Origin of the sequence: Parafrankia sp. EUN1f (assembly GCF_000177675.1) — a bacterium.
Classification (GTDB): Bacteria; Actinomycetota; Actinomycetes; order Frankiales; family Frankiaceae; genus Parafrankia.
In genome coordinates, this window is record NZ_ADGX01000011.1 from 57,672 (window position 1) to 98,517 (window position 40,846).

Below are 40,846 nucleotides of genomic sequence, written 5' to 3' on the forward strand. Positions count from 1 at the left end.
TTCGGCCCGAGCACCGCGATCCGCTCACCGCGGGCGACCGTGAGGTCGACCCCGAAGAGCACCTGCCGCCCGTCGGGGTAGGCGAAGGCGAGGCCCTCGATCTCCACCGCGGGGCGTCCCGCGTCCGCGGCGGCGGTCACGGACGCAGCCTCGGCGGCCGAAGCCGACGTGGACCTGGACGTCACGACACCACACCGAGATCGAGGCTCCGGCCGGCGACGGCGACCGCGACACCGAGGACGACCAGAGCACTGGCCGTCGCCCACTGGCCCGGTCGCGGCGACACGGTCGGCATCGCGGCGGGCATCGTGCCCGAGTAGCCGCGGGCGAGCATCGCCAGGTGAACCCGCTCGCCCCGCTCGTACGAACGGATGAACAGGGTGCCGAGCGACGCCGCGAGCACGCCGGTCGCTCGCAGTGAGCGCGGCTCGTGCCCGCGCGAACGGCGAGCCACGCCCATCCGACGCATCTGATCCACGACGAGGCCCGAATAGCGGATCATGAAAGACGCGACCGCGATGATCACGGGCGGCAGCCGGAGTCGCTCAAGCCCGACCAGAAGATCATTTGCCGGCGTGGTCGCGGCGAGCACGATAACGGTCATCAATCCGAGCGTAGCCCGCGCGAGCAGGCCGAACGCCTGTTCCAACCCAGGCCGTGAGAGCCCGAGCCCGAGCAGCTCGACCCGTGGGCCGGGAACGACGAACGGAAGTGCCGCCGCGAAGGCGAGAAACGGGATCTCAACCGCGAGCCGGCGGATCACGAACAGCGGCCGCAGCCGCGCCAGCGCACAGAGCGAGGCCAGCACCAGCAGGTGCACCCCGAAAGCCCAGCCGGCGGTGATCGGGGTGACCACCACGCAGATCACGTAGCCGAAGGCTGCGACGATCTTGCACTGCGCCGGCATGCTCCGCAGAAAGCCCCGTCCGGGCTGATACGGATCGAGCAGATGCGCGCCACCCATCGCGGTCGCCGCTACCACTCACTCAGGCGAGCGGAGCGCCACCGGCTCCGGCCCCCGGGCCGGCTCCGGTACGCTCCGCCGCCTGATCACGCTCCGAGGCCGCGGAAGCAGAACGCGGCCGTAGCCGAGTGACTCCCCAGAAGACGGCGCCAAACACGACGAAGGCGATCGACACCCCGATGACGCCGGCCAGGCCGCCGGCGAGACGCTCGTTGTCGATCCCGGACACCGCGTAGCCGGCGAGTGGCCAGTCCGCGAACGAATGGTCCTTCTCCTGGTAGATGAAGCCCTTGTCGGCCGCGACCTTCTCCAGGCCGTCCGGGCTCGAGCTGGCGAAGCCGGACACGAATCCAGCCAGGACGAACGCAACAAACAGGCCGAGGCCGACAAAGACCTTGTTGTGTCGCTCAGGGCGCGCGGCGACGCGCCGCACCGTCGGCTCGGTCAGGGTGGAGGACGTCGCATCCGCGGCGGCCGACCTGGTCATGAAGGATTGCTCCCATCCCCGATTCGATCCGACGAGCCGTCAGCACCGGCGGGCGCGAGGGCGGGCGGGCGACCCGACAGGCCGGTGGCGCCGACGACGGCGGGTTCGCGGCGGCGGACCGTCAGCTCCTGCTTTCCGAGCAGGTCGCGAGCGCCGTACACGAGGTCCGGCCGGGTATTCAGGACCAGGCTGAGCGTTGCCGCGGTGATCGCCGCCTCGCCGATCCCGATCAGGCAGTGCACGCCGAGCATCGCACCGGCGACGCCATCCAGGGGAAGGTCGACCGTGCCACCCACGGCGAACTCCACGACGAAGGCGCCGGCGGCCAGTGGCACCGTCACGAAGGCGGCGATGACCGATGCGGCGATCACCGACGAGGCACGACGCGGCAGCAGGCGTCGGGCCAGGGTGAACAGCCCGTATCCTCCCATCGCACCGACGAGCGCCATGTTGGTGATGTTGAGCCCGAGCGCGGTCAGCCCTCCGTCCGCGAACAGTGACTGCACACCGAGCACCACCGCCAGCGCGATCGCTCCCAGCCACGGGCCGACCAGAACCGCCGCGAGAGTGCCGCCGAGCAGATGCCCGCTGGTTCCCATCGCCACCGGGAAGTTGAGCATCTGGGCCGCGAACACGAATGCGGCGACCAGACCGGCGAGCGGTGTGAGCTGGTCCGTGTTCTCCTCACCCGCCCGTTTCACGGCGTAACCGATACCCGCGACCGCCACCACACCGAACGCGGCGGAGGTTGAAGCATCGATGAACCCATCCGGGATATGCATGGTCTCCCCTCTCGCCGGGTCTCCGGCCCGTCTGCGGCACAGATCGCCCCATCGGATGCTAAGAATACGCACTTGCGAGTGATTTGCAGATAGAAACCACAGACCGATGCCCAGCGAGACTCCGGCCGACGCCCGGCCCACCCTCACTCGGGATCGAGCCTCGCGGGGCTACGCTTCGACACCAGAAGTTACTCTGGGTTACTTGATAGATATCATTTGCATTCACTCCGCGGGGTTCGGCGACCACCACGGGGTTTGCGCCCAAGAGGAGCACAGGTGGAGATCTCTGCATGCTCGGCGGAGCCGGCGGAGCCGGCGATCCTCCTCCCGAGATGCCAGGCCGCCCGCCCCGAGCGACGCAGGGCCCGGCACCGACCCGGGCTCCGGCGCCCGGCAACCCCCAGCGCGCCCGCCGCGGGCCCGCGTGAGGTGCAGCCATGAAGACCGTCGCGGTGATCGTGCACCGAGGTCCGACGGAGCCGACACTCGATCTCGCGACCCGCCTTGACGTCTCCACTCATCTCGACCAGGTCACGGTGATCGCCAACGACCGCGCCGAACGGCCCTCCGGGCTGCCGGCCAGCGTCGGCTGGCTCGTTCCCCCCCGTGACCTCGGGCGGGGCGGAGCCTTCCGGTACGCCGTCGAGACGATACCCGCGGCTGCCGCCTACCTACTGGTCGAGAACAACGTGCGCATCGACGACCCGACCATCGGGGCCTGCCTGGAACTGCTGGCCGGCGCGAACATCGGGATCGTGGCCCCCACCCTCGTGGATGACGCCACGGCGCCGACCACGCCGGCGCGCCCGACCCGGTTCCTCGTCCTGCCCCGGATCCTCGGGAACGCCCCCGGCGACCGGCCCAGCGAGGCCAACTGGGTGACCGGCGCGGCGATGTTCGTCAAGGCCGAATGCCATCAGCGGATTCCGATGGACGGTCGCTACTTCCTGGGCCTGGAGGACGTCGACTTCTGCCATCGCGTCCGCGACGCCGGCTGGAGTGTCGTGATCAGCCCCTGGCCGGCGCGGCGCCACGGCGCGGGCCCCGTGCCCGCCGCTGCCTACGGCTACTACGAGGTACGCAACCGCCTCTGGTACACCCGGATCCGCCGCTGGCACGGTCGCACTGCCGCGGCACTGCTCTGGACCGTCCTCGCGACACTTCCGCGCGCCACGGTGCTCAGGCCACCGGGAGCCGACGGATCGCACCCTGGCCGGCTCGTCCTGCACGGTCTGCTGGACGGCCTCGGTCCTGTCCCCCCGAGCGGTGACCCACGGCTGGATGAGCCGCGAGTCACCCGGTGGACGACCTGGGCCCCAGCGCCGCCTCGCACGGCGGACGCACCGGCCGCACAGCCGTCGACGTCTCCGGCCCGGCGTCGGCACGAGCCGCCGCTCGGCCAGTCTGAACGGTGAGGAAGGGCCGCAGAGCCCACGGCGCCCCGCCACATGCGGCCACAGGGAGCCCTTCGAAGCGAAGGCGCGAACACCCACGCGGAGTCGGACACGGCCACGCATCAACGGAACTACGGAAAGACTCTCTACTATCACGTTCCGTGCTCCCCTCTCGCCGCTCACTGACCAGGCCGGCCGCCCCCGCAGAACCCGCCGCCGCATCCGTGCCCACGCCGACCTCCGCGCCCACGCCCGCGCCGCGGGTACTCCTGCTGAGACCGGCGAAGGCACGCCCGGACGCCGCGCGGCAGCTTGCCGCTGTCGTCGCGGGCCTTCAGGCCGGCGGCGCAGAGGTCACGCAGCTCACGCCGGCCGGGCCGGACGACCAGCAGGCACGGACCGAGCCGGCCGGGCGGCGCGGATCACCTGACCAGCCGGCCCGACAGGGCCTCGACCTGGCGGGCCGCTGCCGCTCGGCATGGGAGACCGCGGCACACGCACGGGCGCTGGGCCCGCTGGACAGCGTCGTGGTGGGGCAGGTGGACCTGGCGCTGACCGGCATCGTCACCGCCAGACTCACCGGCGCCAGCCGGGTACCGGTGCTCTTCCACGGCGTCGACATGTGGACGATGCGGCGCCACCTGCGTCTTCTGCTGCGCCACGACCCGCTGCTCTGCCCGGTGACGACAAGCTCGTTCGGCGCGGGAGCGCTGTCTCCGACCAGGATGGGCGCGGTCATTCCACCTGGTCTGGACCATCGTTGGCGGGAGGCTCTCCTCACCGAGGCCGCCCGGCGGCGCCCACTGCCCCCGGTGCCGACGGTGCTCACCGTCTTCCCCCTCGACGAGTGGGAGGCCAAGGGCCTTCCGACCCTGGTGGACGCCCTGGACACGCTGCACGCACCGGCGGCGGACGAAGCGTCGGAAGGTGCCGGCGGGGCGGTGGGACCGGTGCGGCTCGTGATCGCGGGAGCCGGTCCGGCCCCAGGCGCACTACATGCCCTGATCGCCGGGCGGGAGCACACGGACCTGTTCGAGGATCCCAGCGACGAGGAACTGGCCCGGCTGTATGCGACAGCCGACCTTTTCGCCCTGTGCACGAGAACCCGTACCAGGTCGCCGGTGAGCGGCGAGTCGCACCCGACCGCCCTGCTCGAGGCGCAGCTCGCGGGCTGCGCCGTCATCGGTCCGGCGCAGGGCGGCTCCCGGGACGCCTACCAACGGGGTGTCACCGGCTGGACTCCGGCGGACGAGTCCAGCCCAGCCCTGGCGCGGGTGCTGGCCGACCTGCTCGCCGACCGCGCACGGCTGGCCCGCGCCGGACGGCTTGCCAGCGACTGGGCGCGTGCGGGCACCGACCCCGACGATCACAGCCAGGCCGTGTTCGCCGCGCTGCTGGGCCGTCAGCGCAGCTGATCAGCCTCGGGCCGCGGGTTGCGATGCCCGCTGCGGCGGCGGGGATTGCGTCGCCACCGCGGTGATCCGGTCTGATCCGCCGATCCGGTCGTAGCGGCGGATCGCGACCAGCAGACAGTTCTGCGCCGCGGCGCTCTCCGCCACCGCACGCTGCGGACCGCTCTCGACAGCCAGGGCGTGCAGGGCGTGGAGCAGGACGCTCCCGAAGCCGGCCTGCTCCACCAGCCCGACCAGATGATCCGCCTGCCGAGGATGGCAGTGCGGGGACCCACGCCGCGATCCACGCGAGTGCGCGAGCCTGGACTGCCCCACCGCGAGCGTGGACTGCCCCACGGGCTCGGCAGCCTGACCATGACCAGGCCCGGGGATGTCCGCGCGCACACAGGTGCGCAGGACGAGGCATCCGCCGGGGCGCAGGCTCGCCCACACCAGGTCCAGCAGGTCGGTCAGCTCGCCGTCGCCCATCCAGGTCGCGACATCGAGGGAGACGGCGATGTCCACCCGCCGCCCGGATCCGAAGAAGTCCTGGGGAGTCCGGTAGTCGATGTTGATCGCCGGGTTCAGGATCCGTGCGCAGGCGAGAACCCCACGAGAGACGTCGAGCGCCGTCACGGACCAGACCCGCCCGGCCACCGCGCGGGTGAGGTAGCCGGGACCGCAGCCGACATCGAGCAGGTCCTGCTCGGGTGCCAGGTACGGCTCAAGCACATCCCGGACGAACATCTCGAGCGAGACGCGGCTGCGGTGCGCCGCGCTGCCCAGGCCGTGACCACGGAAGCTCAGGCCGCGGCCGTGGAAATAGTGCGGCGCCAGCCCCAGCAGCCGCAGCGCGAGGCCTGGCCGCCACGACGACGGAGTCAGAGCCAACAGCCCACGGACCCATCGCGCGCCCAGAAAGGTGCGACCTCCGGTCGCTGCAAGCACGAGCCAGCGGAGAAAGGACACGCGTGGGCACGAGGACACGCAACCGTCAGGGAGCCCGGGAACCGCAGATCCTTCCGGACTGCCTGACCGCTGCGTCACAGGGTCCGACCCTTACAGGACGGAAACCCTAAGTCAACGAACGACTACAACGAGTTCGACTACTCCAGGTAGTCGCGCAGCTTCTGCGACCGCGAGGGATGACGCAGCTTGGACAGCGTCTTGGACTCGATCTGCCGGATGCGCTCGCGGGTCACCCCGAACTCGCGACCCACCTCCTCCAGCGTCCGCGGATGGCCGTCCGTCAGGCCGAACCGGAGCTGGATCACCTTCTTCTCCCGGTCGGAGAGAGTGTGCAGTACCGAGTCGAGCTGCTCCTGCAGGAGGATGAAGCTGGCCGCGTCCACCGGGACGACCGCGTCGCAGTCCTCGATGAAGTCGCCGAGGTGAGAGTCCTCCTCCTCACCGATCGGCGTCTCCAGCGAGACCGGCTCCTGGGAGACCTTCAGGATCTCCCGGACCTTGTCCGGCGTGAGGTCCATCTCCTTGGCGATCTCCTCCGGGCTCGGCTCCCGGCCGAGATCCTGGAGGAGCTGCCGCTGGATGCGGATCAGCTTGTTGATCGTCTCGACCATGTGCACCGGGATACGGATCGTCCGGGCCTGGTCCGCGATGGCGCGGGTGATGGCCTGCCGGATCCACCAGGTGGCGTAGGTGGAGAACTTGTAGCCCTTGGTGTAGTCGAACTTCTCGACCGCCCGGATGAGACCGAGGTTGCCCTCCTGGATCAGGTCCAGGAAGAGCATGCCGCGCCCGACATAGCGCTTGGCGATCGAGACGACGAGCCTCAGGTTCGCCTCGACGAGCTTCCGCTTGGCGATCTGCCCGTCCCGCTCGATGGCCTCCAGGTCCCGGCGCATCTGCGGGGAGGTCTTCTTCGTCGCCACCGCGAGCTTCTCGGAGGCGAACAGGCCCGCCTCGATCCGCTTGGCGAGGTCGACCTCCTCCTCCGCGGTGAGCAGCGGGACCTTGCCGATCTCCTTGAGGTACATCCGTACCGGGTCGGAGGTCGGGGCCTTGAGCGCGAGCTCCTCCTCCTCGCGACGCCGACGGGCCAGCAGATCCGCCTCGTCGGCGTTCTCGCCCCCGGCCTCGAGCACCTCGATGCCCTCGTCGTTGAGCACCTGCAGGACCGTCTCGGCCTGCTCAGGGGGCAACTCGGCCGCCTGGATCGCGACCGTGACGTCCTCAGTGGTGAGGAAACCGATCTCCTTGCCACGGGTGATGAGGTCCTTGACCTCGTCCACCTGGGCCTCGCGGGGTAGGACGGTAGGACTCATGGGCGGAATCTCGTCACTTCCTTCTCGGGATCGACCCAGGTTACGCGGCACCTACGCCCCGCTCCCGGAGTTGGAGCTTGTGCTGTTCCAAAGCAATCAGCTCGCCGAACGCACGGTTGAAGGCATCAGAGTCGGAGGTGGGGTTCAGCCGCTGCACCCGCGACTTGACTTCCCTGATCCGACGGGTCACATGCAGCTCCTGAACACGCGACATCTGATCGTCGACATAACGGTCGTCAACATCGTGGTCGCACAGCACCCCCTCCACCGCGAGCGCGAGAACGAACCGCCGCAGCTCCTCGTCCGGCGCCGCGGCGACCACCGCCGCGGCCCAGCCCGACGGGTCGCCGGCCGCGTACAGACCCGCGCACACCCCACCGGCCGTGGCGATCAGTTCACGGACCGCACGGTGCACAGGAACAGTGAACAGCTCCGCGGCGAGGGTGTCGAACATCGGGCCGGCCAGCCCCGGGTGCTGCAGGGCGAGCTTGAGTGTCTCGCGCTCGACGATGGCGGTTGCCTCGTCGGGCGCGGGTTCGGGCCGGCGGCGCGCCGAGGCGGCCGCCGCCGTGCCGTCCGCCCCGGAGCTCCCGCGTGCCCTGGTGCTCCCGTGCGCGCCTGAGCTGCCCGGCGCGCCCGAACTCCCCTGTGCTCCTGGACTCCCCTGTGCCCGGGAACGGTGCGAAGCTACCCGCTCGACCACGAACCGCTCGTCCAGGAAGCCGAGCCAACGGTCCAGGTTCACCGCGTACCGGTGCCGGATGCCGGCGTCCTTGAGCCGGTTGACCAGAGGGGCGGCCGCGTCGAGCGCCGCGAGCCGGCCTTCCGTGGTGTTGAGGTCGTAGCGGTCGATCGCACCGCGGATCGCGAACTCGAAGAGCGGCTGCCTGGCCGCCACGAGATCACGCACGGCCGCGTCCCCGCGCTGGGTCCACAGGTCGCACGGATCAAGACCGTCCGGCTGCACCGCGACGAAGGTCTGGGTGACGAACCGCTCCTCGAACTCGAAGGCCCGCAGCGCGGCGGCCTGACCGGCCTGGTCACCGTCGAAGGTGAAGATGACCTCGCCGGTACGGCTGTCCGAATCCATCAGGAGACGACGGACGATGGCGACATGGTCGCTGCCGAACGACGTCCCACAGCTCGCGACCGCCGTCGTCACACCGGACAGGTGGCAGGCCATGACATCGGTGTACCCCTCGACGACGACCACCTGGTAGCGGCGCGCGATGTCGCGCCTGGCCAGGTCGGCGCCGTAGAGGAGCCTGGCCTTTTTGAACAGGGGCGTCTCGGCCGTGTTGAGGTACTTCGGCCCGGCGTCGGAGCCCTCGGCGAGACGCCGGCCACCGAAGCCGACGACCTCCCCGCCGAGATCACGGATCGGCCACAGCAGCCGGTGATGGAAGCGGTCGATGAGGCCGCCACGACCACCGCGCTTGGCCAGCCCGCCCAGTTCCAGCTCCTCCGCGGTGAATCGGCGGGCGAGCAGATGCCGGGTCAGCGCGTCCCATGACGCCGGGGCGTAACCGAGGCCGAACCGTTCGGCCGCCGACCGGTCGAAGCCCCGCGAAGCCAGGAACTCCCAGCCCGCGCGCGCATCCGGCGAGGAGTAGAGCTGCTCGACGTAGAACTCGGTGGCCAGCCGGTGCGCGTCCAGCAGCCGCTGCCGCTGGCTCGTGACCGCCCGGCTGGTCGGCCCGCCACCCTCGTAGGTCAGGGTGATCCCGGCCCGGCGCGCGAGCCGCTCCACCGCCTCCGGGAAGCTGAGACCGTCGATCTTGCGGACGAAGGCGTAGACGTCTCCGCCCTCGTTACAGCCGAAACAGTGGAAGAAGCCGACCGATGGTCGCACGTTGAACGACGGTGACTTCTCGTCGTGGAAGGGGCACAGTCCGACGAGGCTGCCGCCACCGACCGGACGGAGCTGGACATGGTCACCGACGATGTCCGCGATGGGTGACCGCTCCCGGACGAGAGCGATGTCGGCGTCGCGGATGCGTCCGGCCACCGAACCCTCCCTGATCACGTCCGGCGGGCCCGTCACCTACGGGCTCCGAGTTCACTGGATAGACGGCGCCCCCCGCCCTGGGGTTGCGCGAGTCGCGGGCTTCGATGTGTCCGGTCACCTCAGACGACGCTGCCGGCCGCCTGCCCGGCGGGACGGCGCTGCCGTCGAGCCGGCTAGGCCACCGATGGTGTCGGTGTCAACGGTCCTTTCGCGTGATGGTACTTGTCATCCGGCCGACAGTGTCGATCATGCCATGCGCACGCCCGCGAGCGGCGGGGCGAGGACCGGACGGCCCCAGCCACCCGGGTCACACGGCCCGGCTCGTGCCGCAGCGACGACGAGCGGCACCGATCGGCACACCCCCGCAGGGTCCATGATGCGACACGGGCCACATCGGAAGCCACCGACGAACCACCCTCATCACTCCAGTGTCGCGCCACGACCCCATCCCATCCCAAACACAGTCGACAGCGATCACAGCGTACGTCGTTTTTCGCTGGTCACAGTGCCGTTGGTAGCTGTCGGCCCGTCAGTGCCCCGCAACGGCCGACATCGACCCCTCGCCGTCGACGCACCGGTAGCCCGCCGACCACACCCGGGGACACCAGCCGGGCCGGGACGACACAGGAGCGCAGGACAGCGCAGGCGGGACAAGACAGCACAGCCGGGACAGGACAGCACAGGCGGCACAATGCAGCACCTGGATGACGCGGGGATGGCACCGCCGGGGCAACCCGGCGAGCCGGACGGCCACCGCACCCAACGACCGGACGACCACGCTCCCCCAGAGGGGGCGCGACACGCCGAAGCGGACTTGTGGATCAGCACCGATTCGGGGGGCTACAGACGCTCACCGACGGTGACCTTCGGCCTGTTTTGCGAGTTCACAGGCCCGCGCCAGCGGGTTCATACCACTCACTGACCACGAAGCCATGCGTATCAGGCCGATTCTCGTACCTACGTCGATCGCAACAACGATACTTTGGGCGCACCCCGTTCCCCCAACTCGGCCCGGAGGCCCGCCGTGGACAAGATCGTCAAGTACGGTGCGATCGCGTTCCTTATCTTCTTCGTCGTCACCGCACCGGACAGTGCCGCGAGCATCATCGACCGGGTCATCGGTTGGCTTGAGGACATCGGGAACGGAGCGTCGGAGTTCGTGACAGACACAGCCCTGTGAACCCGCACCTGCCGGACCCGGCGTCTGCGAGACTTTGATCGTGCCGAGACTCCAGCTTCCCGACCCAGCGCTGCGGGACACCAAGTACCTGGCTTCCCAGGAGCGCCTGGTCATGATGGTGCGCCTGCACTGGGCGATCATGCTGCCGATCTTCGGGCAGACACTGGGCGCGGTACTGCTGGCCCTCGTCGCGAACATCCTCCTGGCCATGCAGGGCATCGACACCGGGCCCATCACCACGGTGCTGTGGTACTTCGCCCTCTTCATGATCCTCCGGATGCTCTGGAAGATCGCGGACTGGCACTTCGACCACCTGATGATCACAGACAAGCGTCTGCTGAAGGTGTCGGGGATCGTCTTCCGGAAGGTCCAGACGATGCCGCTGTCGAAGATCACCGACCTCACCTACAACCGGGACCCGCTCGGGCGGCTCCTGGGCTATGGCGAGTTCGTCGTCGAGTCCGCCGGTCAGGACCAGGCTCTCTCGAAGATCAGTTTCCTTCCGCGGCCGGACCGGCTCTATCTCACCCTGGTCGACATGACCTTCGGTGGTGGTCCGTCCCCGGCCGGCGACGACTGAGCCGGCTGAGCCGGCTGAGCCGACACCGGCGAAAGGTCAGCGCGGGCGGCTGGAGCCGGCAGGGCTGACCTCCTGGTACCGGTCCCTCTCGTCACACCCGCATCACAAACCCCGCTCGCGGCTCCTCGCGTCACCATGTCCTGACGGAACCGGCCCCTCGTCTCACCGCCGAGGGGCCGGTTCCGTGTGCAGCCAGGGTCCTGTGCGGCTGGCGTTCTGTGTGCGGCTGGCTCAGCGCAGCAGGCCGCGCGCGGCTTCCACGATGTGCGGCGTGGAGATGCCGGCGAAGTCCAGCAGCTCGTCAGGGGTGCCGGAGCCGGGCAGCTCGGTGACCGCCAGGTGCGCGAGCCGCAGGGACACGCTGCCGTCCCGCAGGACTCCCGCGAGCCCTTCCAGAACGGCTCCGCCGATACCGCCCTCGGTGTAGTGGTCCTCCACCACGACCAGCCGCCCGCCGGTCGCCCGCGCGGCCTCGGCGAGCGTGGCGGCGTCGACCGGCTTGATCGAGTACAGGTCGATCACCCGCGCCGCGACCCCCTCCGATGCGAGGACATCCGCCGCGGCCAGGCAGTGGTGCAGGGTGACACCGGCACCGATCAGCGTCACGGTGTCGGCGTCCGAGCTGCGCAGGACCTTCGAACCACCGGGCACGAACTGCTCGTCCGGCCCGTAGAGCACCGGGTAGGCACCACGGGTGGTCCGCAGGTAGCTGATGCCCGAGAGCCCGGCCATCACCTCCACCAGCTTCGCGGTGGACGTCGCGTCACTCGGGTAGAGGACGGTCGAGCCGCCGATCGCCCGCATCATCGCGAGGTCCTCCAGCGCCATCTGGGACGGCCCGTCCGGACCGATCTCCACCCCGGCGTGCGACCCGGACAGCCGGATGTCGGCCTGCGAGATCGCCGCCATCCGTATGAAGTCGTACGCGCGGGAGAAGAACGCCGCGAACGTCGACGCGAACGGGACGTAGCCACGCACCGAAAGGCCGACCGCGGCCGCTACCAGCTGCTGCTCCGCGATGAAGATCTCGAAGAAGCGGTCCGGGTGAACCTTGGAGAAGTCCTCGGAGTAGGTCGAGTTGCTGACCTCGGCGTCGAGGGCCACCACGTTCGTCCACGCGCCGACCGCGGCCAGCGCCTGCCCGTAGGCCCGCCTGGTGGCGATCTTCGCACCGAGCTCGTAGGTCGGCAGGGTGATCGCCGGGCGGGGCGCCGGCGTGGGCCGGGGCAGGTCCGCCGACGGCACCGGGCCGCGCACCCGCAGGTTGCGCTCACCGCCCAGCTCGACGATCGCGCGGGCGGCCATGTCCTCCGGCAGCGGCTTGCCATGCCACCCCTCGGCGTCGGCCACCTCGGAGAAGCCGTCGCCCTTGCGGGTACGGGCCAGGATCACCGTGGGCCGGGTCGCGTCCTCGGCGTCGGCCAGCGCCGCGTCGATCACGCCCAGATCATGACCGTCGATCACGACCGCTCGGGCGCCGAAGGCCTCGACCCGGCGGGCGTAGGCCTCCATGTCCCAGCCCAGCTCGGTGGGCCCGCGCTGACCGAGCCGGTTGACGTCCACGATCGCGACAAGGTTGGACAGGCCGTAGTACGAGGCCTTGTCCAGCGCCTCCCACATGGAGCCCTCGGCCATCTCGCTGTCGCCGCAGACCACCCAGACCCGGTAGGGCACCTTGTCCAGGAACCTGCCGGCGAGCGCCACGCCGACCGCGTCGGGCAGGCCCTGGCCCAGCGATCCGGTCGCGACGTCCACCCAGGGCAGGACCGGGGTCGGGTGGCCCTGCAGGCGCTGGCCCAGACGGCGGTACCCGGTCATGAGCTCCTCGTCGGAGATCACACCGACGGCCTTGAACATCGAGTAGATCAGGGGTGAGGCATGCCCCTTGGAGAAGATCAGGTGATCGTTCGCGGGGTCGTCCGGGTTGTCCCAGTCGTAACGGAGATGGCGTGTGAGCAGCACCGCCATGACATCCGCGGCAGACATGGAGGAGGTCGGATGACCGGAACCCGCCGAGGTGCTGCTGCGTACCGAGTCGACTCGCAGCTGCTGCGCGAGTTCCCGAACCGTCTCCAGGTCGGCGACTCCAACCACTTCGGACACGGGAGTTGCCACACCAGTCTCCTTCGTCAGCATTGTGCTGTTTTCGGTCGTCCTGGTCAGGCCGGTGCACCTGCCGGCGTGCCGGCGTGATGGGCAGTCGTGAACGTACGGCCCGCACAGGTCGAGTGTCGTATGTGCCGCGGGCCGGCCGACCCGGCGTCTGACGCCTGTCGCACTACCCCGTCACTCCGCGATCCGAACCGTACCAGCACCTCCGCCCCACCACACCAGCGGAAAGCCGGCCTTCGTCACATACGACGGCCGTCCAGGAGCCCCACGCCGGCGGCGGGCACGTGCCGGACGGCCCACGAAGCAGGGCCGCTGGGACCGCCCGGGTGTCGCATCCGTTCCCCGCCGGCCGCCGCGCCCGTGGCGTTGATCACCGCCGGCGGTACCGGCACGAGCCCGGACGGGGGTACCTACCAGGGGGCCCACCGACCCGCCGGCCATCTCGGTGGTTCGCCCGGCGGGCTCAGACCGCCGGGGTGTGCGCCGCGGCCGGCGAGGCGCGGTGAAAGAGCTGGTAGAAGCGATAGCCGATGCCCTCGCGCAGGATGTAGTGGACCTGGGTGCCGAAGCCGCGGTTCGCCGGCCCGCTGGTCGAGGGCGACGCCACCGCCGCGATGCCGAGATCGGCGGCGATGGTGCGGGACCGGAGGCTGTGCCAGCGGTCGGTCACCACCACCGCCGACCCCCAGTGCCGGCTGTCCATCAGGCCTGCCACCGCGATCATCGACGACAGCGTGTCCCTTCCCTGGGGAACCGCCAGCACGGCACTGGCCGGAACCCCGTGGTCACGCAGGTACGTCGCGGCGACCTCCGCCTCGGTGAAACGGTCGCCCGGCTGGTTCCCGCCCACCGTGATGACACGTGGCGCGACACCGGCACGGTAGAGCTCGAGCGCGTGGTCCAGGCGGGCGGCGAGGATCGCCGACGGCCGACCGTCGTACTGCGACGCGCCAAGGACGATCAATGTGTCGGAGGCCCGCCGGTCATCGCCGCGCCCGACCCACCACACCTGCCCGAAGGTCGCGGCAGAGCCCACGAGCAGAAGTGCGACGGCCATCAGGACGATGCGCACCGCCCAGCGCCACCACGCCACCCGAAACCAGGCCGCCGAGGGCGGACGGGGCAGAAGCCGCCGAAAGGACAGGTCCACGCGATATCACGTTAGCCGCAGCGGACCTGCCTAAACCTTCCGGCCACCGATCGACGCTCAGGAGGCGCCGACGGCACCCACCGACGCCGTCGGCAGCGCGCCGAGCGCGTCCCAGTCCAGCACCTCACCCGCGACGTCACGGATCTCGGCGAGCAGGCCGAGCCGCGCGGCACGCAGCGCCGGCTCCTCGGCCATGACCATCACACCGTCGAAGAACGCCTCGACCGCCTCCGGCAGCGCAGCCGCGGCGGCGACGAAGTCGACGAGCTCCGGCGCCCGGCCGGAGGTGCGGACCACCAGCTGACGGGACAGCTCGGTCGCGGCCTGGGCCAGTCTGTGGTCGACCGGGTCGACGAGATCCGCGATCGCGATGCCCGGTGCCGTGTCAGCCGGAACGATCCGGCGGATCCGCCCGACCGCGGCGGCGAGCCGCGCGAACGACGGGTCCTCCACCAGGACGCGCAGCTCCGCCACGGTCGAGGTGGCGCGGGCCGGTCGAGCGGTCAGCGGCGCCACGGCGGCGACGAGCCGGTGATCCACCCCGGTGTCGAGAAGCTGCTGGGTGAAACGGCCGCGCACGAACGCGTCCGCCTGCTCCAGGGCCTCCTGTGACATCGGGACCGGGATCAGCTTCGCCGCCTCGGCCAGCATGTCCGCCACGGCGAGGCCGGCGAGCTCGGGGCGCTGCGCCAGGATGGCGGTCACCCCGAGCGCGGCCCGGCGCAGCCCGAACGGGTCCGAGCTGCCGGTGGGCGCGGCGTCGAGCGCGAACAGCCCGGCCAGCAGGTCGAGCCGGTCGGCGAGCGCCAGCAGGGCGCCGGGCACCGTCTGCGGGAGCACCCCGCCGGCACGGCGCGGCAGCTCCATCTCGTAGAGCGCCACGGCCACCGCCTCGGGCTCGCCGGCCCGGCGGGCGTACTCCCGGGCCATCGTCCCGGCCAGGCTCGACAGCTCGATCACCATCTGGGTGGCGAGGTCGAACTTGGCCAGCGCCCCTGCCCGGTCCATCGTGGCCCGATCCTGTGGGGACAGGCCCCCGGCGGCCGCGGTGCCTCCGCTGGTCGCGGCGCCCTCCCCGGTGCCGAGCCGGTCGGCGAGGACTCCGGCCAGCCTGGCGATGCGGTCCGCGCGGTCGGCCACCGAGCCGAGGCGCTGTTCGAAGGTGAGCTTCGCGAGCCCGGCGCGGAACGTCGCCAGCGGCACCTTGAGATCGGCGTCGAAGAAGAACGCGGCGTCCTCGAACCGGGCGCGCAGCACCGCCTCGTTACCCGCACGCACGAGGGGAACGTCGACGGCCCCGTCCGCGATCGTCACGAAGCAGGGCAGCAGCGCGCCGGCGGCGTCACGCACCACCAGGTACCGCTGGTGCTTGTGCATGACCGTGGTGAGGATCTCGGCCGGCAGCTCGAGGTACCGCTGTTCGAACGAGCCCAGCACCGGACGCGGATACTCCACCAGGTTCGTCACCTCGGCCAGGACGTCGCCCTCCAGGTCGAGGTCGATCGTGCCCTGGTGCTCGGCGGCGAGCTTCGCCGCCTCGTCCACGATCAGCTCGCGGCGGGTCGCCGGGTCGAGCAGGACGGAGTGCCCGGCGAGCAGGTCCGCGTAGCCGTCGGCACCCGCCACCTCGATCGGCGGCGAACCGGCGCGGCGATGACCGCGCGACGTCGCGCCGGCGGCCAGCGTGGACACGGCGACCGGCACCACCGCGGCGCCGAGCAGCGCGACCACCCAGCGCACCGGCCGGCTGAAGGACAGCTCGGGGTCGTTCCAGCGCATGTTCCGCTCGGCGCGCAGGCCGGCGAGCACCGCGCCGAGCACCTCGGCGAGCACCTCCGTCGCGGGCCGGCCGACGTCGGTACGCACCAGCGCGACGTGCTCGACACCGCGGAACTCGACAACGGTCAGATCGGCCACGTCGCCGCCCTGCCCGCGGACGAAGCCCGTCGCCGCCTTCGTCGGCTCACCCGCCGCGTCGTAGGCGGCCGCGCGGCGCGGGCCGCGGACGACCCGCTCCACGTCCGGCTCCCGGGGCGCGACGTCGGCGACGACGGCGACGATCCGCCGCGGGGTGCCCCGCACCAGCACCTCGCCGTGGGTGAGGCGGGTGGCCGCGAGCCGCTCGACGAGCGCCGCGCGGACGGCCTCGGTCTGCCGGGTCACCTCGGCGGCGGGCAGCTCCTCGACACCGATCTCGAACAGCAGGGTCGCCGGCCCGGTGGGCACCGCCGCCGGGTCGACGGTGGCCGGGGTCGCCGCGGCCGGTCGGGGCGTCTCGCCCAGCGGGCTGCCGAGCTCGACACGCCGGTCCCGCCACAGGGCGGCGACCTCGCGCGACATCCCACGCATCTGGGTGAACGAGGTGGCCCGCTCGGTGGTCGAGACGGCGCCGCGGGAGTCGAGGATGTTGAAGGCGTGCGAGCACTTGAGCACGTACGTGTGCGCGGGGACCGGCAGCCGGGCGTCGATGAGCCGGCGTGCCTCGGCCGCGAACTCGGCGTACATCCGGCGCACCGTGTCGATGTCCGCCTCGTCCAGGTAGTACCGGGACATCTCGTACTCGGACTGGCCGAACACCTCGCCGTAGGACACCCCGGGCGCGTACGCGATCTCGGTGAAGTGCCGGACCTCCTGCAGCGCCATCAGGATGCGCTCGATCCCGTAGGTGATCTCGACGCTCACCGGGTCGAGGGACTGGCCTCCGGCCTGCTGGAAGTAGGTGAACTGGGTGATCTCCTGGCCGTCGAGCCAGACCTCCCAGCCGAGCCCCCAGGCGCCCAGCGCCGGTGAGGCCCAGTTGTCCTCGACGAAGCGCACGTCGTGCGCCGCGGTGTCGATGCCCAGCGCGCGCAGGCTGCCCAGGTAGAGCTCCTGCGGGTCACCCGGGTCGGGCTTGAGGATCACCTGGAACTGGGTGTGGGTCTGCAGCCGGTTCGGGTTGAAACCGTACCGGGAGTCGTCCGGACGCACCGAGGGCTCGACGTAGGCGACCCGCCACGGCTCGCCGCCCAGCACCCGGAGGATGGTCGCCGGGTTGTGCGTACCGGCGCCGACCTCGGTGTTGAACGGCTGCACGATCATGCAGCCGCGCTCGGTCCAGTAGCGGGTCAACGTCAGCAGGGCGTCCTGCATGGTCAGCATCGGGTCAGCCTCGGCAGCTCGGTGATCGGGTGTTACCCCGCCGAGGCTACCGGGTGGCAGGGCCGCTACCGCTCGTCCAGGCTCCACACGCCGTCGTCGACTCCGGCGCGGGCCCCCGTGCGGACGCCCGCGCCGGGGGCGATGACCGCCGCGTCCGGCGCGAGGGCCGAGCCGTGGGAGTAGGCCGGCCCGTCGGCGTCGCGTTCGTACAGGACCTCGAAGGCGCCCGGGGCGTCCTGGGCCCAGACCAGCGTAGGCGTCAGCTCACACCGGACGTCGAAGGCGGACAGCGCCCGCCGCCAGGCGCCCGGACCAGCCCATTCCGTGACCAGCAGCCAGGCGCCCGGCTCGTCGGCGCTGCGGCCGAGCCGGGCGGTGCGGAAGCCGCGCTGCGCGGCCAGTGCGGCCACCACCCGCTCGCCGGCCGCGGCGAAATCGGACCAGGCCGCTTCAGGCACCTCGAACCGGAGGACCGCGACCACCGGAGCTCCGGCGGCCACCGCAGGCCCCGCGGAGGCCGCCGGCCGGTGGTCAGGCATGCTTCGCGACCACGCCGCCGTAGCGCCGGTCGCGGCGGGCGTACTCCTCGCAGGCCAGCCACAGATCGCGCCGGTCGAAGTCAGGCCACAGGGTGGGTACGAAGGAGAACTCCGCGTACGCCGCCTGCCAGAGCAGGAAGTTGCTCAGCCGCTGCTCGCCCGAGGTACGGATCAGCAGGTCGACGTCCGGCATATCCGGCTCATCCAGGTATCGCGCGACTGTCTCCTCGTTGATGCGTTCCGGGCGCAGCCGGCCGTCGCGCACGTCCCGGGCGATCGCCGCGGCGGCGTCCGCGAGCTCCGCACGCCCGCCGTAGTTCACGCACATCACCAGCGTCAGCCGGTCGTTGTCGCGGGTGAGCTCCTCCGCCGCCTCCAGCCGCCGGATCACGTTCCCCCACAGGCGGGGCCGCCGCCCGGCCCAGCGCACGCGGACACCGAGCTCGTGCATGTCGTCGATGCGCCGCCCGAAGACACCGTCGGTGAAGCGCATCAGGAACGCCACCTCGTCCGGCGAGCGCTTCCAGTTCTCGGTCGAGAACGCGTAGACCGACAGCCAGCGCACGCCCATCTCGATCGCGCCCTCGACACAGTCGAACAGCGAGTCCTCACCGGCCTCGTGCCCCTTGGTACGGGGCAGGCCGCGCAGCTTCGCCCAGCGGCCGTTGCCGTCCATGACAATCCCGACATGACGCGGGACAAGGGCCGGCGGCAACGGCGGCGGCTGCGCTCCGGACGGATGCGGACGCGGATCGCGGAACCGTCTGCCCACCTCTTCACGCAGGCTCACAGCCGACATCCTTTCGTCCGGGCCGGCGCCTCACCGACCGACCCCCGCCGGCCCGAGCCCACCCGGACCACCGGTCTCGCAGCACACATCCCGTCCCCGCTCCTCACACGGTCCCCTCGCCCGCCGTGCACGTCCGTGCCCGACCCAGGCCACCGCCTCCGCGCCCATCGGCTCTTCATGCCCGTGGCCTCACGTCCGTTCAAGATGCGGCAGGGCCCGCAGCGCCCGTTCGAGATGCCACTGAAGGTAGGCGGCCACGACCCCCCGGCCTCCCGTCGGGTGCGGACGTCGGTCGCCTCCGCGCCGTCCCAGTCACCGTGCAGAAGGTCGGCCAGCAGCCGCACAGCGGCCGGAGACGTCGACACCGCGCCTCGCGGTCGACATTCCGGGCACACTACGCCGCCACTGGCGACGGACAGCGAGTGGTGTGGTCCTGACTCCCCGCAGAGCGCGCACTCGTCCAACGCCATCCCGTAGCCGGAGACGGTGAGCGATCGCAGCAGGAAGGCATCCAGGACCAGGGACGGCGTACGTTCACCCGCTGCCAGCGTACGCAGACCGCCCACGAGCAGCAGAAAAAGCCGGAAGGCAGGTTGGCGTTCCTCGCTGGTCAGCCGCTCCGCGGTCTCCAGCATCACCGCCGCGGCCGTGTACCGCGCGTACTCCTGGGCGATCGTCGCACCGTAGGCACCCAGGATGTCCGCCTGAGTGACCGTGTCCAGCGACCGGCCCTCGTGGAGCTGGAGGTCGACGTAGGTCCCCGGCTCCAGCCGGGCACCGAATCGGGAGGACGTCCTGCGGACGCCCTTGGCGACTGCCCTGACCCGACCGTTACGCCGCGTGAGCACCGTGACGACACGGTCGGCCTCGGCGAAGGGCATCGTCCTCAGGACGACGCCCTCATCGCGATACACCGGCACGTTCCCATGGTTACATGCCTGCTCCACACGACCAGGTGGGGCCGCATCCGTCCCGACCTCCCGGGACAGCCGGCGACGCCGCCGAGCACCATGAGACGCCGCCGGAAACCCGGCCCCGGCCCGGCCCGGAGCCGTCAGAAACCCAACCGGCGAAGCTGCTTCGGGTCCCGCTGCCAGTCCTTGGCCACCTTGACGTGCAGGTCCAGGTAGACCGGCGTCCCCAGCAGCGCCTCGATCTGGGTACGGGCCCGGGTGCCGACGTCACGCAGCCGGGAGCCGCCGGAGCCGATGACGATCGCCTTCTGGCTCGAGCGCTCGACGAAGACGTTGACCCGGACGTCGAGCAACGGTCGGTCCGCGGGGCGGCCCTCCCGCGGCAGCATCTCCTCGACCACCACGGCCAACGAGTGCGGCAGCTCGTCGCGCACACCTTCCAGGGCCGCCTCGCGCACCAGCTCCGCGACCATCACCTGCTCGGGCTCGTCGGTCAGCTCCCCCTCCGGGTAGAGCCGCGGGCCCTCCGGCAGCCGGGCTACCAGCACGTCCGCGAGCCGGTCGACCTGGAACGCGGACACCGCGCTGACCGGCACGATCTCGGCGAAGTCACCGAGCCCGGAGACCTCCAGCAGCCGAGCGCCGACCCGGTCCGGGTCGGCCACCTTGTCGACCTTGGTGAGGATGGCCACCACCGGTGTCCGCCGCGCCAGGCGGCCCAGCTCGTCGGCGATGAAACGGTCGCCCCGCCCGAGCGGCTCGTCGGCCGGCATGCAGAAGCCGATCACGTCGACCTCCGACAGCGTCGCGCGCACGACGTCGTTGAGCCGCTGGCCCAGCAGCGTGCGCGGGCGGTGCAGACCCGGGGTGTCGACCAGGATCAGCTGCGCGTCGGGACGATGGATGATGCCCCTGATGGCGTGCCGGGTCGTCTGCGGGCGCCCGGACGTGATCGCCACCTTCGTCCCCACCAGCGAGTTCGTCAGCGTGGACTTGCCCGCGTTGGGGCGGCCCACGACACAGGCGAACCCCGAGCGGAATCCCGTCGCAAGGTCCACTAGCTCGACGTCCGGGTGCGTGCCACGCCGTCCGGCCCGGCGAGGAAGAGGGGAACCCCCGCACCGAACTCGGCGAGCATGGCCAGATCGTCGGCGGCGGCCGCGTCGGCCTCCGTCACCACGGCCGCGGCCTCGAAACGTCGCGCGCCGCTGGACGCCGCGGCCACGACCGCGGCCCGCAGCGCCGACGTCGCCAGCTCCGGCCGGGCGTGCGCGACCGTGGCGGCCACGTAGGTCCGGCCGTCGGTGTCGCGCACCGCGGCGCCCTCCGCGAGCTGGCCGCCGGGCGTGTAGGCCCGCAGCCGGGCGGCGCGGGCCAGCACCACCAGCTTGGTGTCCTCCGCCTCCAGGACTGGTCCGGCCGGCGGGCTGGAAGGGGGGTGGAAGACATCACGATGTCACCTTTCTGCTTTGCTCCGGCCCGTCCGTCCCGCCTGGCCCGGCCGGCCCTTCCGGCGCGTCCGGGTCACGGGTCGACGGGGTCAGCCGCCGGACGACGACAGTGCCGATCTGGTTGCGCCGACCGGCCGCCCGCTCGGCGGACAGCCGCAGCCCGGCCACGTCGGCGGTCGCGCCGGGGATGGGCACCCGGCCGAGCGCGCTGGCGAGCAGCCCGCCCACCGTCTCGACATCGCGGGCGCCGGGCACGTCCTCGACGCCGAAGAGCTCGGCGAGATCGTCGACGTCCAGCCGTGCCGTCACCCGCGCGGTGTCGTCGTCGAGCCATTCGACCGGCGGCGTGGCGCTGTCGTACTCGTCGGTGATCTCACCGACGATCTCCTCGAGGATGTCCTCGATGGTCACCAGCCCGGCGGTGCCACCGTACTCGTCGATGACCACCGCCATGTGGGTCCGCGACGCCTGCATCTCGCGCAGCAGGTCGTCGGCGGGCTTGCTTTCGGGAACGAGCACTGGCGCCCGCATGATCTCGGCGACCCGGCTGTCCTCGCGGCCCTCCCGCTCCCAGCCGACCATGTCCTTGAGGAAGGCGATCCCGACGACGTCGTCGACGCTCTCGCCGATCACCGGGATGCGGGAGAAGCCGCTGCGCAGCGCCAGCGAGATCGCCTGCCGCACGGTCTTGTCGGACTCGATGAAGAGCATGTCCGGGCGCGGCACCATGACCTCGCGGACGAGCGTGTCACCCAGCTCGAACACCGAGGCGATCATGTCCCGTTCCTCGGGTTCGATGACCTCGTTCTCCTCCGCGAGGTCGACCAGATCGCGCAGCTCCGCCTCCGAGGCGAACGGGCCGTCGCGGTAGCCGGGGCCGGGGGTCACCGCGTTGCCGAACGCGATGAGCAGCCGGGGCAGCGGCCCGAAGATCCGCGCCAGCCGGATGGTGAGCCCCGCGGTGGCCAGCGACACCGCGGGGGCGTGCTGGCGGCCCAGCGTCCGGAACATCACCCCGACCAGGATGTAGGCCACCAGGGTGGAGACCAGCGCGCCCAGGCCGACCGCGGCGAACCCGGCCCCGTAGGCGTGGACGGCGAGGACGGTGATGCAGGCCGCGGCGACCATCTCGCCGACGATCCGCAGCAACAGCAGCAGCGCGAGGTAGCGCCCCGGATCGGCCACGACCCGGGCCAGGTTCGCGGCGCCCGCCTTGTGCTGCCGGCCGAACTGCTCGACGCTTACCCGGGAGACCCTGGTGAGGGCGGCGTCCACCGCGCCGAGGCCCGCGGCGGCGAGGGCGGCCACCGCGGCGATGAAGACCAACAGGAGATCACCGGACTCCATGACGGACCGGGCTCCTCAGGAGGTGCCGGCGCCGGCCGCGATGTCCCAGGAGGCCAGCAGGCTGTTCTGGAGCTTCCACATCTCCCGTTCCTCCTCCGGCTCCGCGTGGTCGTAGCCGAGCAGGTGCAGGATGCCGTGGGTGCAGAGGATGTGCAGCTCCCGCTCCATCCCGTGGCCGGCCTGCCCAGCCTGCCTACGGGCCACCTCGGGGCACAGGACGACGTCACCGAGCAGGGTTGTCGGGTCCTCCTCCACCGACTCCGACCAGGACGGCTCGAACGCCTCGTCCTGCGGGAAGGCGAGCACGTCGGTCGGCCCGTCCTCGCCCATGTAGCGGACGTGCAGGTCGGTCATCGCGTCGACCTCGACCAGCATGACCGACAGTTCCGCGAGCGGGTTGACCTTCATGGTGTCCAGCACGAACCGGGCCAGCGCGGCCAGGGTGACCTCGTCGAAGTCCGTCACACCCGACTCGTTCGCGACGAAGACCGCCATTACCGTTCCCTTTCCGTGGCGCTCGTTTCCCGGGCGCTCACCGGCGGTCCCGGCGGGTGGCCCGGGCCGGGCGCGAGTCGGCGGCCGGCACCGGGCTCGCCGCGTCCCAGCGGGCGTAGGCGTCGACGATGTCGCTGACCAGGCGGTGGCGGACGACGTCCGTGCTCGTCAGCGTGGCGAAGTGGACGTCGGCGACCCCGTCGAGGATCTCACGGACCACTCGAAGGCCACTGTGCGTGCCGGCCGGCAGGTCGACCTGGGTGATGTCACCGGTGACGACGATCTTCGAGCCGAAGCCGAGCCGGGTGAGGAACATCTTCATCTGCTCCGGCGAGGTGTTCTGGGCCTCGTCCAGGATGATGAAGGCGTCGTTGAGAGTGCGGCCACGCATGTACGCCAGCGGCGCGACCTCGATGGTCCCGCTCTGCATGAGCCGCGGGATCGAGTCGGGATCGATCATGTCGTGCAGCGCGTCGTAGAGCGGGCGCAGGTACGGATCGATCTTCTCGTAGAGCGTGCCCGGCAGGAAGCCGAGGCGCTCACCGGCCTCGACCGCCGGCCGGGTGAGGATGATCCGGTTGACCTTCTTCGCCTGGAGCGCCTGGACCGCCTTGGCCATCGCCAGGTAGGTCTTGCCGGTTCCCGCGGGCCCGATGCCGAACACGATCGTGTGCTGGTCGATCGCGTCCACATAACGCTTCTGGTTCAGGGTCTTCGGGCGGATCGTCCGGCCACGGTTGGACACGATGTTGAGGGTGAGCACCTCCGCGGGCCGCTCCCCCGCACCGCTGCGCAACATCGCCACCGAATGGTCCACATGTTGCGGGCTGAGCTCCGTCCCGGCGTCCAGCAGCGCTATGAGCTCGGAGAACAGCTTGGCCGCGAGTTCGTTCTCGGCCGGGTCACCGGTGATGGTGATCTCGTTGCCGCGGACGTGGATGTCGGAGGAGAAGGCCTTCTCGACCGCACGCAGCAACTGATCCTGGTGGCCGAGCAGACTCACCATGCTGTGCGGGCCAGGAACGACGATGCGCGTGATGGCCCGCGCGTCTGGGGGAGCGTCGGAATCGGGCATGTAGTACGGCCGCCTGGGCCGGAGCACCTCTCACATCGAGCGTGAATCACACGAGCGCGGATCACATGGGCTCGCGCAGGCACCAGGCCGCGCAAGCACCAAGCCAAGCAAGCCCCCAAGTCACGGGAGCACAGCCACGGGAGCACGATCGTGTCAGCCTGGGGCGAAGGTGGCCCGCAGACGAACCCAGTCTATCCGCCCAGGCGACCGATGTCGGCGAGTACCACCGCCGCCGCGACAACGCCCGCCGTCGACGTCCGCAGCACGGTCGGGCCGAGCCGCCCGGCGACGGCCCCTGCGGCGGTGAGCGCGCCGAGCTCCTCCTCGGACACACCACCTTCCGGGCCCACCACCAGCAGCACCTCCGGCACCGCCGGCGCACCCGGTGCCGCGCCGGACATCCCGGGAGTCCCAGGAATCCCAGGCGGTGGTGCCGGGGCCGGCACAGCCCGCGGAACCTGCAGCCCGCGGGCGAGACCTGCGACCGGTGTCGACGCCGTCTCATGCAGGACGACGGCGAGCGCGGCCTGCCGAGCGCGCCGCGCGAGCGCGGCGGTGGTGACCAGTCCCCCGACCTCGGGCCAGACCAGGCGGCGCGACTGCTTGGCGGCCTCCCGCGCCGTGCGGTCCCACCGGGCCCGGGACCGCTCGCCGCGTTCCCCCTCCCAGCGAACCACGCACCGCGACGCCGCCCAGGGAACGATCTCGTCGACACCGGCCTCGGTCATCATCTCGACCGCCAGCTCGCCGCGGTCGCCCTTGGCCAGCGCCTGCGCCACCACCAGCCGCGGGACCGGTGCGGGCACCTCCCGACGACGCAGGACCACGCATTCGAGCTCGTCCCGGCCGACCGAGCCGACCTCGCATTCCAGCGCGGTACCGGCGCCGTCGGTCACGTCCAGGCGCTCACCCGACCGCAGCCGGCGGACGGTGGCGGCATGCCTGCCCTCCGCGCCGGAAAGCACGAAGACGTCCGTCGACGGCAGCGGATCCAGGTGGAAGACGGGCGCGGTCAGCGGTTACGCCGCCCGCTGCGGCGCCGGGAGAACAGGCCCGAGCCACCGGAGGAACCGCCGACCGCCACGGCCGGCGACTCCTCCTCCCGCAGCTTCGCCAGCTCCCGCAGCAGGCGTTCCTGCTCGGCGTCGAGCTTCGTCGGCGTCTCGACCACGATGTGGATGTGGAGGTGGCCTCGCCCGACCGCGCGCAGGTGCGGAACACCGCGCCCGGCGAGCCGGATCACCTCACCGGGCTGGGTGCCCGGCTTCACCGTGATGGTCTCGGAGCCGTCGAGCGTCTCCAGCGTCGCCACGGTGCCCAGCGCCGCGGCTGTCATCGGCAGCCGCAGGTCGCAGTGCAGGTCGTCACCCTCGCGGGTGAACACGGCGTGCTGGCGCTCGGAGACCTCCACGTACAGGTCGCCGGGCGGACCGCCGCCGGGGCCCACCTCACCCTCACCGGACAGGCGGATGCGCATCCCGTCCTCGACCCCGGAGGGAATCTTCACCGTCAGGGTGCGCCGCTTGCGGACCCGACCGTCGCCCGAGCATTCCCGGCACGGGTGCTCGATGACGGTTCCGGTGCCGGAGCAGCGCGGACACGGCCGGGACGTCACCATCTGGCCGAGGAACGAGCGGGTCACCTGCTGAACCTCGCCGCGGCCGTGGCATGTCGAGCAGGTGGACGGCTGCGTGCCCTGCGCCGCGCCGGCCCCGGTGCAGGTCGGGCACACCACCGCCGTGTCGACGGTGATGTCCCGGGTCGCCCCGAAGGCGGTCTCGGCGAGGTCGAGCTCCAGACGCAGGAGCGCGTCGTTGCCACGCCGGACCCGCGAGCGCGGGCCACGGCTGGCGCCGCCCCCGAAGAACGCGTCCATGATGTCGCCGAGGCCACCGAATCCCGCGCCGAAGGGCGAGCCGGCGCCGCCCCCGCCACCACCAGGCGCGAGCGGATCACCACCAAGATCGACGATCTGACGCTTCTCGGGGTCCGAGAGGACCTCGTAGGCGTTCGTCACGTTCCTGAACCGCTGCTGCGCCTCCGGATCCGGATTGACGTCCGGATGCAGCTCACGGGCCAACTTGCGGTAGGCCCGCTTGATCTCGTCACCGGTTGCGTCTCGCCGCACACCGAGCGTCGCGTAATAATCCACTGCCATCAGTCGGCACCCAAGAGTTCACCCACGTATTTGGCGACGGCCCGGACAGCCGCCATCGTTCCCGGATAGTCCATCCGCATCGGGCCGACGACTCCCATTCCGCCCAGTGCAGCCGGGCCGAGACCGTACCCGGTGGCGACAACAGAGGTCGATCGCAGGGCGTCGACGTCCGTCTCGCGCCCGATGCGCACCGTAACAGTACCGGTCTCACGCGCCGAACCGATCAGCTTGAGGAGCACCACCTGCTCCTCCAACGCCTCCAGGATGAAGCGCAACGAGTCGGCGAAGTCCACGGACGCCCTGGTGAGGTTGGCCGTCCCGGCCAGCGCGACGCGCTCCTCCTGGCGCTCCAGCAGGGCCTCCAGCACCACCGTGGTCAGCGTCGTCAGGTAGGGGCGCAGGTCGGGGCGGACCGTGTCCGGCAGGTCCGCCGCGGCCTCGGTGGCGTCCGCGATCCGCCGGCCGCGCAGGGACCCGTTGAGCAGGCCCCGCAGCTCCCCCACGACCCCGTCGTCGACCGGCGCGGGAATGTCCACCACCCGCTGCTCGACCCGGCCGGTGTCGGTGATCAGGACCAGCAACAGCCGGTTCGGGTTCAGCGTGACGATCTCGATGTGCCGCACGCTGCTGATCGACAGCGAGGGATACTGCACCACCGCCACCTGCCGGGTGAGCTGCGCGAGCAGCCGCACGGACCGGCGGACCACGTCGTCGAGGTCGACAGCGCCCTCCAGAAAGCTCTGGATGGCCTTGCGTTCGGCTCGTGACAACGGCTTCACACCGGACAGCCGGTCGACGAAGAGGCGATAGCCCTTGTCCGTCGGAATCCGACCGGCGCTGGTGTGTGGCTGCGTGATGTAGCCCTCTTCCTCCAGCGCGGACATGTCGTTACGCACCGTGGCGGGCGACACCCCCAGGGCATGACGCTCGGCCAACGTCTTGGATCCCACCGGCTCATTGCTGAGCACGAAGTCCTCGACGATTGCCCGCAGAACCTCCAGACGCCGTTCTTCCAGCACGTGACCACACCCCCTCAGCCGGTTCCCTACGCCAGGCGGGGCTGGCGGTATGCCGGCGCAGTCACCTGCCCTGGCACTCTGCCGCCACGAGTGCCAAGTGTAGCCTCCCGCCCTGGTCGGAGCAGCCATCGTGACCAGACCCGCGTTCAGCGACCGTCACAGCCCGGTCAGGTGACCGTCACGGCTCCGTCAGGTGACCGCCACCGCCCGGCCGGGTAGCCGCCGCCCAGCCGGGCTGGCACAGCAGCCCGGCCGGGTAGCCGCCCCGCCCAGCCGGGCGAGGGCCGCCGCCCAGTCGGGCGAGGGCCGCCGCCCAGTCGGGCGAGGGCCGCCGCTCAGTCGGGCAGCAGCGCACGCACCACGGTGTCGGCCAACAGACGACCGCGGCGGGTCAGCGCCACCCGCCCGGCCGCGAGCTGCCGGTCGAGGATGAGGCCGTCCGCCGCCAGTTCGTCGGCCGCCGCCCGCCCCCGATCGCACAGCGCGACCGCCTCGAGCCCCTCGACGAGCCGCACCCCCAGCATGACCCGTTCGACCCGCTGCGCGGCGGCGTCGAGCACCTCACGGGCGGCGGCCGGGCTGCGGCCCGCGCCGACCCTCGTCGCGTACTCGGTGGGGTGGCGGACGTTCCACCACCGGACCCCACCGACATGGCTGTGCGCGCCCGGCCCCAGGCCCCACCAGTCGTCGCCCCGCCAGTAGCCCAGGTTGTGCCGGCACCAGGAGGCACGGTCGCGGGACCAGTTGCTGATCTCGTAGTTACTCAGCCCGGCGGCCGCGAACGCCTCGTCCGCCTGTAGGTAGCGATCCGCCAACAGGTCGTCATCCGGTTCCAGGAGCTCGCCGCGGCGGACCCGCCGGGACAGCTTCGTGCCCTCCTCCACCGTCAGCGAGTAGGCGCTGACATGGTTCGGAGCGAGCTCGATGACCGCCTCCAGGCTGGCCGCCCAGTCTGCCTCCGACTCCCCCGGTGCGCCGTAGATCAGGTCGAGGCTGAGCTGCTCGAAGCCGGCCTGGCGGGCCCAGCCCACGACCTCGGCGACCCGGCCGGGAGTGTGCTGGCGGTCCAGCGCGGCCAGCACGTGCGGGCGGGCGCTCTGCATGCCGAAGGAGATCCGGGTGAATCCGCTGGCCCGCAGATGCTCGAGTGCCTCCAGGTCGACGGACTCCGGGTTGGCCTCGGTCGTCACCTCCACGTCGCCCGCCAGGCCGAAGGTGTCGTCCAGGATCCGCAGCACCTTCGCCAGATCGGAGGCGGGCAGCAGCGTCGGGGTGCCACCGCCGACGAAGACCGTCGCCACGGGCAGCTCCCCTTCGCCCAGAACCGAACGCGCGAGGCGGGCCTCGGTGGCGATGGAGTCGACGAAGGACGCGGCCCCACCCTGGCCGCCCGCGCCGAGCTCGGCCGGGGTGTAGGTGTTGAAGTCGCAGTAGCCGCAGCGTGCCGCGCAGTACGGGACGTGAACGTAGACGCCGAACGGCCGGGAACCGACCGTGGCGAGCGCGGCGTCGGGGAGTGCGCCGTCGACGGGCGCCGGCGCCCCTTCGAGAGGCTTGGATGGCATGACCCCAGTGTGCTCCCAACGCGCGCACAGACCGCAACGCTCTGTTTTGTCAACAGGCCCCGCCACAGTGATTCGATCATCACCTGGCGACATCAGGACCAGTATCGGACAAGGAGGCTCACGGGCCGCCCGAATGCGCCATCCGAGGCACCGTCGGCGCCCGCTCGGGGCCGGAATCACATGTTTGCGATCTGTTGACAGTGGCAGGGCCAAACGGTGGGCAACCGGTCATGGCTCAGTCGAGTTGGCTGCGAAATGATCCGACCATGCAGGAGGAGCTCACCAGTGGAATCGTGACCATCGAGGAACTGCTACCACCACGAACCACGGAGTACCGGTCAGGATCCGTCCTGGCGCTCGGCTTCGCGGAGGCCGAGCCGGCCACCGAGCCGATCCGCGTTCCCCGGATCGGCCCGCCCACGGACACCGTCTGACCCGCCGGCACCGTCTGATCCATTCGGCACGGTCTGATCCATCGGCACGGTCTGGCCCGCCGCCACGCCCGGAGGCATCGCGACCGGAGCCGCCGATGCCCGGCACCTGACGCCGGGCATCGGAGCCCCGGCGCGGACTCCCCACCATGCCTGCCGTGCCAGCCACGCCCGGCCGGTCGAGCAGGACCGGGACCGGGCCGGGCACACGCGCCCCGTCAGCGCGCCGGCTTCGACCCCGACGAGCTCGGGCTCTCCGTCGTCGACAGGGCGGCGATGAAGGCCTCCTGCGGGACCTCCACCCGACCGATGGTCTTCATCCGCTTCTTGCCCTCCTTCTGCTTCTCCAGCAGCTTGCGCTTGCGGCTGATGTCACCGCCATAGCACTTGGCGAGCACGTCCTTGCGGATGGCGCGAATGTTCTCCCGGGCGATGATCCGGCTGCCGATCGCGGCCTGGATCGGCACTTCGAACTGCTGGCGCGGAATCAGCTCACGGAGTTTCGAGGTCATCGCGACCCCGTACGCGTAGGCCTTCTCCCGATGCACGATCGCCGAGAACGCGTCGACAGCCTCCCCCTGGAGCAGAATGTCCACCTTGACCAGATCGGACGTCTGCTCGCCCGCGGGCTCGTAGTCGAGGCTCGCGTAGCCGCGGGTGCGTGACTTCAGCGCGTCGAAGAAGTCGAAGATGATCTCACCGAGGGGCAGCGTGTACTTCAGCTCCACCCGGTCCGTGGAGATGTAGTCCATGCCCTTGAGCACACCGCGGCGGCCCTGGCACAGCTCCATCACCGCGCCCACGAAGTCGGTCGGCAGCAGCAGCATCGCCTCGACCACCGGCTCGTACACTTCCGCGATCTTGCCCCCGGGCCAGTCGCTGGGGTTGGTCACGGTGACCTCGGAGGCGTCCTCCATGACCACCCGGTAGACCACGTTCGGCGCCGTCGAGATGAGCGTGAGGTCGAACTCGCGCTCGAGCCGCTCACGGACGATCTCCAGGTGCAACAGGCCGAGGAACCCACAGCGGAAGCCGAACCCGAGCGCCGCCGAGGTCTCCGGCTCGAAGGTCAGCGCCGCGTCGTTGAGCTGCAGCTTGTCCAGCGCCTCGCGCAGGGCCGGGTACTCACTGCCATCCAGCGGATACAGGCCCGAGTAGACCATCGGACGCGGATCGCGGTACCCGCCGAGCATCTCCGTCGCCGGCCTGCGCGCCGAGGTCATGGTGTCGCCGACACGGGCCTGGCGGACGTCCTTCACCCCGGGGATGACGTAGCCGACCTCGCCCGCCGACAGCGAGCCGGTGGGCCGCGGCTCCGGGGAGATGACACCGACCTCGAGCGTCTCGTGGCTGGCGCCGGTGGACATCATCAGACAACGGTCACGGGTCGACAGCGTCCCGTCCACGACCCGGACATAGGTGATCACACCGCGGTAGATGTCGTAAACACTGTCGAAGATCATCGCACGGGTCGGCCCGGTCGGATCGCCGCTCGGCGCCGGAATGCGGCGGACGATCTCGTTGAGCAGCTCCGGGACGCCCTGACCGGTCTTGCCGGAGACCTTCAGCACGTCACCCGGATCGCACCCGATGATCGTCGCGATCTCCTCGGCGTACTTCTCGGGCTGCGCGGCCGGAAGATCGATCTTGTTCAGCACCGGGATGATCGTGAGATCGTTCTCGATCGCCAGGTAGAGGTTCGCCAGCGTCTGGGCCTCGATGCCCTGCGCAGCGTCGACCAGGAGGACCGCGCCCTCACAGGCCGCCAGCGAGCGGCTCACCTCATAGGTGAAGTCGACGTGCCCGGGAGTGTCGATGAGGTGCAGGACGTAGTCCGCACCGTCATCCGCCCGCCACGGCAGCCGGACGTTCTGCGCCTTGATCGTGATACCACGCTCGCGCTCGATGTCCATCCGGTCGAGGTACTGAGCGCGCATGTTGCGGGCCTCGACCACGCCGGTCACGCCCAGCATCCGGTCGGCGAGTGTGGACTTGCCGTGGTCGATGTGGGCGATGATGCAGAAGTTGCGGATCGACGCCGGGTCGACGCCGGCTGCCTCGTGCGGTGCTTCGGACACGCGGGCTGGTCTCGTTTCGCTGCTCGTCGGTCTGTCTCGCGTGCTTCATCGTGCCAGGCCTCCATCGTGCCAGGCACAGGCCGCCGCGCCGGGCACAGGCGCCTGCCCTCGTGGCCGCGCCCTGCGCCCGGCACCGCTGGCTGGTTTGATAATGTCGGTAGCGCTTCGCTGTGGGCCCTGGTTGGGGCAGCCTGCGGGTTCTGGAGTTGACCAGGTCCTGAGGTAGCCCGAGTCCCTGGGACTCAAGTGAGATCTCGGGGTGGCTGAGATCTTCTGCACGGCGGGCCTCCACAGGTACCATCCCGACTCGAAACCCAGAGGTTCTCCCGCGTGGCCAACATCAAGTCGCAGATCAAGCGCAACCTCACCAACGAGAAGCGACGGCTGCGCAACAAGGCCGTGAAGTCCGAGCTGAAGACCCACGTGCGCCGCTTCCGCGACGCCGTCGAGGCCGGTGACTCGGAGCGCGCCGACGCCGCCTTCCGTCTCGCCGCCAAGAAGCTGGACAAGGCCGCCAGCAAGGGTGTCATCCACCCGAACCAGGCCGCCAACCGCAAGTCGGCGATGGCGAAGGCGAACGCGGGCATCAGCGCCTGACGTTCTGTCGGGTCGGGGCCGGGCTTCCCAGCGGGAAGATCCCGGCCCTTGTCATTGCCCGGCCCTTGTCGTGCTTGGGGCGACTGCGTGCGGCGACCGCCCGCGCTCGGGGATCTCAGCTCGGGCCCGCATCAGCCGTCGCGGTCCAGGGTGCGTTCGAGCACCTCGGCGTAGGCGACCAGCGCCACAACCGCCAGTGGGAGCACCAGCAGAACCCAGGCGCTGGCCAGGTCACCCATCGCGATGACCAGCGTCACCAGCACGGTGGCGGTGACGACCAGCACGCGCATCCATCCCGCCGGCAGCACCCGTAGGCCGAACATGCCACCGGGTGGCACCTGCTCGTGCCCGTCACCGGCAGCCCCGGGCCCCCGGGCCCGTTGGAGTCACGGTGCTCCCCTGCTGACGCGTTCATCGTGCTCGTCCTCCCCGGCCGGCGAACTCCGCCCGGCCACGCTCCTCGGCACCGACCGACCGGCCCCGGGCTCGTGCGACCTCCTGGAGCAGGTGTTCCAGCGCGTAGCCCGCATCCACGGCCGCGCCCTTCACGCCAGCGTCGGCCACCGCGACCGCCCGGATCGCCCGTGCCAGCCCGGCGTCCGACCAGCCGCGGGCGGATCGCTGGGCCCGTTCTACCTTCCAGTCCGGCATCCCGAGGGCCTTGGCGATGTCCCACTTGGATCCGCCGCCGGCCGCCGCCACCCGGGCCAGATCACGCAGGCCACCAGCGATGGCACTCGTGATCAGCACCGGGGCGGTACCGCCTTCGAGAGCCTGGCGCAGCAGGGTGAGCCCACCCGCGAGATCGCCACCGATGATCGCGTCCGCCACCGCGAAGCCACTGGTCTCGGCACGCCCACGGTGGTAGCGACCCACCGCGGCCTCGTCGATCACGCCATCGGTGTCCGCCACGAGCTGGTCGCACACGGCCGCGATCTCCCGCAGGTCGCCGCCCACGGCGTCGAGCAGTGCCTGGATCGCGCCGTCGGTCGTCCGGCCACCCAGCCGGCGGATCTCGGCCACCGCGAAGTCATGCCGATCACGCGGCCGGGTGATCTTGGCAGCTGGGATGACCTTGGCGCCGGCCTTCTTCATCACGTCGACGAGCTTGCGGTTCTTCACCGCGCCGCTGTGCACCACGACCAGCGTCACGTCGTCGAGCGGGCGCCCGACATACGCGAGCAACGCATCCCGCAGATCCTCCGGCAGCTCGGCGGCGCCACGGACGACCAGTACCCGCCCACCACCGAACATCGAGGTGGCGCCGAGATCGATCATGTCGGCATCGGTGAGCTCGCCCGGTGCGCGGTCGACGATCTCGACCTCGGGGTCGCGGGCCCGAGCGGCGGCGAGGACCTCCCGCACGGCACGCGCGACGAGAAGCTCCTCGTCACCGCTCACGACGACGAGCGGCGGCGGGGCAGCGGGCTGTGGCACGCGGATCAGCATGTCACGCCGGCCCGCCGCCCTCACGCCACCCCGCCGCCCTCACATCCGACCGGGCCGACGCGCCACCAGCGCCACCCGGCCGGACGGCTGCCGGACGACCGCCACCGCGCCGTGCAGGTCGGTCCGGCCGATGATGATCCCGGCCGCGCGCAGGCTCGCCAGCGTCGCGGCCGCCGGATGCCCGTACGTGTTCCCGACCCCGACGCTGATCAGGGCGGCCCGCGCGCCCGTCCCGGTCAGGAACTCCGGGATCTGATCAGCGGACCCGTGGTGGGCGACCTTGAGCACGTCCACCGTCACCGCACCGGCCCGCGCGACCTGGCGCTGCTCCGGCGGTTCCGCGTCCCCACTCAGCAGCATCGTCACGCCACCGACCTCCGCGAGCAGCACAAGGCTGGCGTTGTTCGGGTCACTGGCCGTGCCACGCAGGACCCGCTGCGGGCCGATGACCTGCCAGCGGACATCCCCGACCGTGCCGGACGCACCGGCCGAGCCCGAGAGCACCGAGCGGACCGTGACCCCCGCCGCCCGGGCACCGTGCTCGACCTCGGCCCACTGCTCCGTCGGCTCGGGCAGCGGGCTCACGATCATCTCACCCACCGGCAACCGGCCCAGCACCCCGCTCAGACCCGCCGCGTGGTCGGCGTGCAGGTGGCTGAGCACCAGAAGCGGCACCCGCCGGACCCCGAGATCGGCCAGGCAGGCGGCCATCAGCTCGGGGTCGGGCCCGACATCGACCACGACCGCCGAGCCGGCTCCGGCCCGTAGCACCAGCCCGTCGCCCTGGCCCACGTCACAGGCCACGAGCCGCCAGCCCGCCGGTGGCCAGCCCGCCAGCCTCGGTACCAGGAACAGGCGTGCCACCAGCAGGCCCGCGATCACCGCGGCGAGCAGCCGGCGGGTCGGCGGACGCCGTGCCAGGGCGAGGGCCAGCACGACCCCGGCGAGCGCGGCCGCCGCGCCGAGCGGCCCGGACGGCCAGCCGATCGCCGCCCCCGGAAGGTCGGCCGCCCGGCCGGCGACCAGCACAAGCCACCGGCACGGCAGGCCCGCCAGCCGCGCGAACAGCTCGGCCGCGGGCGGGTGCAGCGTGGCCACAGCCATGGTGAGCAGGCCGAGCAGGGTGGCTGGCGCGACCGCCGGCGCCGCGATCACGTTCGCCGGGATGGCGACCAGACTGATGCCACCGCCGAGCCACGCCAGCACCGGAGTGCACGCCAGCTGGGCCGCCGCCGCGACGGCCACCGCCTGCGCGATCCGGGTGGCACCGGCGAGGAGCCGGCGCGACGGCCGCGGCCGGCGTGCCGCAAGCCGCCGCTCGAACCCGTCGCACCAGCCCGGCCCCCAGACCACCATCCCGGCGGTGGCGAGCACCGACAGCGCGAAGCCGGCGGAGAGAGCGAAGGTCGGGTCCAGCACGATGACAGCCATCACGGCCGTCGCCAGTGCGGCAACGACGGCACGTGGCCGCCCGGCCGCCAGCGCCGCCAGGCCGACCAGCCCCATCGCCGCGGCCCGGACCACGCTCGCGGACGGCCGGGCCAGGATCACGAAGCTGACGAGCGCCGCCGCGGCGGCGAACGCCCTGGCCCGCGAACCGAGCCGGGTGCGGCCGAGGACGACGAGGACGGCACCGGTGGCGATGGCGGCATTTGCTCCCGAGACAGCAGTCAGGTGGCTCAGGCCGGCGACGCGGAAGTCGTCCTTCAGCTCCGGGTCGAGCTTCGAGGTGTCACCGACGACCATGGCTGGGAGCAGCCCACCCGCAGGCTGGGCGACCACACTCGCCGCCGTACGCAGACGTGCCCGCAACCAGCCGGCCGCCCGTTGCGCCAGGGGCGGCCGCCCCTGCGAGTGCGGCGGCGCCCGGGCGAACAGGACCGCGGCGATCGTCTCGCCCGGCCCTGGAGGGGCGAGCGTGGCCCGAACGCCCAGCCGCTGCCCCGGCAGGTAGGCCGCGAGGTAGCCCGCCCGCCCGACCAGCAGCACGGGAACCGCGGCGCGTACCCGGCGGTCAGGGCCGGTGACCGCCTCAAGGCGGGCTCGCACCGTGGCCGTCGCCGCGGCGCCGCCCGGACCTCCCGCACCGGTGCCGGTGGCCCCGGCCGGGGGCCGCGAGACCTTCGGATCGTCGGTGAGGACCACGACGGCCTCCACCGTCCGCTCGGCGCGGACCAGCGCGGCGAGCGGCCCGACCGCCCTCGCCCGCCCGGCCGTGCCTCCGATCAGCAGCCCTGCCGCGAGGAAGGCGACGGCGACACAGCCGGCGAGCCGCCGCCCCGGGCTCGCCAGCCCCGCCGGCCGGCCCGCCGCCCCGCTGCCGCGCCCCGGCGAGCACCGCGAGCACACAGCCCGCCAGAACGACGGCAACGCCTCCCAGGAGCTCCCGGCTGGGCACCCAGTACCCGCCCAGCGCCGCGCCGGCCCAGACCGCGCCGGCCGGCACAGCCAGGCGCAGGTCGAGGCGATCTCGAGGTGCGTCCTTCGCGTCGGCCGGAAGACCGACGCCGACCTCCATGACGACGGAGACCATTCAGACCGTCACCAGCGGCAGCAGATCCGCGAGCCGCCGGTCCCCGACCCCGGTGACCTCCCCCAGCTGGTCGGCTGACGTGAAGGGCCCGTTCGCGGCGCGCCAGTCGACGATCCGCTGGGCCAGGACCGGGCCCACGCCGGGCAGCTCGTCGAGCTGGCTCGCTGTGGCCGCGTTGAGGTCGAGCGGCGTCTGACCGCCACCCGCAGCCGAACCTGCCCCACCCGCCGCGCCTGCGGCGGCCTGCCCGCCCCCGGAGGGTGGTGGCGCCGGCCCAGCGCGGCCGTCGACCAGGATCTGCTCGCCGTCGGTCAGGACGCGGGCCAGCGCGAGCCCGGTCGTGTCGGTGCCCGGCAGCGCTCCGCCGGCCAGCGTCAGCGCGTCGACGACCCGGGATCCGGCCGGCAGCCGCACCACTCCGGGCCGGGCGACCCGGCCGGCGACGTCGACGACGATCTCCTGCCCGGCCTTCGACTCCGTGCCCGCCGGACGCCCGGGCGAAGAGGTGGGCATCGCCGGCGCCGATGCCCCCGAAACCGAGGAGCCCGCGGCCGGCCGCGTGGTCGCCGTGGCCTCCTGTGCCACGAGAGCCGGCTGGCCCGGCCCCTTCGAGGCGAGCTCCACCGGCCGACCGCGCCAGGCCAGCCAGCCGGCAGTCGCCGCGGCCGCGACGGCGACCACGACCAGCACGAGGGCCGCCCGCGCGCTCGGCGCGAGGATCGCACCGCGCAGCGCGGGCGGCAGGCGGTCGGACAGCTGGCGGTGCCTCCCGCGCCGGCCGTGGCCTTCCAGGCCGTGGTGGCCACCAGCACCGGCACCGCCAGCGCGGCTGACATCGTCAGGATCCCCCAGGGCTTCGAGATCGTCACGATCATCGAGATCTTCGGGATCGGGATGAGCCCCGCGTCGGTTATCGACCGACCGGCTGCCCGCCCACTCGTCGGACCAGCCGTCGCCATCGAGGTCGGACCAGTCGTCAGACCAGTCGTCGGACCCGCTGGCGGTCCAGCCGGCGTCCAGCTCGCCGAGCGGCCCGGTGCCCCGGCTCGGATGCCGGGTTGACGGCGGGAACGCCGGCCAGGACCGCCCCAGCGGTTCGGTCACGGCGTCGTCGACGTGGGCGGCGGCGGCGTGACCGGCGCGATCGGCATGGTGGGTGCCGCCGCCGGCGGTGCGTCCCCTGCGACTTTCCTGACGCGATGAGTGCCTGTGCATGCACGCAACGTAGGAACAATCCGGGTGCCCCTGGATCCTGGGCGTCCCCCTGTGGACATCCAGTTCTCATCCACAGATGCGGAATGGACCCGCGAACACTTTGGTTGACGGCTCAAGTAACGTACCGAACGAAGCCGAGCCCGCCAGCACGCTCGGCGGCACGAACGGGCGACACCCGACACCCGACGACCACCACGAGGAGATCCGCGATGACCGCTCCAGCCAGCACCCCCCTGACCGACCTGACCGGCACCTGGACCCTCGACCCCGCGCACACCCGGATCGGCTTCGCCGCGCGCCACGCGATGGTGACCACCGTGCGCGGCCAGTTCACCGGCGTGCAGGGAACCCTCGAGCTCGACGGTGCCAACCCGACCGCGTCGACCGCGAACGTGACCATCGAGACCGCCACGTTCGACAGCGGCACCCCCGACCGCGACGGGCACGTCAAGTCGGCCGACCTGCTCGACGTCGAGCAGTTCCCGACGATCACCTTCGTCAGCACCGGCGCGAAGACCGGCTCCGACGAGGACAGCTACGTGCTGACCGGAGACCTCACCATCCGCGGCGTCACCCGGCCCGTCGAGCTCGCGATCACGTTCGAGGGCAGCTCGAAGGACCCGTTCGGCAACATCCGGGCCGGCTTCACCGGCGCGACGAGCATCAGCCGCAAGGACTTCGGCATCACGTTCAACGCCGTGCTGGAGACCGGCGGCGTGCTGATCAGCGACAAGATCAAGATCGAGCTGGACGTCTCCGCGATCAAGTCGGTCTGACGTCGGGGCCGCGGCCACAACCCACGGACCGTGGGCCACGATTGCCAAGCCGCAGATCACAGAGCGCGGACAGCGGCCTGGAGCACGGCGCGAGGCGCGCACCTCGCGCCGTGCTCCAGGCCGTGTCGTCGACATGTTGCCGAGAGCACGGACGCGGGCCGCCACGCTGTGGGACCATCGCTCCCGATCGAGGCCGCGACCAGCCCCGGAGCGAACGGATGAAGGTCCACGTCGACTTCGACCGCTGCGCGAGCAGCGGTACCTGCGTCCAGCTAGTACCCGATGTTTTCGAGCTCGGAGACGACGGCTACCTCTATCTCCGCGACGAGGAGCCCGACGAGGACCTCCGAGACGATCTTGATGAGGCCGCCGAGACCTGCCCGACCGACGCGATCACCATCCTCGAGGCCTGACCGGGCGGCTGGGCGTTCAGCCCAGGCGGGTCACCGCGACCGTCACCCCGAGGGACGTCGACTCACCGCCCGAGTACACGCCCTGCAGGGGCGGCACGTCGTGGTAGTCACGCCCACGCGCGACGACGACATGCTGTTCGCCGGCCGGCACCCCGTTGGTCGGGTCGAAGGCCCACCACTGGCCGAGCCAGCCCTCGACCCAGGCGTGGCTCTGCCCGCTGAGGGTCTCCCCCACCTCGGCGTCCGCCGACGGGTGTTGGTAGCCCGACACGTACCGCGCCGGCATGCCCGCGGCCCGCATCAGCACCAGGGCCAGGTGGGCGAAGTCCTGGCAGACCCCGACCCCCTGCTCCCAGGCCTCGACGGCGGACGTACGCACCTCCGTCGTCCCGGGCTGGTAGGTCAGCTTCTCCCGCACCCAGTCACCGACGGCGGGCAGGAAGTCCGCGGGGCTGTGGGTGGCGGCGAGCTCGCGTGCCGCCGCGACCAGCTCGGGATGCTCCGGTGTCGAGACGGTGGGCCGGACGAACTCGACGAACCTGTCCGCGACGGTGTCGTCGGCGAGATCCCGCCAGCTCGGGACGTCCACCGGGGGCTGCGGCGCGGGCGTCGTCTGCACCACCGAACGCCCGGTGACGACGAGCTCGGTGTGCGGGGTGTGCAGGTCGAAGGCGGTGACCTGGGTCCCCCAGTAGTCCCAGTACCGGTAGGTGGACGAGGCCGGCTCGGTCCGTACCGTGGCTTCCAGCGTCAGCTGGCGGTCCCCGGTCTGGGGGATGATCCGCGCCTCGTTGTACGAGGAGATCACCGGGCTCGCATACCGGTAGCCCGTCGAGTGCTCGATCCGGATCTGCCAGCTCATCGTCGCGTGTCTCCTCGTCCCCTCAGCTCCGTAATCCCTCAGCTCCGTGACCCCACGGCGTGGCACACCGGTCAGGCCGGTACCTCGCTGGCCCAGGTGTGCGGGCTCTCCCGGGCGAAGTAGCGGGCCGTGACGGCCGCGCTCACCGCCGAACAGGTCCGTTGCAGCGCCGCGAGCAGGTCGGGCATCTCCGCGACGAGCTCGTCGATGCCACGGAACTCCAGCTCCGTACGAGCCCGCCCGACGTTGCGGCGCGCGGCGTCGTCGACGGTCGCCCGCACCACCCCACGACTGGTGTCCAGCTCGGCGAGGATCTGTTCCGCAAGCGCCAGCGACCAGTAGATGGACCGTGGGAAGAGCCGGTCCAGCAGCAGGAACTCCGAGACCCGGGCCGCGTCCACCGCCCGCCGGTAGGTCCGCAGGTAGGCCTCGTGCGCACCGCAGGAACGCAGCAGGCTGATCCAGCTCTGCGAGTTGGGGTCCTCACTGATGCTGGACGACAGCAGCCGGGCGGTCATGTCGACCCGCTCGATGCTCCGGCCGAGCACGAGGAAACGCCACCCGTCGTCACGGGCCAGGGTGGCGTCCACCAGGCCGGCGAGCATCGCCGTGCGATCCCGCACGTAGCGGAAGTAGACGTTCGGGCCCATCCGGCGGGCGAGCTCCTCGGTGTGCGGCAGCTCGTTCCAGGTGGCGTTCAGGCACTCCCAGACCTCGCTGGAGACCACGACACGGGCACCGCGCGCGTTCTCCCGCGCCGCCGACAGCGATCCTCGGATGCTCGACGAGTTCGCGGCGTCGTAGGCGAGCACCTCGGTGACGTACCGCGAGTCCGCGGGTTCGGAGCGGTCGACGACGCCCATGACCGCGAGCAGTTCGGCGCCGGCGGACGTCTCGTCAAGCCACGGGTCCTCCAGCACCCGGTGGACATGCACGTCGAGGATGCGCGAGGTGCACTCGGCCCGTTCGGCGTAGCGGCCGATCCAGAACAGCGACTCGGCGATTCGGCTCAGCACGCCTGCGCCTCCTCCCCCATCGCACTCGACCGGGCCTGGTTCTGCTGCTCGGACTGCTGTTGCTGCTGCTCGTCGGACGAGTGCGGGCCGAGGTCGGGCCCGGGCGCCACCGACGGGGACGGCCCGGTTCGCCGGATCGGCGGCGCGGTCTCCCGCCCGAGCCGTTCCGGGGCGAGCACCCAGGTGTCCTTGGAGCCCCCGCCCTGGCTGGAGTTCACGACCAGGCTGCCGCGGGGCAGCGCGACCCGGGTCAGGCCGCCGGGCAGCACCCAGATCCGGTTCCCGTCGTTGACGGCGAACGGGCGCAGGTCGACGTGCCGGGGGCCGAGCCGGTCGCCGGCGAGCGTCGGCGAGGTGGAGAGCTTCACGACCGGCTGGGCGATCCAGCCGCGCGGGTCGCCCAGCACCCGGGCCCGCAGCTCGGCGAGCTCCGCCTCGGTCGCCTGCGGCCCGATGACGATTCCCTTGCCGCCGGAGCCGTCCACCGGCTTGACCACCAGCGCGTCGAGGTTGTCCAGTACGTGCGCCCGCTGGTCGGGCTCCTCGAGCCGGAAGGTGTCGATGTTGCGCAGGACCGGCTCCTCACCCAGGTAGTAGCGGATGAGGTCCGGGACATAGGTGTACATCAGCTTGTCGTCGGCGACGCCGT

37 protein-coding genes and 1 pseudogene (1 of these 38 running past the window's edge) are annotated in these 40,846 nt (G+C 71.5%); 8 read left to right on the plus strand and 30 right to left on the minus strand.

Annotated elements, in window-relative coordinates:
- The 4 genes in view from FREUN1FDRAFT_RS04925 to FREUN1FDRAFT_RS04940 are tightly spaced (at most 41 nt apart) and all read right to left on the minus strand, a layout consistent with a single transcriptional unit that may run on beyond the window.
- Positions 1–140, minus strand: the 5' portion of a protein-coding gene (locus tag FREUN1FDRAFT_RS04925) for an energy-coupling factor ABC transporter ATP-binding protein (RefSeq protein WP_006538856.1). Its footprint begins 634 nt before the window's first position; only the first 140 of its 774 coding nucleotides appear in the window; its start codon is at positions 138–140; its stop codon lies beyond the left edge, outside the window.
- Between the two features lie 41 nt (positions 141–181).
- Positions 182–964: a cobalt ECF transporter T component CbiQ gene (cbiQ, locus tag FREUN1FDRAFT_RS04930; RefSeq protein ID WP_006538857.1), complete on the minus strand. Its 783-nt coding sequence runs from the start codon at positions 962–964 to the stop codon at positions 182–184.
- A gap of 22 nt (positions 965–986) precedes the next feature.
- Positions 987–1,451: a PDGLE domain-containing protein gene (locus FREUN1FDRAFT_RS04935; protein ID WP_006538858.1), complete on the minus strand. Its 465-nt coding sequence runs from the start codon at positions 1,449–1,451 to the stop codon at positions 987–989.
- Complete coding sequence (locus FREUN1FDRAFT_RS04940; RefSeq protein WP_006538859.1) at positions 1,448–2,233, minus strand: energy-coupling factor ABC transporter permease; 786 nt, start codon at positions 2,231–2,233, stop codon at positions 1,448–1,450. The genes FREUN1FDRAFT_RS04935 and FREUN1FDRAFT_RS04940 overlap by 4 nt, the downstream gene beginning before the upstream one ends.
- Positions 2,234–2,670: 437 nt before the next feature.
- On the opposite strand from FREUN1FDRAFT_RS04940, the gene FREUN1FDRAFT_RS04945 reads away from it, so the two are divergent.
- Both FREUN1FDRAFT_RS04945 and FREUN1FDRAFT_RS04950 read left to right on the plus strand, forming a co-directional pair.
- Positions 2,671–3,648 carry a hypothetical protein gene (locus FREUN1FDRAFT_RS04945; RefSeq protein WP_006538860.1) on the plus strand — a complete coding sequence of 326 codons (978 nt, stop codon included), beginning with the start codon at positions 2,671–2,673 and terminating at the stop codon, positions 3,646–3,648.
- Between the two features lie 203 nt (positions 3,649–3,851).
- Positions 3,852–5,042: a glycosyltransferase family 4 protein gene (locus tag FREUN1FDRAFT_RS04950; RefSeq protein WP_006538861.1), complete on the plus strand. Its 1,191-nt coding sequence runs from the start codon at positions 3,852–3,854 to the stop codon at positions 5,040–5,042.
- On the opposite strand, the gene FREUN1FDRAFT_RS04955 is transcribed toward FREUN1FDRAFT_RS04950, so the two are convergent.
- From FREUN1FDRAFT_RS04955 to dnaG, 3 genes are all read right to left on the minus strand, one after another.
- On the minus strand, positions 5,043–5,909 hold the full coding sequence (locus FREUN1FDRAFT_RS04955; protein WP_232295052.1) for a bifunctional 2-polyprenyl-6-hydroxyphenol methylase/3-demethylubiquinol 3-O-methyltransferase UbiG: 867 nt from the start codon (positions 5,907–5,909) through the stop codon (positions 5,043–5,045).
- Positions 5,910–6,124: 215 nt separating this feature from the next.
- On the minus strand, positions 6,125–7,303 hold the full coding sequence (locus FREUN1FDRAFT_RS04960) for an RNA polymerase sigma factor (RefSeq protein WP_006538863.1): 1,179 nt from the start codon (positions 7,301–7,303) through the stop codon (positions 6,125–6,127).
- A 40-nt stretch (positions 7,304–7,343) separates the two neighbouring features.
- Positions 7,344–9,311 (minus strand): DNA primase, encoded by a 1,968-nt coding sequence (gene dnaG, locus FREUN1FDRAFT_RS04965; RefSeq protein WP_035950034.1) that lies wholly within the window; start codon positions 9,309–9,311, stop codon positions 7,344–7,346.
- Between the two features lie 1,024 nt (positions 9,312–10,335).
- On the opposite strand from dnaG, the gene FREUN1FDRAFT_RS44960 reads away from it, so the two are divergent.
- Entirely contained in the window at positions 10,336–10,491 is a 156-nt protein-coding gene (locus FREUN1FDRAFT_RS44960) for a hypothetical protein (protein WP_006538866.1), read from the plus strand.
- A 40-nt stretch (positions 10,492–10,531) separates the two neighbouring features.
- Positions 10,532–11,071, plus strand: a complete 540-nt coding sequence (locus tag FREUN1FDRAFT_RS04970; RefSeq protein WP_035950103.1) for a PH domain-containing protein — start codon at positions 10,532–10,534, stop codon at positions 11,069–11,071.
- 231 nt (positions 11,072–11,302) lie between these two features.
- Here the strand turns inward: FREUN1FDRAFT_RS04970 and FREUN1FDRAFT_RS04975 are convergent, their stop codons facing one another.
- The 15 genes and pseudogenes from FREUN1FDRAFT_RS04975 to hemW all read right to left on the minus strand — a co-directional run bounded on the left by FREUN1FDRAFT_RS04975 (position 11,303) and on the right by hemW (position 28,827).
- Entirely contained in the window at positions 11,303–13,186 is a 1,884-nt protein-coding gene (locus FREUN1FDRAFT_RS04975; RefSeq protein WP_006538868.1) for a transketolase, read from the minus strand.
- Positions 13,187–13,646: 460 nt separating this feature from the next.
- On the minus strand, positions 13,647–14,333 hold the full coding sequence (locus tag FREUN1FDRAFT_RS04980; protein ID WP_035950037.1) for a YdcF family protein: 687 nt from the start codon (positions 14,331–14,333) through the stop codon (positions 13,647–13,649).
- 57 nt (positions 14,334–14,390) lie between these two features.
- Positions 14,391–17,474 carry a glycine--tRNA ligase gene (locus tag FREUN1FDRAFT_RS04985; RefSeq protein ID WP_006538870.1) on the minus strand — a complete coding sequence of 1,028 codons (3,084 nt, stop codon included), beginning with the start codon at positions 17,472–17,474 and terminating at the stop codon, positions 14,391–14,393.
- A gap of 65 nt (positions 17,475–17,539) precedes the next feature.
- Positions 17,540–18,013 (minus strand): antibiotic biosynthesis monooxygenase, encoded by a 474-nt coding sequence (locus FREUN1FDRAFT_RS04990; protein ID WP_050795744.1) that lies wholly within the window; start codon positions 18,011–18,013, stop codon positions 17,540–17,542.
- Positions 18,006–18,803 (minus strand): isoprenyl transferase, encoded by a 798-nt coding sequence (locus tag FREUN1FDRAFT_RS04995; protein WP_006538872.1) that lies wholly within the window; start codon positions 18,801–18,803, stop codon positions 18,006–18,008. Before FREUN1FDRAFT_RS04995 ends, FREUN1FDRAFT_RS04990 begins: the two co-directional genes overlap by 8 nt.
- Before the next feature lie 189 nt (positions 18,804–18,992).
- A pseudogene (gene recO, locus FREUN1FDRAFT_RS05000) lies at positions 18,993–19,723 on the minus strand (DNA repair protein RecO).
- Positions 19,724–19,857: 134 nt separating this feature from the next.
- On the minus strand, positions 19,858–20,775 hold the full coding sequence (gene era, locus FREUN1FDRAFT_RS05005) for a GTPase Era (protein WP_006538874.1): 918 nt from the start codon (positions 20,773–20,775) through the stop codon (positions 19,858–19,860).
- On the minus strand, positions 20,775–21,125 hold the full coding sequence (locus FREUN1FDRAFT_RS05010; protein ID WP_035950041.1) for a cytidine deaminase: 351 nt from the start codon (positions 21,123–21,125) through the stop codon (positions 20,775–20,777). The genes era and FREUN1FDRAFT_RS05010 overlap by 1 nt, the downstream gene beginning before the upstream one ends.
- Before the next feature lie 40 nt (positions 21,126–21,165).
- Positions 21,166–22,515 (minus strand): hemolysin family protein, encoded by a 1,350-nt coding sequence (locus FREUN1FDRAFT_RS05015; protein ID WP_006538876.1) that lies wholly within the window; start codon positions 22,513–22,515, stop codon positions 21,166–21,168.
- 15 nt (positions 22,516–22,530) lie between these two features.
- The gene (ybeY, locus tag FREUN1FDRAFT_RS05020; protein WP_006538877.1) at positions 22,531–23,010 is read right to left on the minus strand and encodes an rRNA maturation RNase YbeY; all 480 of its coding nucleotides are present in this window, start codon (positions 23,008–23,010) and stop codon (positions 22,531–22,533) included.
- Positions 23,011–23,047: 37 nt separating this feature from the next.
- The gene (locus FREUN1FDRAFT_RS05025; RefSeq protein ID WP_006538878.1) at positions 23,048–24,085 is read right to left on the minus strand and encodes a PhoH family protein; all 1,038 of its coding nucleotides are present in this window, start codon (positions 24,083–24,085) and stop codon (positions 23,048–23,050) included.
- Between the two features lie 191 nt (positions 24,086–24,276).
- The gene (locus FREUN1FDRAFT_RS05030) at positions 24,277–25,101 is read right to left on the minus strand and encodes a 16S rRNA (uracil(1498)-N(3))-methyltransferase (protein ID WP_083828562.1); all 825 of its coding nucleotides are present in this window, start codon (positions 25,099–25,101) and stop codon (positions 24,277–24,279) included.
- Positions 25,098–26,243 (minus strand): molecular chaperone DnaJ, encoded by a 1,146-nt coding sequence (gene dnaJ, locus FREUN1FDRAFT_RS05035; protein ID WP_006538880.1) that lies wholly within the window; start codon positions 26,241–26,243, stop codon positions 25,098–25,100. The genes FREUN1FDRAFT_RS05030 and dnaJ overlap by 4 nt, the downstream gene beginning before the upstream one ends.
- On the minus strand, positions 26,243–27,262 hold the full coding sequence (gene hrcA / locus FREUN1FDRAFT_RS05040; RefSeq protein WP_006538881.1) for a heat-inducible transcriptional repressor HrcA: 1,020 nt from the start codon (positions 27,260–27,262) through the stop codon (positions 26,243–26,245). The genes dnaJ and hrcA overlap by 1 nt, the downstream gene beginning before the upstream one ends.
- A gap of 335 nt (positions 27,263–27,597) precedes the next feature.
- Positions 27,598–28,827: a radical SAM family heme chaperone HemW gene (hemW, locus tag FREUN1FDRAFT_RS05045; RefSeq protein WP_006538882.1), complete on the minus strand. Its 1,230-nt coding sequence runs from the start codon at positions 28,825–28,827 to the stop codon at positions 27,598–27,600.
- Positions 28,828–29,057: 230 nt separating this feature from the next.
- Between hemW and FREUN1FDRAFT_RS43480 the strand changes: the two genes are divergently transcribed.
- Positions 29,058–29,261 (plus strand): hypothetical protein, encoded by a 204-nt coding sequence (locus FREUN1FDRAFT_RS43480; protein ID WP_006538883.1) that lies wholly within the window; start codon positions 29,058–29,060, stop codon positions 29,259–29,261.
- A gap of 215 nt (positions 29,262–29,476) precedes the next feature.
- Here FREUN1FDRAFT_RS43480 and lepA read toward each other — a convergent pair whose 3' ends face one another.
- Entirely contained in the window at positions 29,477–31,336 is a 1,860-nt protein-coding gene (gene lepA / locus FREUN1FDRAFT_RS05055; RefSeq protein ID WP_006538884.1) for a translation elongation factor 4, read from the minus strand.
- A gap of 330 nt (positions 31,337–31,666) precedes the next feature.
- Here lepA and rpsT point away from each other — a divergent pair, with 330 nt between their 5' ends.
- Positions 31,667–31,933, plus strand: coding sequence for a 30S ribosomal protein S20 (gene rpsT, locus FREUN1FDRAFT_RS05060; protein WP_006538885.1), 267 nt, complete (start codon positions 31,667–31,669; stop codon positions 31,931–31,933).
- A gap of 131 nt (positions 31,934–32,064) precedes the next feature.
- Here rpsT and FREUN1FDRAFT_RS05065 read toward each other — a convergent pair whose 3' ends face one another.
- The 4 genes from FREUN1FDRAFT_RS05065 to FREUN1FDRAFT_RS41045 form a co-directional block, all read right to left on the minus strand.
- Positions 32,065–32,256 carry a hypothetical protein gene (locus FREUN1FDRAFT_RS05065; RefSeq protein ID WP_006538886.1) on the minus strand — a complete coding sequence of 64 codons (192 nt, stop codon included), beginning with the start codon at positions 32,254–32,256 and terminating at the stop codon, positions 32,065–32,067.
- Between the two features lie 88 nt (positions 32,257–32,344).
- Positions 32,345–33,382 (minus strand): DNA polymerase III subunit delta, encoded by a 1,038-nt coding sequence (holA, locus tag FREUN1FDRAFT_RS05070; protein WP_035950047.1) that lies wholly within the window; start codon positions 33,380–33,382, stop codon positions 32,345–32,347.
- A gap of 39 nt (positions 33,383–33,421) precedes the next feature.
- Positions 33,422–35,752 carry a ComEC/Rec2 family competence protein gene (locus FREUN1FDRAFT_RS05075; protein WP_232295054.1) on the minus strand — a complete coding sequence of 777 codons (2,331 nt, stop codon included), beginning with the start codon at positions 35,750–35,752 and terminating at the stop codon, positions 33,422–33,424.
- 163 nt (positions 35,753–35,915) lie between these two features.
- Complete coding sequence (locus FREUN1FDRAFT_RS41045) at positions 35,916–37,130, minus strand: ComEA family DNA-binding protein (RefSeq protein WP_006538889.1); 1,215 nt, start codon at positions 37,128–37,130, stop codon at positions 35,916–35,918.
- A gap of 209 nt (positions 37,131–37,339) precedes the next feature.
- Here FREUN1FDRAFT_RS41045 and FREUN1FDRAFT_RS05085 point away from each other — a divergent pair, with 209 nt between their 5' ends.
- Positions 37,340–37,906 (plus strand): YceI family protein, encoded by a 567-nt coding sequence (locus FREUN1FDRAFT_RS05085; RefSeq protein WP_006538890.1) that lies wholly within the window; start codon positions 37,340–37,342, stop codon positions 37,904–37,906.
- 218 nt (positions 37,907–38,124) lie between these two features.
- On the plus strand, positions 38,125–38,319 hold the full coding sequence (locus tag FREUN1FDRAFT_RS05090; RefSeq protein ID WP_006538891.1) for a ferredoxin: 195 nt from the start codon (positions 38,125–38,127) through the stop codon (positions 38,317–38,319).
- A 16-nt stretch (positions 38,320–38,335) separates the two neighbouring features.
- Here the strand turns inward: FREUN1FDRAFT_RS05090 and FREUN1FDRAFT_RS05095 are convergent, their stop codons facing one another.
- The 3 genes from FREUN1FDRAFT_RS05095 to FREUN1FDRAFT_RS05105 all read right to left on the minus strand — a co-directional run.
- Positions 38,336–39,181, minus strand: a complete 846-nt coding sequence (locus FREUN1FDRAFT_RS05095) for a transglutaminase family protein (protein WP_006538892.1) — start codon at positions 39,179–39,181, stop codon at positions 38,336–38,338.
- A 71-nt stretch (positions 39,182–39,252) separates the two neighbouring features.
- Positions 39,253–40,197, minus strand: a complete 945-nt coding sequence (locus FREUN1FDRAFT_RS05100) for an alpha-E domain-containing protein (RefSeq protein WP_006538893.1) — start codon at positions 40,195–40,197, stop codon at positions 39,253–39,255.
- Positions 40,191–40,846 (minus strand): circularly permuted type 2 ATP-grasp protein (locus tag FREUN1FDRAFT_RS05105; RefSeq protein WP_006538894.1); only part of this gene is annotated, 656 nt, incomplete at its 5' end. The genes FREUN1FDRAFT_RS05105 and FREUN1FDRAFT_RS05100, both read right to left, overlap by 7 nt.

Excerpts from the sequence above, each read along its gene's own strand:
- cbiQ (WP_006538857.1), bottom strand. The coding sequence starts at position 964 with ATGGGTGGCGCGCATCTGCTCGATCCGTATCAGCCCGGACGGGGCTTT.
- FREUN1FDRAFT_RS05065 (WP_006538886.1), bottom strand. The coding sequence starts at position 32,256 with ATGTTCGGCCTACGGGTGCTGCCGGCGGGATGGATGCGCGTGCTGGTC.
- holA (WP_035950047.1), bottom strand. The coding sequence starts at position 33,382 with ATGCTGATCCGCGTGCCACAGCCCGCTGCCCCGCCGCCGCTCGTCGTC.
- FREUN1FDRAFT_RS05085 (WP_006538890.1), top strand. The coding sequence starts at position 37,340 with ATGACCGCTCCAGCCAGCACCCCCCTGACCGACCTGACCGGCACCTGG.
- FREUN1FDRAFT_RS05025 (WP_006538878.1), bottom strand. The coding sequence starts at position 24,085 with ATGCCCGATTCCGACGCTCCCCCAGACGCGCGGGCCATCACGCGCATC.
- FREUN1FDRAFT_RS04940 (WP_006538859.1), bottom strand. The coding sequence starts at position 2,233 with ATGCATATCCCGGATGGGTTCATCGATGCTTCAACCTCCGCCGCGTTC.
- FREUN1FDRAFT_RS04985 (WP_006538870.1), bottom strand. The coding sequence starts at position 17,474 with ATGCTGACCATGCAGGACGCCCTGCTGACGTTGACCCGCTACTGGACC.
- dnaJ (WP_006538880.1), bottom strand. The coding sequence starts at position 26,243 with ATGGCAGTGGATTATTACGCGACGCTCGGTGTGCGGCGAGACGCAACC.
- FREUN1FDRAFT_RS04960 (WP_006538863.1), bottom strand. The coding sequence starts at position 7,303 with ATGAGTCCTACCGTCCTACCCCGCGAGGCCCAGGTGGACGAGGTCAAG.
- FREUN1FDRAFT_RS05090 (WP_006538891.1), top strand. The coding sequence starts at position 38,125 with ATGAAGGTCCACGTCGACTTCGACCGCTGCGCGAGCAGCGGTACCTGC.
- ybeY (WP_006538877.1), bottom strand. The coding sequence starts at position 23,010 with ATGGCGGTCTTCGTCGCGAACGAGTCGGGTGTGACGGACTTCGACGAG.
- FREUN1FDRAFT_RS04945 (WP_006538860.1), top strand. The coding sequence starts at position 2,671 with ATGAAGACCGTCGCGGTGATCGTGCACCGAGGTCCGACGGAGCCGACA.
- FREUN1FDRAFT_RS43480 (WP_006538883.1), top strand. The coding sequence starts at position 29,058 with ATGGCTCAGTCGAGTTGGCTGCGAAATGATCCGACCATGCAGGAGGAG.
- FREUN1FDRAFT_RS04935 (WP_006538858.1), bottom strand. The coding sequence starts at position 1,451 with ATGACCAGGTCGGCCGCCGCGGATGCGACGTCCTCCACCCTGACCGAG.
- FREUN1FDRAFT_RS05015 (WP_006538876.1), bottom strand. The coding sequence starts at position 22,515 with ATGGAGTCCGGTGATCTCCTGTTGGTCTTCATCGCCGCGGTGGCCGCC.
- FREUN1FDRAFT_RS41045 (WP_006538889.1), bottom strand. The coding sequence starts at position 37,130 with ATGCACAGGCACTCATCGCGTCAGGAAAGTCGCAGGGGACGCACCGCC.
- FREUN1FDRAFT_RS04990 (WP_050795744.1), bottom strand. The coding sequence starts at position 18,013 with ATGCCTGACCACCGGCCGGCGGCCTCCGCGGGGCCTGCGGTGGCCGCC.
- FREUN1FDRAFT_RS05095 (WP_006538892.1), bottom strand. The coding sequence starts at position 39,181 with ATGAGCTGGCAGATCCGGATCGAGCACTCGACGGGCTACCGGTATGCG.
- hemW (WP_006538882.1), bottom strand. The coding sequence starts at position 28,827 with ATGCCATCCAAGCCTCTCGAAGGGGCGCCGGCGCCCGTCGACGGCGCA.